The sequence below is a fragment of the Tsukamurella strandjordii genome, assembly GCF_039525985.1.
Taxonomy (GTDB): Bacteria; Actinomycetota; Actinomycetes; order Mycobacteriales; family Mycobacteriaceae; genus Tsukamurella; species Tsukamurella strandjordii.
Genome location: NZ_BAAAII010000008.1, coordinates 508,822 through 564,049 on the forward strand (window position 1 = coordinate 508,822; position 55,228 = coordinate 564,049).

58 protein-coding genes and 1 tRNA gene (2 of these 59 running past the window's edge) are annotated in these 55,228 nt (G+C 69.2%); 32 read left to right on the forward strand and 27 right to left on the reverse strand.

What is annotated here, in order from left to right:
* The 3 genes in view from ABD108_RS17050 to ABD108_RS17060 are tightly spaced (at most 51 nt apart) and all read left to right on the forward strand, a layout consistent with a single transcriptional unit that may run on beyond the window.
* Positions 1–192: the 3' portion of an amino acid adenylation domain-containing protein gene (locus ABD108_RS17050; RefSeq protein WP_343930895.1), read on the forward strand. Its footprint begins 11,178 nt before the window's first position; the window shows 192 of its 11,370 coding nt (coding positions 11,179–11,370); the start codon falls outside the window, past its left edge; its stop codon occupies positions 190–192.
* Positions 192–1,031, forward strand: coding sequence for an ABC transporter permease (locus ABD108_RS17055; protein WP_305112366.1), 840 nt, complete (start codon positions 192–194; stop codon positions 1,029–1,031). The genes ABD108_RS17050 and ABD108_RS17055 overlap by 1 nt, the downstream gene beginning before the upstream one ends.
* A 51-nt stretch (positions 1,032–1,082) precedes the next feature.
* Positions 1,083–1,286: an MbtH family protein gene (locus ABD108_RS17060; RefSeq protein WP_220657403.1), complete on the forward strand. Its 204-nt coding sequence runs from the start codon at positions 1,083–1,085 to the stop codon at positions 1,284–1,286.
* 50 nt (positions 1,287–1,336) lie between these two features.
* Here ABD108_RS17060 and ABD108_RS17065 read toward each other — a convergent pair whose 3' ends face one another.
* Both ABD108_RS17065 and ABD108_RS17070 read right to left on the reverse strand, forming a co-directional pair.
* Positions 1,337–2,545: a mannosyltransferase family protein gene (locus ABD108_RS17065; RefSeq protein ID WP_255585617.1), complete on the reverse strand. Its 1,209-nt coding sequence runs from the start codon at positions 2,543–2,545 to the stop codon at positions 1,337–1,339.
* A 47-nt stretch (positions 2,546–2,592) separates the two neighbouring features.
* Positions 2,593–3,351, reverse strand: a complete 759-nt coding sequence (locus ABD108_RS17070; RefSeq protein ID WP_305112368.1) for a hypothetical protein — start codon at positions 3,349–3,351, stop codon at positions 2,593–2,595.
* 159 nt (positions 3,352–3,510) lie between these two features.
* Here ABD108_RS17070 and ABD108_RS17075 point away from each other — a divergent pair, with 159 nt between their 5' ends.
* Together ABD108_RS17075 and ABD108_RS17080 are read left to right on the forward strand one after the other, a co-directional pair.
* Entirely contained in the window at positions 3,511–4,776 is a 1,266-nt protein-coding gene (locus ABD108_RS17075) for an aspartate kinase (protein ID WP_220657406.1), read from the forward strand.
* A gap of 3 nt (positions 4,777–4,779) precedes the next feature.
* Positions 4,780–5,805, forward strand: coding sequence for an aspartate-semialdehyde dehydrogenase (locus tag ABD108_RS17080; RefSeq protein ID WP_343930896.1), 1,026 nt, complete (start codon positions 4,780–4,782; stop codon positions 5,803–5,805).
* A 58-nt stretch (positions 5,806–5,863) separates the two neighbouring features.
* On the opposite strand, the gene ABD108_RS17085 is transcribed toward ABD108_RS17080, so the two are convergent.
* From ABD108_RS17085 to ABD108_RS17130, 10 genes are all read right to left on the reverse strand, one after another.
* Positions 5,864–7,375, reverse strand: coding sequence for an ArnT family glycosyltransferase (locus tag ABD108_RS17085; protein ID WP_343930897.1), 1,512 nt, complete (start codon positions 7,373–7,375; stop codon positions 5,864–5,866).
* The gene (locus ABD108_RS17090) at positions 7,368–8,036 is read right to left on the reverse strand and encodes a TetR/AcrR family transcriptional regulator (RefSeq protein ID WP_305112373.1); all 669 of its coding nucleotides are present in this window, start codon (positions 8,034–8,036) and stop codon (positions 7,368–7,370) included. The genes ABD108_RS17085 and ABD108_RS17090 overlap by 8 nt, the downstream gene beginning before the upstream one ends.
* Positions 8,037–8,146: 110 nt before the next feature.
* Positions 8,147–8,650, reverse strand: a complete 504-nt coding sequence (locus tag ABD108_RS17095) for a ferritin (protein WP_220657410.1) — start codon at positions 8,648–8,650, stop codon at positions 8,147–8,149.
* Between the two features lie 70 nt (positions 8,651–8,720).
* Entirely contained in the window at positions 8,721–10,163 is a 1,443-nt protein-coding gene (locus ABD108_RS17100) for a PepSY-associated TM helix domain-containing protein (protein WP_220657411.1), read from the reverse strand.
* Between the two features lie 84 nt (positions 10,164–10,247).
* On the reverse strand, positions 10,248–10,928 hold the full coding sequence (locus ABD108_RS17105) for a hypothetical protein (protein ID WP_343930898.1): 681 nt from the start codon (positions 10,926–10,928) through the stop codon (positions 10,248–10,250).
* A 59-nt stretch (positions 10,929–10,987) separates the two neighbouring features.
* Positions 10,988–11,578: a phosphoribosylanthranilate isomerase gene (locus tag ABD108_RS17110; RefSeq protein WP_343930899.1), complete on the reverse strand. Its 591-nt coding sequence runs from the start codon at positions 11,576–11,578 to the stop codon at positions 10,988–10,990.
* A 26-nt stretch (positions 11,579–11,604) separates the two neighbouring features.
* A complete protein-coding gene (locus ABD108_RS17115) occupies positions 11,605–11,886 on the reverse strand; it encodes a hypothetical protein (protein ID WP_220657414.1) in 282 nt (93 codons plus the stop codon).
* Positions 11,887–11,950: 64 nt separating this feature from the next.
* Positions 11,951–13,693, reverse strand: coding sequence for a penicillin-binding transpeptidase domain-containing protein (locus ABD108_RS17120; protein WP_343930900.1), 1,743 nt, complete (start codon positions 13,691–13,693; stop codon positions 11,951–11,953).
* 71 nt (positions 13,694–13,764) lie between these two features.
* Complete coding sequence (locus tag ABD108_RS17125; RefSeq protein WP_425579791.1) at positions 13,765–14,661, reverse strand: serine hydrolase; 897 nt, start codon at positions 14,659–14,661, stop codon at positions 13,765–13,767.
* Positions 14,658–15,497 (reverse strand): LysR family transcriptional regulator, encoded by an 840-nt coding sequence (locus ABD108_RS17130; RefSeq protein ID WP_343930902.1) that lies wholly within the window; start codon positions 15,495–15,497, stop codon positions 14,658–14,660. Before ABD108_RS17130 ends, ABD108_RS17125 begins: the two co-directional genes overlap by 4 nt.
* 108 nt (positions 15,498–15,605) lie before the next feature.
* On the opposite strand from ABD108_RS17130, the gene ABD108_RS17135 reads away from it, so the two are divergent.
* From ABD108_RS17135 to ABD108_RS17160, 6 genes are all read left to right on the forward strand, one after another.
* Complete coding sequence (locus ABD108_RS17135) at positions 15,606–16,826, forward strand: PucR family transcriptional regulator (protein ID WP_220657418.1); 1,221 nt, start codon at positions 15,606–15,608, stop codon at positions 16,824–16,826.
* A gap of 126 nt (positions 16,827–16,952) precedes the next feature.
* Positions 16,953–18,455 (forward strand): long-chain-fatty-acid--CoA ligase, encoded by a 1,503-nt coding sequence (locus ABD108_RS17140; protein WP_305112386.1) that lies wholly within the window; start codon positions 16,953–16,955, stop codon positions 18,453–18,455.
* 21 nt (positions 18,456–18,476) lie between these two features.
* Positions 18,477–20,186: a PHA/PHB synthase family protein gene (locus ABD108_RS17145; protein WP_343930903.1), complete on the forward strand. Its 1,710-nt coding sequence runs from the start codon at positions 18,477–18,479 to the stop codon at positions 20,184–20,186.
* Between the two features lie 27 nt (positions 20,187–20,213).
* Positions 20,214–20,666 carry a MaoC family dehydratase gene (locus ABD108_RS17150; RefSeq protein WP_220657421.1) on the forward strand — a complete coding sequence of 151 codons (453 nt, stop codon included), beginning with the start codon at positions 20,214–20,216 and terminating at the stop codon, positions 20,664–20,666.
* Complete coding sequence (locus ABD108_RS17155) at positions 20,663–21,562, forward strand: alpha/beta fold hydrolase (RefSeq protein ID WP_343930904.1); 900 nt, start codon at positions 20,663–20,665, stop codon at positions 21,560–21,562. The genes ABD108_RS17150 and ABD108_RS17155 overlap by 4 nt, the downstream gene beginning before the upstream one ends.
* A 52-nt stretch (positions 21,563–21,614) precedes the next feature.
* Positions 21,615–22,040: a Fur family transcriptional regulator gene (locus tag ABD108_RS17160; RefSeq protein ID WP_220657422.1), complete on the forward strand. Its 426-nt coding sequence runs from the start codon at positions 21,615–21,617 to the stop codon at positions 22,038–22,040.
* Between the two features lie 24 nt (positions 22,041–22,064).
* On the opposite strand, the gene ABD108_RS17165 is transcribed toward ABD108_RS17160, so the two are convergent.
* On the reverse strand, positions 22,065–23,183 hold the full coding sequence (locus ABD108_RS17165; protein WP_343930905.1) for a hypothetical protein: 1,119 nt from the start codon (positions 23,181–23,183) through the stop codon (positions 22,065–22,067).
* A 202-nt stretch (positions 23,184–23,385) separates the two neighbouring features.
* Between ABD108_RS17165 and ABD108_RS17170 the strand changes: the two genes are divergently transcribed.
* From ABD108_RS17170 to ABD108_RS17180, 3 genes are read left to right on the forward strand one after another with little or no spacing between them, the layout of a single operon-like run.
* On the forward strand, positions 23,386–23,811 hold the full coding sequence (locus tag ABD108_RS17170; RefSeq protein WP_220657424.1) for an organic hydroperoxide resistance protein: 426 nt from the start codon (positions 23,386–23,388) through the stop codon (positions 23,809–23,811).
* Positions 23,751–24,188: a fluoride efflux transporter FluC gene (locus ABD108_RS17175; protein WP_343930906.1), complete on the forward strand. Its 438-nt coding sequence runs from the start codon at positions 23,751–23,753 to the stop codon at positions 24,186–24,188. Before ABD108_RS17170 ends, ABD108_RS17175 begins: the two co-directional genes overlap by 61 nt.
* Positions 24,185–24,541, forward strand: coding sequence for a fluoride efflux transporter FluC (locus tag ABD108_RS17180; protein ID WP_343930907.1), 357 nt, complete (start codon positions 24,185–24,187; stop codon positions 24,539–24,541). Before ABD108_RS17175 ends, ABD108_RS17180 begins: the two co-directional genes overlap by 4 nt.
* Here ABD108_RS17180 and ABD108_RS17185 read toward each other — a convergent pair.
* Together ABD108_RS17185 and ABD108_RS17190 are read right to left on the reverse strand one after the other, a co-directional pair.
* Entirely contained in the window at positions 24,536–25,030 is a 495-nt protein-coding gene (locus ABD108_RS17185) for a hypothetical protein (protein ID WP_305112393.1), read from the reverse strand. The two genes, ABD108_RS17180 and ABD108_RS17185, sit on opposite strands and share 6 nt — an antisense overlap.
* Positions 25,031–25,041: 11 nt before the next feature.
* Positions 25,042–25,506, reverse strand: coding sequence for a GatB/YqeY domain-containing protein (locus tag ABD108_RS17190; protein ID WP_305112394.1), 465 nt, complete (start codon positions 25,504–25,506; stop codon positions 25,042–25,044).
* A 53-nt stretch (positions 25,507–25,559) separates the two neighbouring features.
* Between ABD108_RS17190 and ABD108_RS17195 the strand changes: the two genes are divergently transcribed.
* From ABD108_RS17195 to ABD108_RS17210, 4 genes are all read left to right on the forward strand, one after another.
* Entirely contained in the window at positions 25,560–26,513 is a 954-nt protein-coding gene (locus tag ABD108_RS17195) for a metallophosphoesterase (protein WP_220657427.1), read from the forward strand.
* A 55-nt stretch (positions 26,514–26,568) separates the two neighbouring features.
* Positions 26,569–26,642: transfer RNA gene (locus tag ABD108_RS17200), tRNA-Pro, on the forward strand.
* A gap of 441 nt (positions 26,643–27,083) precedes the next feature.
* Positions 27,084–28,217 (forward strand): hypothetical protein, encoded by a 1,134-nt coding sequence (locus tag ABD108_RS17205; RefSeq protein ID WP_343930908.1) that lies wholly within the window; start codon positions 27,084–27,086, stop codon positions 28,215–28,217.
* A 6-nt stretch (positions 28,218–28,223) separates the two neighbouring features.
* On the forward strand, positions 28,224–28,793 hold the full coding sequence (locus tag ABD108_RS17210; RefSeq protein ID WP_343930934.1) for an RES domain-containing protein: 570 nt from the start codon (positions 28,224–28,226) through the stop codon (positions 28,791–28,793).
* A gap of 412 nt (positions 28,794–29,205) precedes the next feature.
* Here the strand turns inward: ABD108_RS17210 and ABD108_RS17215 are convergent, their stop codons facing one another.
* From ABD108_RS17215 to ABD108_RS17230, 4 genes are all read right to left on the reverse strand, one after another.
* On the reverse strand, positions 29,206–31,194 hold the full coding sequence (locus tag ABD108_RS17215) for a hypothetical protein (RefSeq protein ID WP_343930909.1): 1,989 nt from the start codon (positions 31,192–31,194) through the stop codon (positions 29,206–29,208).
* Positions 31,195–31,855: 661 nt separating this feature from the next.
* Positions 31,856–32,539 (reverse strand): hypothetical protein, encoded by a 684-nt coding sequence (locus ABD108_RS17220; RefSeq protein WP_343930910.1) that lies wholly within the window; start codon positions 32,537–32,539, stop codon positions 31,856–31,858.
* Between the two features lie 1,493 nt (positions 32,540–34,032).
* Positions 34,033–34,632 carry a class I SAM-dependent methyltransferase gene (locus tag ABD108_RS17225; RefSeq protein WP_343930911.1) on the reverse strand — a complete coding sequence of 200 codons (600 nt, stop codon included), beginning with the start codon at positions 34,630–34,632 and terminating at the stop codon, positions 34,033–34,035.
* Between the two features lie 53 nt (positions 34,633–34,685).
* Positions 34,686–35,195, reverse strand: coding sequence for a MarR family winged helix-turn-helix transcriptional regulator (locus ABD108_RS17230; protein ID WP_343930912.1), 510 nt, complete (start codon positions 35,193–35,195; stop codon positions 34,686–34,688).
* A gap of 115 nt (positions 35,196–35,310) precedes the next feature.
* On the opposite strand from ABD108_RS17230, the gene ABD108_RS17235 reads away from it, so the two are divergent.
* Both ABD108_RS17235 and ABD108_RS17240 read left to right on the forward strand, forming a co-directional pair.
* On the forward strand, positions 35,311–36,915 hold the full coding sequence (locus ABD108_RS17235) for an MFS transporter (protein ID WP_343930913.1): 1,605 nt from the start codon (positions 35,311–35,313) through the stop codon (positions 36,913–36,915).
* A gap of 121 nt (positions 36,916–37,036) precedes the next feature.
* The gene (locus ABD108_RS17240) at positions 37,037–37,567 is read left to right on the forward strand and encodes an AAA family ATPase (RefSeq protein WP_305112403.1); all 531 of its coding nucleotides are present in this window, start codon (positions 37,037–37,039) and stop codon (positions 37,565–37,567) included.
* Here ABD108_RS17240 and ABD108_RS17245 read toward each other — a convergent pair.
* The gene (locus ABD108_RS17245) at positions 37,564–39,009 is read right to left on the reverse strand and encodes a carotenoid oxygenase family protein (RefSeq protein ID WP_343930914.1); all 1,446 of its coding nucleotides are present in this window, start codon (positions 39,007–39,009) and stop codon (positions 37,564–37,566) included. The genes ABD108_RS17240 and ABD108_RS17245 overlap by 4 nt on opposite strands.
* A 54-nt stretch (positions 39,010–39,063) precedes the next feature.
* On the opposite strand from ABD108_RS17245, the gene ABD108_RS17250 reads away from it, so the two are divergent.
* From ABD108_RS17250 to ABD108_RS17265, 4 genes are all read left to right on the forward strand, one after another.
* Positions 39,064–39,720, forward strand: coding sequence for a TetR/AcrR family transcriptional regulator (locus tag ABD108_RS17250; RefSeq protein WP_305112405.1), 657 nt, complete (start codon positions 39,064–39,066; stop codon positions 39,718–39,720).
* 10 nt (positions 39,721–39,730) lie between these two features.
* Positions 39,731–40,525: an acyl-CoA thioesterase domain-containing protein gene (locus ABD108_RS17255; protein ID WP_220657487.1), complete on the forward strand. Its 795-nt coding sequence runs from the start codon at positions 39,731–39,733 to the stop codon at positions 40,523–40,525.
* Positions 40,522–41,289: a crotonase/enoyl-CoA hydratase family protein gene (locus tag ABD108_RS17260; protein ID WP_343930915.1), complete on the forward strand. Its 768-nt coding sequence runs from the start codon at positions 40,522–40,524 to the stop codon at positions 41,287–41,289. The genes ABD108_RS17255 and ABD108_RS17260 overlap by 4 nt, the downstream gene beginning before the upstream one ends.
* A 131-nt stretch (positions 41,290–41,420) precedes the next feature.
* Positions 41,421–41,651: a hypothetical protein gene (locus tag ABD108_RS17265; protein WP_220657489.1), complete on the forward strand. Its 231-nt coding sequence runs from the start codon at positions 41,421–41,423 to the stop codon at positions 41,649–41,651.
* On the opposite strand, the gene ABD108_RS17270 is transcribed toward ABD108_RS17265, so the two are convergent.
* The 3 genes from ABD108_RS17270 to ABD108_RS17280 form a co-directional block, all read right to left on the reverse strand.
* The gene (locus ABD108_RS17270) at positions 41,632–42,390 is read right to left on the reverse strand and encodes an enoyl-CoA hydratase/isomerase family protein (RefSeq protein ID WP_343930916.1); all 759 of its coding nucleotides are present in this window, start codon (positions 42,388–42,390) and stop codon (positions 41,632–41,634) included. The genes ABD108_RS17265 and ABD108_RS17270 overlap by 20 nt on opposite strands.
* A gap of 13 nt (positions 42,391–42,403) precedes the next feature.
* Entirely contained in the window at positions 42,404–43,786 is a 1,383-nt protein-coding gene (locus ABD108_RS17275) for an aldehyde dehydrogenase family protein (protein WP_343930917.1), read from the reverse strand.
* Between the two features lie 127 nt (positions 43,787–43,913).
* The gene (locus ABD108_RS17280) at positions 43,914–46,436 is read right to left on the reverse strand and encodes a penicillin-binding protein (protein ID WP_305112408.1); all 2,523 of its coding nucleotides are present in this window, start codon (positions 46,434–46,436) and stop codon (positions 43,914–43,916) included.
* Between the two features lie 244 nt (positions 46,437–46,680).
* Here ABD108_RS17280 and ABD108_RS17285 point away from each other — a divergent pair, with 244 nt between their 5' ends.
* Positions 46,681–46,992, forward strand: coding sequence for a WhiB family transcriptional regulator (locus ABD108_RS17285; protein WP_013128505.1), 312 nt, complete (start codon positions 46,681–46,683; stop codon positions 46,990–46,992).
* A gap of 68 nt (positions 46,993–47,060) precedes the next feature.
* Here the strand turns inward: ABD108_RS17285 and bagB are convergent, their stop codons facing one another.
* Entirely contained in the window at positions 47,061–48,161 is a 1,101-nt protein-coding gene (gene bagB / locus ABD108_RS17290) for an ArsA family ATPase (RefSeq protein ID WP_343930918.1), read from the reverse strand.
* Positions 48,158–49,204: an ATPase BagA gene (gene bagA / locus ABD108_RS17295; protein ID WP_425579797.1), complete on the reverse strand. Its 1,047-nt coding sequence runs from the start codon at positions 49,202–49,204 to the stop codon at positions 48,158–48,160. Before bagA ends, bagB begins: the two co-directional genes overlap by 4 nt.
* A 101-nt stretch (positions 49,205–49,305) precedes the next feature.
* On the opposite strand from bagA, the gene sp36 reads away from it, so the two are divergent.
* From sp36 to ABD108_RS17310, 3 genes are read left to right on the forward strand one after another with little or no spacing between them, the layout of a single operon-like run.
* On the forward strand, positions 49,306–49,467 hold the full coding sequence (gene sp36, locus ABD108_RS17300) for a Sp36 family protein (protein WP_220657494.1): 162 nt from the start codon (positions 49,306–49,308) through the stop codon (positions 49,465–49,467).
* Positions 49,467–49,931: a RidA family protein gene (locus ABD108_RS17305; protein WP_220657495.1), complete on the forward strand. Its 465-nt coding sequence runs from the start codon at positions 49,467–49,469 to the stop codon at positions 49,929–49,931. Before sp36 ends, ABD108_RS17305 begins: the two co-directional genes overlap by 1 nt.
* Entirely contained in the window at positions 49,928–50,761 is an 834-nt protein-coding gene (locus tag ABD108_RS17310) for an MBL fold metallo-hydrolase (RefSeq protein WP_343930919.1), read from the forward strand. Before ABD108_RS17305 ends, ABD108_RS17310 begins: the two co-directional genes overlap by 4 nt.
* A gap of 122 nt (positions 50,762–50,883) precedes the next feature.
* Here ABD108_RS17310 and ABD108_RS17315 read toward each other — a convergent pair whose 3' ends face one another.
* Together ABD108_RS17315 and ABD108_RS17320 are read right to left on the reverse strand one after the other, a co-directional pair.
* Positions 50,884–51,558, reverse strand: a complete 675-nt coding sequence (locus ABD108_RS17315) for a Crp/Fnr family transcriptional regulator (RefSeq protein ID WP_013128499.1) — start codon at positions 51,556–51,558, stop codon at positions 50,884–50,886.
* 159 nt (positions 51,559–51,717) lie between these two features.
* Positions 51,718–51,930 carry a hypothetical protein gene (locus ABD108_RS17320; RefSeq protein WP_255585629.1) on the reverse strand — a complete coding sequence of 71 codons (213 nt, stop codon included), beginning with the start codon at positions 51,928–51,930 and terminating at the stop codon, positions 51,718–51,720.
* A 75-nt stretch (positions 51,931–52,005) separates the two neighbouring features.
* Here ABD108_RS17320 and nth point away from each other — a divergent pair, with 75 nt between their 5' ends.
* The 4 genes in view from nth to ABD108_RS17340 are tightly spaced (each overlapping or abutting the next) and all read left to right on the forward strand, a layout consistent with a single transcriptional unit that may run on beyond the window.
* Positions 52,006–52,773, forward strand: coding sequence for an endonuclease III (nth, locus tag ABD108_RS17325; protein WP_220657497.1), 768 nt, complete (start codon positions 52,006–52,008; stop codon positions 52,771–52,773).
* On the forward strand, positions 52,770–53,453 hold the full coding sequence (locus ABD108_RS17330; protein WP_343930920.1) for a TlpA family protein disulfide reductase: 684 nt from the start codon (positions 52,770–52,772) through the stop codon (positions 53,451–53,453). Before nth ends, ABD108_RS17330 begins: the two co-directional genes overlap by 4 nt.
* Positions 53,450–54,154, forward strand: a complete 705-nt coding sequence (locus tag ABD108_RS17335; protein ID WP_343930921.1) for an NUDIX hydrolase — start codon at positions 53,450–53,452, stop codon at positions 54,152–54,154. Before ABD108_RS17330 ends, ABD108_RS17335 begins: the two co-directional genes overlap by 4 nt.
* On the forward strand, positions 54,151–55,228 hold the 5' portion of the coding sequence (locus ABD108_RS17340; protein ID WP_343930922.1) for a MarP family serine protease. The gene runs 131 nt beyond the window's last position; 1,078 of the gene's 1,209 nt are visible here — the first part of the coding sequence; its start codon is at positions 54,151–54,153; its stop codon lies beyond the right edge, outside the window. The genes ABD108_RS17335 and ABD108_RS17340 overlap by 4 nt, the downstream gene beginning before the upstream one ends.

Sequence of the window (55,228 nt, forward strand, 5' to 3'; positions counted from 1 at the left end):
ATCCGCGAGGCCTCCGGCCTGTGCGCGATCCGGGTGGCCGACGGCCAGCAGAAGATCGTCGCCGTACTCAACGACCTTCGTGAGGTGGGCGTGATCGCCGACAGCGCGATGCTGCGCGAGGCGACCCTGGACGACGTCTTCTTCGCGCTCACCGGCGAGGACGCGAACAAGAGCACCGAGGAGACCAACTGATGACCGCGATCACCTTCCCGCAGGAGCGGGCGTCGTCGCTGAGCGGGTTCTTCAGCGACTGCGCCGTGATGACGCGGCGCAATCTGACCACCCTGGTGCGCATTCCGCAGCTGCTGTTGTCGGCCACGGTGCAACCGATCATGTTCGTGGTGCTGTTCAGCTACGTCTTCGGATCGGCGCTCGGCGGTGATGTGGGCAGCGGGACCTACCGCGAGTTCCTCCTCGGCGGCATCCTGGTGCAGACCGTGGCCTTCAGCGCCGCGCCCACCGCGATCGGTGTGGCCTCGGACATGAAGAACGGCATCATCGACCGGTTCTGTTCGCTGCCCATGTCGCGGCTGTCGATCCTGGTGGGGCGCACCGTCTCCGACCTGTTGGTCAATGTGATCAGCGTGGCCGTGATGCTGGGCGTCGGCCTCCTCGTGGGCTGGCGGATGCGGGGCAACTGGCTGGACGCGGCGGTCTCGCTCGCCGTGCTGCTGTTGTTCGGGTTCGCGATGTCCTGGCTGGGCGCGCTGATCGGCCTGCTGGTGTCGACCCCGGAGTCGGCGCAGGCCGCTCTGATGATCGTGATGTTCCCGTTCGCCTTCATCTCGTCGGCCTTCATCTCCGCGGGTGATCTGCCCGAGCCGCTGCGCACCATCGCGGCCTGGAACCCGGTGACCGCCATGGCCCGCTCGCTGCGCGAGGCCTTCGGCAACCCGCTCAGCCCGAAGCCGGCGATGAACGATCCGATCAACTGGGCCTCCGAACACGCCACGGCGTACGCGGCCCTCAGTTCCGTGGCGATGATCGCGATCATCGTCCCCCTGGCCGCCGTCGCCTACATGCGCCGATAGCGCCGCCCCCGACCACCTGTCACCAACAACCGTCCGAAAGAAGGAGTCACAATGAACAATCCCTTCGACAACGAGTCCGGCGAGTTCGTCGTCCTCATCAACGACGAGGGCCAGCACTCGCTGTGGCCGACCTTCCGCGAGGCCCCCAAGGGCTGGCGGATCGCCTTCGGCGAGGGCGGCCGGTCGCGCGCCGAGTGCCTCGGCTACATCGAGCAGGCGTGGACGGACATCCGTCCGCTCAGCCTGCGCGCCTGACCTTCCACCACACACGGCCGCGTGACCGGCCGGGCCGCGGGCCCGGTCGGTCACATGGCGTGTGGGTACACGCTCACCATGTGGGCGCCGTACCAGCACGTGACCGTGATGATGCCCGCGCAGGTCCAGATCTGGGCCCGGCGGGACCTGCGCGCCAGGGCGATCGCGATGGGGATCAGCAGGACGAAGGCGGGCAGCAGCAGCCGGGGCCGCGACATCATCAGGCCGCCCGAGCCCAGCAGCGAGATCACCACCAGCGAGCCGTACAGCGTGACCGGCCAGGGCATCTTGGAGCGCACCGCGATCACGATCAGCACGATCGAGGCCGCGAGGAGCGCGACCACCGACAGGTCCGCCACGTCCGACCCGTTGATCAGGGTGTAGTTCACGAACTGCCAGGTCTGAAGCCCCATGTCGAAGGTGGTGCCCCAGCCCTCGGTCTGGATCCGGAACCAGCCCGTGAGGCTGCCGGTGTGGTGCGCCACGATCAGCAGGTAGGTGACCCACCCGAGCGGCGTGAGCAGCACGCAGACGGCTGCGCGCAGCCGCTCGGTGCCGGTGGTCGAGAGCACCGCGATCAAAGCAGCCAACGCCACCACCCCGATCAGCACCACGGAGGTGGGGCGGCAGAATCCCGCGAGGGCCGTGCAGATCCCGGCCACCAGCCACCGTCGTTCCATCACCCCGACCAGCGCCCAGCCCGCCAGAGCGCAGTACAGCGCCTCGGTGTAGGCCATGGTGAGGACGATCGCCATCGGGGCGGCCGCGAACAGCACGGTGGTGAGCAGTCCCGCGGTCTGCGCGTACCGGTCCGGCACCTGCGGCATGTGCTCCACGCACAGCTTCCCCAGGCGGTACGCCGCCACGGCCGCGGCGCAGCCCAGGACCACGTTGACGGTGAGCGCCGCGCGGTAGGCGTCGAACCCGGGGAGCTGCGCGACGGCGCGCACCAGCATCGGGAACCCGGGGAAGAAGGCGTACGCGGTGTCGGCGGTGTGTTCGCCGCGGGCGTCCACGAACCGCCACGGCATGTCGTTGTAGCCGTAGGTGGCCAGGCCGATCATCCACTTGCCGTCCCACGCGGTCAGTAGATCGGCGAGGTTCTGATTGCGCAGCTGCGCGAAGCGCGCGAGGACGGCCAGGCCGATACCGCGGATCGCCAGGTAGTAGGCGATCGGCAGCCACACCGACCGGGTCCGCTCGACCAGGCTGCGCGGCGGCGCCTCGGCGCGGGCGGGGGCGGTCGACACGCGTTGCATCGTACCGGCGTCCGGGCGCGTGCCCGGACGTCTTGCATCCGCCGCCGTCACGACGGGCGGCGCGTGATCCCGCACTGCACGGAGTTCTGCCCCGTGCGCTGGCTGATCTCCTTGCCGTTCACCGAGATCGAACAGGTCACCTCACCGGTGCCGACGACGCGCATCGTCAGGCTGTCGCCGATGGCGGCCAGTCCCTGCCATTCCCACGGAAGAGACGAGGCCGGCGGGGGAGCCGAGGAGCCGGTCAGGCCCGTCACCTGCACCGCGCCCGCGCCGGCACCACCGGCGGCCAGCTTCAGCGGGATCATCGTCGTACCGCCCGACGGGGCCGAGGTGGTCGCGAAACCGTCGGTCTCGGTGCCCGGCGCACCGCCGCTCGTGGTGGGCGCACCGGTGGTGGGCGCCCCCGTGGTCGGGGCACCCGAGGAGAAGGTGACCGGGGAAGCGGAGGTCGAGCCGTTGTCCTTGAGCATGAGGCCGATGCCGACGGCCGCTGCCACCGCGAGGATCGCCACCACCGCGGTCAGCCCGATCACGAGGCCCTTGCGGTTGCCGTTTCCGCCGGGCGGCGGGCCGGGCTGCGGATATCCGCCCTGATTCGGCGCGCCGTACTGCGTGGTCGGATAGCCGGCGGGGCCGGGTTGCTGCTGGTAACCGCCCTGCTGGTAGCCGCCCTGCGGATATCCGCCCTGCTGGTAACCCCCCTGCTGGTAGCCGCCCTGCTGGTACGGGCCGCCCGGGTACTGACCGCCCTGGGGGTTCTGCCCGGGGGTCGGGCCGGGGTTCTGGCCTCCGTACGGGTTCATGGGTTCTCCTCGTTTCGGCTTCACAGGCGATTATCCGCGATTCGCTGAACGGTGGGTTGCGCACCGCTTGGAACACGGGGGTTCGGGGCCTACAAGGCCAGGTCGGTAGGATCGACTCTCGACGCATACTGCTCGAGCTACGAACGGAGAGGTACCCAAGTGGCACTCGTCGTCCAGAAGTACGGAGGCAGTTCCGTCGCCTCCGCCGAGCGCATCCGGCGCGTGGCAGAGCGGATCGTCGAGACCAAACGCGCCGGCAACGACGTGGTCGTCGTGGTCTCCGCCATGGGTGACACCACCGACGAGCTGCTCGACCTCGCCAACCAGGTGTGCCCGGCGCCGCCCGCCCGCGAGATGGACATGCTGCTCACCTCGGGTGAGCGGATCTCCAACGCGCTGGTCGCGATGGCCATCCACTCCCTCGGCGCGCAGGCCCAGTCGTTCACCGGCTCGCAGGCCGGCGTGATCACCACCAGCCGGCACGGCGCCGCGAAGATCATCGACGTGACCCCGGGCCGCGTGCAGGCCGCGATCGACGACGGCAAGATCGTGCTGGTCGCGGGCTTCCAGGGCGTCTCGCAGGACACCAAGGACGTGACCACGCTGGGCCGCGGCGGCTCGGACACCACCGCCGTGGCGCTGGCTGCGGCGCTCAACGCCGATGTCTGCGAGATCTACACCGATGTCGACGGCATCTACACCGCCGATCCCCGCATCGTGCCCAACGCCAAGCACCTGGAGAAGGTCTCCTTCGAGGAGATGCTCGAGATGGCTGCGTGCGGCGCCAAGGTGCTCATGCTGCGCTGCGTGGAGTACGCGCGCCGCTACAACGTTCCCGTCCATGTGCGCTCGTCGTACTCGACCAAGCCCGGCACCATCGTCAACGGCTCTATGGAGGACATCCCCGTGGAAGAGGCAATTCTCACCGGCGTCGCCCACGATCGCAGCGAGGCGAAGATCACCGTGGTCGGCCTGGAGGACAAGCCGGGCTACGCCGCCCGCGTCTTCCGCGCCATCGCCGACGCCGAGATCAACATCGACATGGTGCTGCAGAACGTCTCCAAGGTGGACACGGGCCGCACCGACATCACCTTCACCCTGCCGCGCGAGCTGGGCCCGCTGGGCGTCGAGAAGCTCGAGGCGCTGCGCCAGGAGATCGGCTTCGACTCCGTGGTCTACGACGATCACGTGGGCAAGGTCTCGCTGGTGGGTGCGGGTATGAAGAGCCACCCCGGCGTGACCGCCACCTTCTGCGAGGCGCTGTCGGCGGCCGGCATCAACATCGAGCTGATCTCCACCTCGGAGATCCGGATCTCGGTGCTGATCCGCGACACCGAGCTCAACGACGCGGTCAAGGCGCTGCACGACGCCTTCGGCCTGGGCTCCGACGAAGAGGCCGTCGTGTACGGCGGAACGGGGCGCTAGATCATGGGTGTACGCGTAGGAGTCGTCGGCGCCACCGGTCAGGTGGGCGCCGTGATGCGGCAGCTGTTGCTGGACCGCAACTTCCCGGCGGACGAGGTGCGGTTCTTCGCCTCGTCGCGCTCGGCCGGCAAGAAGCTGCCCTTCGGTGACCGCGAGATCGTGGTCGAGGACGCCGAGACCGCCGATCCCACGGGCCTGGACATCGCGCTGTTCAGCGCCGGCGCCACCATGTCGCGCGTGCAGGCGCCGCGGTTCGCCGCCGCCGGTGTCACCGTGATCGACAACTCGAGCGCCTTCCGCAAGGATCCCGATGTGCCGCTGGTGGTCTCGGAGGTGAACCCGGAGCAGGTCAAGAACCTGAAGAAGGGCATCATCGCCAACCCCAACTGCACCACGATGGCCGCCATGCCGGTGCTCAAGGTGCTGCACGACGAGGCGGGCCTGCAGCGGCTGATCGTCTCCACCTACCAGGCGGTCTCGGGTTCGGGCCTCGCCGGTGTCGAGGAGCTGGCCACGCAGGTGCGGGCCGGGGTCGACGGTGCCGAGAAGCTGGTGCACGACGGTTCGGCCGTCACCTTCCCGGAGCCCGTGAAGTACGTGGCGCCGATCGCCTTCAACGTGGTCCCGCTCGCCGGTTCGCTGGTGGACGACGGCACGGGGGAGACCGACGAGGATCAGAAGCTGCGCAACGAGTCCCGCAAGATCCTGGGCCTGCCCGAGCTGCTGGTGTCCGGCACCTGCGTGCGCGTGCCGGTGTTCACGGGACACTCGCTGTCGATCAACGCCGAGTTCGGTGCGCCGCTGTCGGTTGCCCGCGCGCAGGAGCTGCTCGCGGACGCGCCCGGTGTGAAGCTGGTCGAGGTGCCCACGCCGCTCGCGGCCGCCGGCGCCGACGAGTCGCTGGTCGGGCGCATCCGCCAGGACCCGGGCGTGCCCGAGGGCCGCGGCCTGGCCCTGTTCATCAGCGGTGACAACCTGCGCAAGGGTGCCGCCCTGAACACCGTGCAGATCGCGGAGCTGCTGGTCTAGCCAGCCCGCGTTCCGGCCCGGCCGGCGACGCGAGGTCGGCGGTCGGTGCCGATCTCGATCAGATGCGCCGCAGGTGCGGCCACAGCTGGGACCAGGGCGCGCGGACGTGGCAGAGGCGGATGTCGACGTCGGTGGACGCGGTCGGCATGCCGATCCGGTAGTCGAACTTCCGCAGCGTGCGCGCTTGATCGCACATGTCGTCCTGCAGCGCGGCATCGGAGCTGATCACGCGGAGCACCGTGGTCGCCGAATCCGAAGGCTGCCCGAAGTATCCGTACCCGCGGTTCGGGCTGTACACGGGCGGTAGGCCCGTGCCGTAGTAGGCCAGCGCGGAGGCCTGCCAGTACGACCCCGTCACGATCGCCTGCGGCCGTTCGGCCTCGGGCAGCGATGCCAGTGAATCCTCCACGGCCCGTGTGAGTTCGGGCCACCCGAACTGGCCGTACACGGAGATCTGCATGCCGGCCTCCATGATCGACTGCGGCTCCTTGATCTCCGATTCCGGGGTGAACGGCAGGCTCACCACGATCGAGCCGACGGCCAGGATCGACAGCGGCGCGGTCAGGGCCAGACGCAGTCGCGGTTTCGGCACCGCCTCGAAGGCGACGGCGCCGGCGGCGATGATCACGGGCAGCATGCCGCCGGGGTAGTACGGCCGCCCGGCGGTGATGATGAAGACGATCACCAGCAGCACGAACGCGGGCGCCAGGAATCGATACGGCCGCAACCGATCCGACCGCATCAGGGCGTAGAGACCGTAGAGCAGCAGGAGGGCACCGAGCACGCCGGCGGTGAGCAGCAGGATGGGAACGAACAGCAGGCGCCCGCCCGCGTACTGGCTCTCCTCCGCCACCTGTTCGGTGAGCTGCAGGTAGGGCCAACCGCGTTGCGCCTGCCAGATCAGCGCCGGAATCATGGTGACCACGGTGAACACCCCGCCCGCCCACAGCGCGGGCCGACGCACGAGATCCTTCGGGCCCCAGATCGACGAGGCCACGATGACGCACACCCAGAAGATCGGGATCAGCCACTTGACCTGCATATCGACGGCGGTCACCACACCCGCGGCGAACAGCAGCCAGTCCTGCCGGGTGCGCACCCACCGCACCACCAGCCAGGTGATCGCCACCCACAGCGGGGTGTCGATCGCGTTGGTGGCGAGCAGCGAGGACTGCAGCAGCAGGAAGGTCGACGTGGCGTACGCCCCGGCGGTGAGCGCTTGGGCGAACCGTCCACCGCCGAGCTCGCGGGCGATCAACGCCGACAGCAGGATTCCGGCGATCGTCACGATCACCGAGGGCAACCGGAACAGCACCAGGGAATCGCCCGGCATGGCATCGCCCAGCAGTGCCAGCAGCGGCAGGATCGGTCCCTGATCGGCGTAGCTCACCGAGAGGTGATGCCCGGCGCTGATGAAGTACAGCTCATCGCCGAACAGGTGGTAGCGGCTGGCACCGAAGGCTGCGGCGATCGCGCTGAGCACCAGGATCGGGATGAGGTACGCCCATGCGATCGGTGCGGGTGGGGCGGGTGCGGCCTGATCGCTGGTGCGAGATGCGGTGTCAGTCATCGGTTTCCTCCGGCTGCGCGGTGGTCGTGGAGTTCGGCGGCGCGGGCAGCACCGCGGCGAGGTACATGCGGACCATCTGGTCCGCGTGGGCATCGATGTCGAATTCGGGGTCGCGAGCGGCGTGCCCGGCGGCACCGTCGATCGAATCGCGGATCAAGCGGGCCATCACCAGCGGGTCGAACTCGCCGAACTCCCCCGACTGCTGCCCCGACCGGAGGATGTCGCGGACGGGAGCGACCATCGCGTCCTCACCATCCGAGGGCCCGAAAGCGGGCGTACCGTCCGCGTTCCGCAGGTTGGGTACCACCTCGATCATGGCAGCCAGGAAGCGCTGATTGGCCTGGATGAACTGCAGGTTGGTAGCGATGTAGGTACGCAGCGTGCCGGCGGCGGTCTGCTGCTCGGCCAGAAGCGGACCCATGAATTCGGCGCCGGCCACGAAGAGCTGGATCACCACCTGGCGCATCAGCTCGTCCTTGCCGTCGAAATGGTACGAGATGACGCCCTTGGAGACGCCCGCCTGGCGGGCGATGCGGGCCAGGGTGGCGCGGCCGTAGCCCTCGTCGGCCAGCACCTCGACCGCCGCCGCGATGATCTGCCGGCGGCGGGCCTCCTCGATGAAGGACCGCGGTTGGCCGCTCGACTCATTTTCTGGCCGCATGGTCAGAAATTAGCACGGCGGGTCAGGTGAAGGGAAGAGGAGCGAACGAAAACGGGGCCCTCCGTGGTGGAGGGCCCCGTTCCGGGCTGCAATGTGTGGCTTGTGGCGGATTACGCCTCGGTGGTGCGAGCCGGGCGCGAACGCAGCTCCTCGTCCAGGCGCAGCAGGCCCGGGCCGTCACCGTCGATCAGCTTGAGGCGACCGACGATCTCGCTGACCGTGGCCTCCTCCTCGACCTGCTCGTTGACGAACCACTGAATCAGCGCCTTCGAATCGATGTCGTCCGTGGCCGCGCGGTACAGGGCGCGGATGGAATCCGACACCCGGCGCTCGTGCTCCAGGGCCGCCTCGAAGACGTCGAGAACGGTGGCCACATCGACCTTCGGTGCGGCCGAGGCGCCGATCTTCGGGTGGTTGCCACGGTCCGACAGGTGATCGATCCACTTGTTGGCGTGGACGATCTCCTCATCGGCCTGATGACGCAGCCACGCGGCGATGCCGGGCAGGTCGCGGATCTCCATCTCGATGGCGAGCTGGCGGTACACCAGCGACGCTTCGAACTCGAGGGTGATCTGATCGTTGAACTTCTCTTCGAGTGCGTCCGTGAGCTTCATGGGAACGACTGTAGAGCGATCCGACCTGCCTGGCAACGCAGGCAAGGCGACCCTTCTTGCAGGTCAGGGCCTATTTTCTTAGGTTAGCCGTGCCCCGCTTAGCCACGCCTATCGCAACATCGAGCACGATGAAAGCGAGCAGTGAGACGCCGAGCACCGGCAGGAACCATCCGATGAACGCCACCGCCAGGACCGCCGGAATCGCATGGGACGGATCGACTTTCCGCAGCGACTCGCGCGCGGGTGGCTTCGGCAACCCGCCCGAGCGCGGCCTGCGCTGCCACCACATCAGGTAGCCGCGCACGATCACGACGCTCAAAAGTGCTGCGAAAGCAACCAATGCGATCTGGTTGAGCAGACCGAACTGCCATCCCATGTGCGTGTTGATCAGCAACTCGGTGAGCTTGGCCATGAGCGGCCACGAGGCGAAGGCGAGCACCGTGACCACCTGCCCGGTCTCCGGATCGACCGTCGCGGAATCGATGCCGAACCGCCACGGTTGCCGGGTCTGCGCCACCGTCATCGCGACCGACGGATCGGCCGGGATCGAGATCTGAACCGCACCGTCGACGCCCCGGCTCGCCGCGGCCGCGACGGCCGTGTCGAGCGCGGCGACGTTGCGCGCCCGCGTCTGTGCGGCGACCTCCGGGCTGACCGGCGCGGCCACCGGTGCGGAGCTGCCGTGGTCGGCGTGCTCGCCGCCGCCGGCCGCCGTGGCATCCGGTTGGAGCGAGGTGGAGAGCGCGGGTTTGGTCCAGCTGAGCTCGGTGCGCAACTGAGCGATGTTGTCGCCCGCGTACTTCGACCAGGTGAGTCCCGTTGCGGAGAAGAAGAGCAGGCCCAGCAGCAGCCAGGTGCCGATCACCGCGTGCCGGTTCATCGCGCCGCCCCGGCCCTGGAGCGAGCGGTCGTAGGAGAGCATCTTGCGGACGTTCCCGCGGCGGGCCCGCCACCACAGGTAGAAGCCGCCGAGGGCCACCACCCACAGCCACGACGCCGCCAGCTCGCTGTAGAACCGACCGACGCTGCCCAGGTGCAGATCCACGTGGAGCCGGTCGATCCAGAACCGGATCGGCAGTGCCTCCACCGATCCGTACACGGGCAGCGCGCCCTGCACGCGGCCGGAGGCCGGGTCGACGAAGACGGCGAGATCGCGATCGTCGGTGAGGGCCGGGTCGGTGAACAGCACGCGGGTGGTCTTGCCCGCCTCCTCGGCGGGGCGGATGCCCTTCACGATGAGGTCGGGCTTCGCCGCCTGCGCCGCCGCCACCTGGACGGTGAGCGGTTGTGCGGGACCGGAGGTGGCCGCGGTGAGTTCGTCGGCGTACACGAACCGTTCCACGGTGGGGGCCGCCGCGTAGAGGCCGCCGCTGATGGCGGCGATCAGGATGAACGGGCCCACCAGGAGCCCGGCGTAGAAGTGCAGCCGCATGATCGCGGCTCGCCACCCCGGCCGTTTCGGCGGGGTGGACTGCGGCGGCGCGGGATCGGCCGCCGAATCTGTCAAGGACATAAGGAGTTTCACCTCACGATAGGTGTGCGCGCACGCACGGGGGCTCGGCCGGCGGTGCCGGTCCGAGTGGGAAGGGGTGAGGTCTCAGGCGGGTGGTGCGCGCAGCGCGCCGTGGCAGGTCAGCACGGACAGCGGCCGGGTGCGGAACTCCCACACCCGATGGACGACGGTGCGCCGCACGCTCAGCCACGCCGCGCGGACGGGCCGCAGCGTCGCGACCGCCAGTCGGAGCGCCCTCTCGGCACCCGCGATCGCCAGGCCCGCCACCACTGCGGCGGCGAGGTGGGCCAGTCCCATCGACGGGGTGAGCGCGAGGTGTCCCATCGTGAGGCCGAGCGCGAGGTGCCCGCCGAGCTGACCGAACAGCACCATCGCGCCCGCGGCCACGGGGCCGGCGGCGCGCGGCCGGGCGGCGAGCGCACCGATGATCGCGCACACCCCGGCCAGGAGCAGCACCGAGGTGAGCGGGATCGCCGGTCCCATCGGCATTCCGGCGTCCGTGCCCATCGCCGCCATGTCGTGACCCGGCATCGCGGTGGGCATGACGTGGCCGGGCATGGTTGTGGGCATCGCGTGGCCGGGCATCGAGTGCGCGCTCATCGCGCCTCCCGCCATCGTGCCTTCCGCCATCGGGTGTCCGGCGGGCGCGGGAGCGGGCATCGAGCCGGCCATGGCGACGATGTGCGCGGTGAGGCTGGCCGCGAAGGAGGTGCCGCCCACGAACACACCACGGGCCGTGGCGGCGGGGTGGGCGGGCCAGAACATGGTCGAATACTACTCCCTGTAGGGGACGGTCTCCGAACCGGAATCGGCAGGTCAGACGGTTAGCCGCGGGCCGCGGCGACGAAGGCGCGGATGCGCGCCGGATCCTTCACCCCGGGCGCCGATTCGACACCACTGGACACGTCGACCCCGGAGGGGCCGAAGGCGGCGGCGAGCTCGGCGACGTTGCCGGGGGTGAGCCCGCCGGCCAGGAGCCAGAAGGCCGACGGTGGCACCGGGAGATCCGCGGGATCGAACGGGACGCCCGAACCGGGATCGGTGGCGTCGATGAGCAGGCGCTCCGGCCAGTCCCGGCCCGCCTCGGTGTAGCGGGTGGCCGAGACGGCGCGCAGCACGGCGAAGCCCGCCTCCGTGACCCGGTGGAAGTGATCGTCGGGCTCGTCGCCGTGCAATTGGACGGTGCCGACTCCTGCGGCGCGGGCCAGTCGCAGCACCTCGTCGATCGGCTGGCGGCGGAACACACCGACGGTCTCCACGCGCTCGGGCACCCGTGCGACCAGCGGTGCAGCGGCCGCGGCATCGATCAGGCGCACACTGCCGGGGGCGAAGACGAAGCCGACGGCGTCGGCGCCCGCGTCCACCGCGGCGTCGACCGATTCGACAGTGCGCAAGCCGCAGACCTTGACGAACATGCGCCCGATCCTAGAAGGGGGAGGGATCAGAAGGGCTGGCCGGGGATCGATCCGGGCGTGCCGGCCGGCGCACCCGGGACCGGGGTGTGAGTGGGGATCGGCATGGTGCAGGGCGGGAAGCCGGGGTTGTACGGCGGGTTGCACAGCTGCATCACGCAGTTCTTGCCGTTCCAGAACGGCGTCTGTCCGGGCGGGCACTGCTCCAGCGCACTCGCGGTGCCGGTGCTCGCGACGAAGCTCGCGGAGAGGACGCCGAGCGTGGCGAGGCCTCCGGCGACGGTGCGGCGGACGGTCGAGCGACTGGACATGCGAATCCTCCCGAAGTGAACTGTTGTTTCACACTATCAATTCACCGTGGGCTTGCAAAGTGCGTCAGGGCAGGTCGCCGCCCGCGCCTCGGAGGAACGCGCCACTCACCGCCACTGCCGGAGCCGAACTCTCGCCCGAGACCACCAGGGTGGCGAAGGCCAGATCGCCGACGATGCCCGCGAACCAGCCGTGCGCGTGCGTGTTGTCTCCGAACTCGGCCGTCCCGGTCTTGCCGCCGAGCCCCGGGATATCGCGCAGCGCGGTCGCGGTGCCCGCGGTCACCGTCTCGCGCATCGCCGCCCGCAGCGCGTCCGCGACCCCCGGATCGATCCGCTGCGGAGGGACGTCCGCCGTGGCGGGCTCACCGTCGAACAGCGCGGGCCGGACGGTGCCGCGCGCCGCGAGACTGGCCTCGACCACTGCGAGACCGAAGGGGGAGGCGGTCACCCGGCCCTGGCCGATCGACTCCTCCACCCGCTCGGCATCGGACCGTGCCACCGGCACCGCACCGGTCACCGTGGTGGCCCCGGGGAGGGTGAAGTCGACACCCAGGCCGAAGGCCCGCGCCGTCTCGGTGAGCTGGTTCTCGCCGAGCTTGGTGCCCAGCCCGGCCATGGTGGTGTTGCAGGAGCGTGCGAAGGCGGTGTGCAGCGGCACCGTGCCCAGGGCGAATTCGTTCTCGTTGGGAATGGTGCGGCTGCCGAAGGTGGCCTTGCCCGGGCAGGGGAGCATGGCGTTCGGGGTGGTGATCCCCGAGCCGAGTGCCGCGGCGGTGGTGATCGTCTTGAAGGTCGATCCCGGGGCGTACAGACCGGTCAGGGCGATCGGGCCCTGTTTATCGGCGGCGGGGTTCTGCGCCACCGCCAGAATGCCGCCGGTCGAGGGCCGGATCGCCACCAGCATCGTCGGCCGGCTCTCGCCCGCCACGGCCGCGTTCGCGGCGCGCTGCAGCCCGGCATCGAGGGTGGTGCGCACCGGCTGCGGTGTCTTTCCGGGGAAGGATTCGATGTGCCGCACCGCATTCCCGGCGCCGTCCACCAGGTTCACGCCCGCACCCGCGGCATCGTCGACCACGCTGCGCCAGCGCTCCTCCAAGCCCTTGCCCACCGGGGTGCGGAGCGTGGGGGCCGCGGTCAGCAACCGGCCCTCCTCCCGGGCGCGGACGCCGGGGATCGAGGACGGATCGCCGACCCGCTTCGCATCGTCCTCGCGCAGGGAGATCACCTGCACCGCACCGGACTTGCCCGCGATCGCGGCGCGGATGCCGGCCGCCGTCACGGACCTGTCGACGGGGGCCAGGCGGGCGGCGAGGGCATCGGCGGAATCGCCCCGATCGGCCGCCAGGGTGACCACCGTGACCGTCTGCCAGGTCATCAACGGGCTGTTCTTCCGGTCCAGAACCGGTGTCCGGTAAGACTTCTCATCGGAGTACAGCAGTCGCGACCCGGCGGTGGACTCGGGGTGGATCAGGCTGGGCGCCCAGGTGATGGTGCCGCCGGACGCGGTGACCGGCGCGGAGTAGCGCAGCGTGCGGTTGCGCGGCAGCGACCACGACCAGTTCAGGGCGGGGGAATCGCCGTCGCGGCCCGCGGCCACCGTCGGCGTCGCGGTGCCCATGCCGTCGAAGGAGGCCTGCAAGGCCGGTCGCGCCGCCGCGGGATCGGAGGTGAGCTCGGCGGCGGCGTTCGCGTCCCGCGCGGACAGTGCGGCGGCGAACTTCGCCACGGGATCGTCGGCCGAGCACCCGGCCGCCGCGGCGACCAGGGCCGCGGACACGGCGAGGGTGAGGGAGCGGCGCAGGAGCATGCCACCAGTGGACCCGCCGCGGGCCATAGCGAGCAAAGTGCGACGCCGGGGGTTTCGATAGCGGTTCGCTATCACTCCAGGTAGATGGGTGTGCGAAGCGCGCCGACGGCGAGCGCAGCCACCCGCCCGATGGCCGCGTCGACCCGGGGCAGGGTCGGATCGTTGCGCGCGGCGTGGGTGAACACCGCTACCGCGACCGGCCGCTCCCCGGGATAGGTGACCACGCCCGCCTCGTTGCGGAGCGCACCCAGGGTGCCGGTCTTGCCCGCGATCTCCGCTCCCGAGCCGAAGCCGGAGGCGATCCGGTGCCGGAAGGCCTGCCCGGCCAGTGCCGATCGCGCGAACGCGCAGCCCTCCGGCGAGGCGGCGGCATCCGACCAGATCGCCGCGAGCAGAGAGGTGACATCGGCCGGGGTGGTGGCGCTGCCGAAGGTCGGATCGTACGCCCGCACCGGGCGCGACAGATCGTCGTCGGCCAGCGCCGCGAAGGCCTCGGCGACGGTGCGCGTGCCCGTCTCCGCCATCAGGGCCGCCTGGATCTCGGCATCGCCGCCGGCGATGGTGGTCGCCGTCAGTCCCAGCCCCCGGGCGGTGCGCTGCACCTCGTCGAGCCCGACCAGGGTGAGCAGGGCGCCGGCGGCCGCATTGTCGGAGACCGCCATCATCGACCGCAGCAAATCGCGCACGCTCAGCTCCACCGGATCGTCGAAGGTCGCGATACCGGTGGGTCCCGGTGTGGCCGTGCGCGGATCGACCACGACCCGCGCCCGCGGATCCAGGCGCCCCGCGTCGAAGGCCCGACAGGCCGCCACTAGCAGCACGATCTTGTACACCGACGCGGGAACCACGGGCTCGTGGCCACCAATCGACAGTGCGGCGTCGCCACCCACCACCCGTGCGTGCAGCCATCCGTTGCACCCGGCGTCGGCGAAGACCTCCGCGATCGCGGAGGCCGGATCGTCCGTCACCGGCTCAACCGCCATAGTGTCGACTCCAACCGCGCGACATCGCGGTGATCGCGCCGGCCCAGCACGCGCACCCGCAGCGGGAAATCGGGCGCCGCCCGCCGCGCGGTTCCCGGCGGCGTGGGACCACCGGCCGGGACCAGTGCGAAGGCGAGTCCGGCCGCCACCGCGGCGTGGGTGGCGGCCTCCGTCTCGGAGATCCGCGGCTGCGCCGTGATCCCCCGGGCGGTGAGCCGGTCGAGCAGCAGATCGGCCGCGGGCGGGTTCGCCGCGCGCGGCGGCATCGCCACCTGCAGAGCCGAGAGCTCGCGCAGGCGCGGCGAGCGGAAGTCCTCCGGGACCAGGAAATCGCGCGGCAGGGCGATCACCGGGCCCGACGGCGCACCGTCGGACAGCACCGGATGCTCGACCACCGCCGCGTCCAACAGGTCCTCCGCGACCGCCCGCGCGAGCTGCGGAGACGGCCCCGCGGACAGGGTGAGCGGATCGGGATCGTCGCGCAGCCCCGCGCCGCACGCCGTGGCGGTGGCACCGTCGAGCGCATCGCACAGCGCCACCCGGCGCTGTCCGGTCCCCGCGCCGAGCCGGGCCGCCTCGGCGACGAAGCGGTCGGCATCGCCCACCATGACCCGGGCGCGGGGGAGCAGCTCGCGCGCCGCGGGCGTGAGGTCGGCGCCGCGGCGACTGCGGTCGATAAGGGTGACCCCGAGTGCCTCCTCCAGGCGCCGCAGCCCGGCCGAGACCGGTGGCTGGGTGATCCCGAGCCGGTCCGCCGCGCGCCCGAAGTGCTGCTCCTCGGCCACCGCGACGAAGAACCGCAGGTGCCGGATCAGATCCATGGTGCGGAGTGTAGCGGCGCCCCGCCGACCTCGGACGACGCTGAACCCCACGATCGAGCCCGTGAATTCGCGTACGCAAACGGGACGGACCGACCACAATCGACAACTGTGAGCCACGCCACAGGGGAGAGCGTCGTCGCGGACGTCGGGTGCATCCGCGACGAACTGGCGTCGCGGATCGACATCGTGACGGCCGGCGCCGTCGCGCGGATCCGGGCCGAGGTCCCGTTCTACGCCACCGACGACATCGTCTCCGACCGGCTGCTCGCCGCCACCGTGCGCGACAACCTGCTCTTCATCATCGACTCGCTCACCGCGCCCACCTTCGACACCGCGCCGGCCGAGATCACCGGCCGCACCCGCGCCGAACTCGGCGTCCCCCTGGCTTCCGTCATGCACGCGTACCGGATCGGCGTGCACCGGATCTGGGAGGAGGTCATGGTGATCGCGGACGAGCGGCCCGAACTGAGCCGCCAGGCCCTGCTCAGCGCCGCGCAGCACATGTGGCAGGCGCAGGACGTGTACGTCGACGCGATGGCGGCCGCCCACCGGGACCGCACCACCGAGCAGGTGCTCGACGATGCGGCCGAACGCGCGGTGCTCGCCGAATACCTTTTGCAGGGCAGGATTCCGAGCGATCAGAGCCTGTGGGAGATCGCCACCCTGCTGCGCCTGCCCACCACCGGTCCGTACCTGGCCGTCGCCGCGGCGACCGAGATCGGGCGGCACCCGCTCCCCGGTATCGCCGACCGGTTGCGCGCCCTCGACGCCTACTCCGCGTGGCGCCTGCTGCCCGACCAGCTGATCGGCATCGTCCACGCGCCCACCGCCGAGATCCGCGCCGCGGTGATCGACCTGCTGCGCCGCGTGGCCACCGGCCGCGTCGGCGTGAGCGCGCCGTTCGCCGAGCTCCGCGACACTCCCCAGGGCCTGAACTTCGCGCGCCGCGAGCTGATCGGCCCCGGTGCGGGCGTCTCGGTGTTCGACGGATCGGTGCTGGGCACCGCCGCGATCGCGGCCCCCGAGACCACCGTCGACCTGGCGCGCGGCGTGCTCCGCGAGCTGTACCGGCTGCCCGACGACGATCGCGAGCCGCTGCAGGAGACCTTCCGCGCCTGGGTGGCGCACGACGGCAACGTCAAGGACGCCGCCGCCGAGCTCTACGTGCACCCGAACACCGTGCGGCACCGCCTGCGCCGGGTGGAGCAGCTGACCGGGAGGTCGGTGAACTCGCCACGGGAGCTCGCCGAGCTGTGCCTCGCCTTCGAGGTCGATGCCCGGATCGGCGTCGGCCGCACCCGCGATTCCCCGATCGACCCAGTGCGGTGACCCCGCCCGTTGTGCGCCGTGACACCCCACGGACCGAAACGTTGTTCCGTTACCATAGCCACCCGATGGTGTCGCCAGTCACTCTGAATACAGACGAAATCACCGCCGACGCGTAAGGACCGCCCGATGTCGAACCTCGCCGAAAACCTCACTGCCGCAGCCGCTGCGCGGCCGGACGCCCTCGCCCTCAAGTGCGACGACCTGGAGTACACCTACGCCGCCTTCGATGAGGCCTCGGCGCGTTTTGCGAGCTATCTCGCCGAGCAGGGCATCGAACCGGGCGACCGGGTGGGCATCATGCTGCCCAACACCCCGGCCTTCGCGGTGGTCTTCTACGGGATCATGCGGCGCGGCGCGGTGGCCGTGCCGATGAACCCGCTGCTCAAGGCCGCGGAGGTGGAGTACTACCTGGCCAACACCGGAGCCAAGGCCCTGTTCGCCACGCCGGTCTTCGCCGACGACGCCGAGGCCGGCGCGAAGGCCGCCGGGGCCGCCTGCCATTTCGGCGACGATGCGGCGCTGGCCACCCTGCTCGCGAAGCACGAGCCGGCCTCCGCCGTCGAACCCCGCGACGGCGGCGACACCGCGGTCATCCTGCACACCTCGGGCACCACCGGAAAGCCCAAGGGCGCCGAGCTGACCCATCAGGGTCTCGGCATGAACTGCGAGATCTCGGGCCGCACCCTGCTGCACCTGACCGGTGACGACGTGGTGATGGGGTGCCTGCCGCTGTTCCACGTCTTCGGCCTCACCTGCGGACTGAACGCCGCCGTGCGCTTCGGATCCACGCTCACCCTGATCCCGCGATTCGAGCCGCGCAAGGCGATCGAGGTGATCGGTCGCGACAAGGTGACCGTCTTCCTCGGTGTGCCCACGATGTACGCGGCGCTGGTCGCCGCCCTGCAGCCGGGCGACGACGTCTCCTCGCTGCGCGCCTGCGGCTCGGGCGGCGCGGCGCTGCCGCTGCAGGTGATCACCGACTTCGAGGCGGCCTTCGACGCGATCATCATGGAGGGCTACGGCCTGTCCGAGACCTCGCCCGTCGCGTCCTTCAACCACCCGGACAAGCCGCGCAAGGCCGGCACCATCGGCACGCCCATCGAGGGCGTGCAGATGCGCTGCGTGGACGACAGCGGCAATGAAGTGCCCCAGGGTGAGCGCGGCGAGGTGCAGGTGCGCGGCCACAACATCATGAAGGGCTACTGGAACCTGCCCGAGGCCACCGCGGCGTCGATCGACGAGAACGGCTGGTTCTCCACCGGCGACATCGGCATCGTCGACGAGGACGGCTACTTCTCCATCGTCGACCGCAAGAAGGAGATGATCATCCGCGGCGGCCTGAACGTGTACCCGCGCGAGATCGAAGAGGTGCTCTACAGCCACCCGGAGATCGCCGAGGCCGCCGTGGTCGGCATCCCCCACGACACGCTCGGTGAGGAGGTCGGTGCCGCCGTCGCGCTCAAGGCCGGTGCCGCGATCACCGCCGAGGCCATCCGCGATTTCGTCAAGGAGCGCGTGGCCTCCTACAAGTACCCGCGCCACGTCTGGCTGCTGACCGAGCTCCCCAAGGGCGCCACGGGCAAGGTCCAGAAGCGCGACATCGCCGTCCCCGAGCAGTTCACCGCCTGAGACCGAAGAGGACTGAACGATATGACCGACGCCAAGAACACCGACGATCTCACCAACGCCGACGAGCTGGGTGCCCCGCTCGACATGCTGCTGGTGAACTCCACCAAGTCCTTCGCCTCCCGGATGATGCCCAACGCCTCCTGGGCGCGGATGGCGCAGTCGCTGGCCGGTAAACCCGTCACCGTCGCCGAGCGCGGCGCGGGCCTGGCCAAGGAGCTCGGGCTGATCGCCGCGGGCAAGAGCCAGCGGGCCCCGAAGAAGGGCGACCGCCGCTTCGCCGACCCCGCGTGGACCCAGAATCCGCTGCTGCACCGCGTGGAACAGGCCTACCTGGCCGCCTCGGACACCGCCGATCAGCTCTACGAGGACGCCGACCTGGACTGGAAGGACGCCGAGCGGATGCGGTTCGTGCTCGACAACGTGATCGAGGGCGCCGCACCCACCAACATCCCCGGCCTCAACCCGTCGGGCTGGAAAGCCCTCATCGACACCGGCGGCCTGTCGGCGGTGCGCGGCGCGAAGGCCTTCGTGCGGGACATGTCGAAGCACCCCCGCATCCCCGCGATGATCGAGCCCGACGCGTACAAGGTGGGCGAGACCATCGCCGTCACCAAGGGCACCGTGGTGTTGCGCACCCCGATGTTCGAGCTGATCCACTACGCGCCGCAGACCAAGCAGGTGCGCGAGGTGCCACTGCTGATGGTGCCGCCCGTGATCAACAAGTTCTACATCATGGACATCGCGCCGGGCCGCAGCCTGATCGAGTACTACCTCAAGGGCGGCCAGCAGGTGTTCGCCGTGTCTTGGCGCAATCCCTCACCGGAGCACCGGGATTGGGGCTTCGACGAGTACGGTGCCGCGATCGTGCGGGCGCTGGACGCGATCCAGGTGATCACCGGCGCGGACAAGGCCAACGTCTTCGCCACCTGCTCCGGCGGCATCCTCACCTCGATGACGCTCTCGCACCTGTTCGCCACCGGGCACGGCGACCGCATCGCCGGCCTCACGCTGGGCGTCACCGTGCTCGACCAGAGCCACGCCGGCCTCGGCTCGGCGCTCGCCAGCCAGAAGGCGGCGGACGCGGCGATCCGCACCTCGGCGAGCCAGGGCTATCTCGACGGTGCCGCCATGGCCGAGATGTTCGCCTGGCTGCGGCCCACCGACCTGGTGTGGCGGTACTGGGTGAACAACTACATCGAGGGGAAGTCGCCCGCGCCCTTCGACGTGCTGTTCTGGAACGCCGACACCACCCGGATGACGGCGGCCCTGCACAAGGACATGGTGCTCATGGGGCTGAACAACACCCTGGTCACGCCGGGTGAGCAGACCATGATGGGCACGCCGGTCGATCTGTCCAAGATCGAGTGCGACGCCTACGTCCTCGGCGGCATCTCGGACCACATCTGCCCGTGGCAGGCCACCGAGCGCAGCGCCGCCCTGCTGGGCAGCAAGGACAACACCTACGTGCTCTCGACCGCCGGACACATCGCCTCGCTGGTGAACCCTCCCGGTAACCCGAAGTCGTCGTTCCGCACCGCGCCCGTGGTGCACGGCCAGACGCCGGAGGAGTGGTTCGAGAGTGCCGAGAAGCAGGCCGGCTCGTGGTGGCCGCACCACCTGGAGTGGCTGAACGCGCGCAGCGGTGCCGAGGTCGACGCGCCCAGGCAGTTGGGCGCCCCCGGCTACGAGCCGCTGGCCCCGGCACCCGGCACTTTCGTGCTCGAGAACTGATACCCGACAACGGATACGGAGACTTCCATGAGCACCACCGTCGCCACCCCCGCGGACCTGCTCGGTCTGGTGGGAACCCCGATGGGCACCACCGACTGGCTCACCATCGACCAGGATCGGGTGAACCTGTTCGCCGACGCCACGGGCGATCACCAGTGGATCCACACCGATCCCGAGCGGGCCGCCGCCGGACCGTACGGCCGCACCATCGCGCACGGCTACCTCACCCTCTCGCTGGCGCCTGTGCTGGTGGGGCAGGTGGTCACCGTCGAGAAGTTCGACGCGGCGGTGAACTACGGCCTCAACAAGGTGCGCTTCCCGGCGCCGGTCCCGGTGGGATCGAAGATCCGGGCCACCGTGGAACTGGCTGCGGCGCAGGAGAAGCCCTTCGGTATCGAGGCCACCTTCCGGCTCACCTACGAGGTGGAGGGCGGCGACCGTCCGGCCTGCATCGCGGAGACGGTGGTGCTGTACCGATGACCGACGAGGAGCGGGCGCCGGCCGATCAGGCCGGGGCCGAGGAACTGCCGGACATCTTCATCGCGACCGGCGGCCAACGGATCCGGGTGCGCTACCGCCCGGGCGTGGGGGTGCCGCTGGTGGTGTGCAACGGCATCGGCGCGAGCCTCGAGGTGCTCGAACCGTTCGTCGACGCGCTCGATCCGCAGCGGCCGGTGATCCGGTTCGACGCACCCGGTACCGGTGAATCCCCGGCGTCGCTGCTGCCCTACGGATTCCCGTATCTGGCCTGGGTTCTCGGTCGTGTCCTGGACGATCTCGGAGTCGGCGTGGTCGATGTGCTGGGGCTGTCCTGGGGTGGCGCGCTGGCGCAGCAGTTCGCCTTCCAGAATCCGTGGCGCTGCCGCCGGCTGATCCTGGTGTCCACGGGGACCGGCGCCGTCATGATCCCCGGTAACCCGCTGGTGCTGCGGAAGATGCTGACCCCGCGGCGGTTCAAGGACCCCACGTACGGCGCTCAGATCGCGGGCGAGCTGTACGGGGGCACCGTCCGGGAGGACGGGCAGGACGTGGCCGAGATCTTCATCAAGCAGCTGCACGCGGGGTCGAAGGTGGGCTACGTGCACCAGTTGCTGGCCGGCGCGGTGTGGACCTCGCTCTTCGCGCTGCCCGCGATCCGGCAGAAGACGCTGATCATGGCCGGTGAGGACGATCCGATCATCCCGATGGCGAACGCCAAGATCATGAAGAAGCTGATGCCCCGGGCCACCCTGTTCACCCACCCCGGCGGCCACGTCGATCTGGTGACCAACGCGGCGAAACTGGTGCCGGTGATCGACGAGTTCCTGGGCGCCCCGCACATCGGCAAGCGCACCTGGCGCGGGCGTCCGGCCGAACCGCTCACTCCGGGCGGGTAGGAGACTCCCGCAAGTACTGGAATGATTCCAGAATCAGGCGTAGCCTACGGACATGGCAGACGGCCCCACCGCTGAGGACCGGCTGCGGTCCGTGGGCCTGCGCATCACCGCACCCAGGGTGGCCGCACTCGGCTACCTCGACGGCCACCCGCACGCGACCGCGGACGACGTGGCCGAGCACCTGCGTGCCCAGCTCGGCACCGTCGCCACGCAGACCGTCTACGACGTGCTGCGCGTGTGCACCGAGAAGGGCCTGCTGCGCCGCATCGAGCCCGCGGGTTCAGCGGTGCGCTACGAGGGCCGCGTCGGCGACAATCACCACCACCTGGTGTGCCGCAACTGCGGCCGGATCATCGATGTCGACTGCGTGGTGGGCGCCGCGCCGTGTCTCACCCCCGACGACGACCACGGCTTCGTGATCGACGAGGCCGAGGTCACCTTCTGGGGCTACTGCGGCGACTGCGCTGCATCCCGCTGACCCGGAAAGTCGCGGGTCGCGTCGTCAATCAGTGGAACCGGAGGGTGCGTCGGCAGGCGGTTCGGCCCCGGAAGCAGCGGTGGTCGCATCGGGCGAGTCGCCCTTCGCATCCTTCGTCGCACCGCCGGTGCCGGCCCCCGCTTCGGGCAGCTCGGTGCTGGAGGAAGCGGCACCGTCCAGCTGCGTCGTGGGAGCGGCCGGCCCCTTCGGGGTCGCCGCCGGGGTGGCGTCGACGGTGGCCGGTGCGGTGACGCCGTCGTTCGCGGTGGAGACCGCTTCGATCTGGTCGCTCGCCGACGTCGACGTGGCGACGGGTTCCCGGACCGCCGGGATCGGCGCCACGCCATCCGGCGCGGGGATGGGATCAGACTGCGGAACAACGGAGGCGGGTGGCGGGAACGACGCCTCCAGCGACTTCCCGAACGCACCGACGGCCGCAATGAGATTGGACACCGTACGACCCGAACCGAAGATCCCGTCGAGTGCGAACTCGCCGACTTTGTACGCGCCGCCGTTCAGCACGTCCATCACGCCCAGGATGTTCCCGTTCCGCAGGTACGGCGCGGCGTCCTGCGCGGTCTGCAGAAGAATCCGGGGCACCCCGACGACGGTCGCCACGAGATTCGAGTTCGCCAGGCGCAGATACGAGTACGCCTCGGCGAAGGCCACCCCCACCGGGCCGATCCGCGGGACGAACCGATCGACCGCATCGGCACCGAAACTACTGAAAGCGATCCGGTAGCTGTCGGCGAAGTTCACCGCCCACGTGTACGCGGCCGCAGCATCGCCGGCGTCCAGGGCGGTGCGCATGCGTTCCACGGTGCCGTTGAATCCGGGCGTGTGGTCGGGGAAGAGGCTCCCGCCCTCCCAGAGGAACGTGGCATTGCGCCGCATGCTTTCGAGCATGCCGCGGAGCCACGTCACATCGTCGATGTCGGTGGGCGGAGGCAGGGGGCGGCGGCCGGACGCCGCGCTCAGAGCGGCCGTCGTGCCCGTCAGCTGCGCCGTCGTCGTCACGGCCGACGGAGCGAAGGAACGCTCGGCGGCCTGCGCCGCCGGTGCCAGTGCGACCGAGGCCGCGACGGCGAGCGCGGCGCCCGCGCGCAGCGGTGCCCGGAGTCCAGTGGAGCGGCGGCGAGACATGCAGTACCTACCTGTCAGTCGGAGCGTTCGATGGCGGCGAGGCCAGTGAGCGCGCTGATGATATTGCAAACCACGACGACGCACACCGGGATCGTCGCGTCCTCATTCGCCCGGACTGGACCGATGCGATGCGAGTACTGTCGCGAATGGACCGCCGGACCCGGCGGAATCGTCGCTGCAGAGAGCTAAGGAACCCCCGCACATGAGCCTGAAACTGCTGTTCAGCACCTCCTCGACCGCGACCGGCGGTGGCCGCGACGGTCACGTGAAGTCGGACTCGGGTCGGCTGGACCTCGACACCCGCCCGCCCGCCGAGCTCGGCGGCAACGGCGAGGGGACGAACCCGGAGGAGCTGTTCTCGGCCGGTTACGCAGCCTGCTTCCTGGGCGCCGTGCACGCGGTCGCGCGCGCCGAGCACGCCACCGTGCCCGACGACGCCTCGGTTTCGGTGAAGGTCGGCTTCGGCAAGACCGAGCACGGCTTCGGCATCAACGCCGCGATCACCGCATCGCTGCCCGGCCTGGACCAGTCCGCCGCCGAGGACCTGGTGGCCAAGGCGCACAAGCTGTGCCCGTACTCCAACGCCACCCGCGGCAACATCGACGTGGATCTCACCACGCAGGTCTAAGGATTCACCCGAATCTCCGGCCCGCCGCCCTGGGGCTCGTCTTCCTCGGCGGCGCGGCCGGCACATTCGTGCGGGCCGAGGTGGGGCACTGGCTGCCCCACAGTCCGTTCTCCTGGGCCACCTTCGCCGTCAATATGGCGGGGGCCTTCCTCCTGGGCGCGCTCACCGAGGCGCTGGCGCAGCGACCCGACGATGAGCGGGGCCGCCGCTACCGGCTGCTGCTCGGCACCGGATTCTGCGGCGGCCTCACCACCTACAGCGCCTTCGCGCTGGACATCCACGACGCGGCGCCCGCGATGGGCGCGCTGTACGCCGGGTCGACGATCCTGCTCGGCCTCGTCGCGGCCTTCGCCGGGGCGGCGGTGGTCCGACGATGACGATGCTGTTGATCGGCCTGGGCGGCGGGCTCGGCGCCGTGCTCCGATTCCTCGTGGACACCGCCCTGCGGTCGAGGATGTCCGTGTGGTCGACCGCCGTGATCAATGCGACCGGCTCGTTCCTCCTGGGCCTGTTCGCGGGTCTCGCGGCCCACCAGAGCCTCGGCGCGAGTGCGCTCGCCGTGCTCGGCACCGGGGTGTGCGGCGGCTACACCACTTTCAGCACGGCCACCGTCGAGACCCTGAATCTGCTGCGGGACCGCCGGTACCGCGACGGTGCCGCCTACGGTCTCGGCACGCTCGGCGTCAGCGTGGTCGCGGTGTGGGGCGGCTACGCCCTCGGCGCGCTATGACGAGGAGCTGCGGGCCAGCGCGTACCGGTACGCGCTGCGGGTGAGGATCAACGAGGCCAGGAACAGGAACATCACGATCACCCCGCCCCACATCGGAAGCCCGTCCAAGGGCTGGCCGTTGTGGTTCACGCCGTACTGGCTCACCGGATCGGTGTACTCGCGGGGGATGCCCAGCAGCACCTCGGCGGCCACGATGATGAAACCGATGAACGTGACGGCGGCGTAGGCCAGACCGGCCCAGCGCACACCGAACAGCGCGAACAGCCCGGTGAGCGCCATCAGCGCGCACACCACCAGCCCGGCGATCGCCAGGACCATCACCGTGATGGTGCGCATCCCCAGCGGGGACGACGGGAAGTTCCCCGGGTAGCCCTGAGTGCCGAGCAGCGCCGATGTCTGGACGATCGCGAAGACGTCCAGCGCGATCGCGCCCGCGCCTGCCGCCAGCGACACCAGCACCCAGAGCCAGACCGCGCCTCCCCGGCGCACGGACGCCACCGTCAGGCCAGCCGGGCCTTGACGGCGGCGGAGAGCCGCTTACCGTCGGCGGCGCCGGCGGCCTTCGCGTTGGCGATCTTCATGATCTGGCCCATGTTGCGCACCGTCGGGTCTTCGCCCAGATCGGCCTTGACCTGCGCGACCGCATCGTCGACGAGGCTGTTCAGCTCGTCCTCGGAGAGCTGCTTGGGCAGATAGCGCGACATCACCTCGGCCTCGGCGCGCTCCTTCTCCGCCAGCTCGTCGCGACCGTTGGCGGTGAAGATCTCCGCGGCCTCGCCGCGCTTCTTCACCTCGCGGGCCACCACCTTGAGGAACTCCTCATCGGTGAGCGCGTGCGCCGTCCCGGAGGTCTCCTCGTTCTGGATCGCCGACAGCAGCATGCGCAGCGTGCCGGTGACCAGGGTGTCCTTGGCCTTCATCGCGGTTTTGAGGTCGTCGCGGATCGCGGCCTTCACTTCAGACATGCTTTACAAGTTACGCGGTGCGCGCGGGCGGGGCACGGACGTATCCTGGCGGAATGGCAGTCAATCCCTCATTGGTCCGCGCAGGAGCGTCGCTGGTCGGCGCCGGTCTCGCCGGTGCCGCCTACGCGGGCGTGTACGAACGCAACGCGTTCACGCTGCGCGAGCACACGCTGCCGATCCTTCCGCCGGGCACGCCCACGCTGCGTCTGCTGCACATCTCCGATCTGCACATGACGCCCGGCCAGCGGCTCAAGCAGGGCTGGGTGCACGAGCTCGCGGCCCTCGAACCGGACCTCGTTGTGAACACGGGCGATAACCTGTCGCACCCGCGGGCGGTGCCGTCGGTGGTGCAGGCCCTCGATCCGCTGCTCGCGCGGCCGGGCCTGTTCGTCTTCGGTTCCAATGACTACTTCGGCCCCACCCCGAAGAACCCCGCCAAGTACTTCAACAAGAATCACGAGCGCCAGCACGGCGAGCCCCTGCCCTGGCAGGACCTGCGGGCCGCGTTCTCCGAGCGGGGCTGGCTGGACGCCACCCACACCAAGCGCCGGCTGGAGGCCGGTGGGGTGACGATCGCCGTTGCGGGCGTGGACGATCCGCACATCGACCGGGACCGGTACGAGACCGTGGCCGGGCGGGCCGACGAGTCCGTCGACCTGCGTCTCGCGCTCACGCATTCGCCCGAGCCCCGCGTGCTCGACCGGTTCGCGAGCGACGGCTACGACCTGGCGCTGGCCGGGCACACGCACGGCGGGCAGTTGTGCCTGCCGGTGGTGGGCGCGCTGGTGACCAACTGCGGCCTGGATCGCTCGCGGGTCAAGGGTGCCTCCGCGTGGGGTGCGCACATGAAGCTGCATGTGAGCGCCGGGCTCGGCACGTCGCCCTGGGCGCCGTTCCGCACCTTCTGCCGTCCCGAGGCCTCGCTGCTCACCCTCGTCGGCGCCCCCGTGCGCGATCGGGAAGTGGAATTGGGCCCCGTGATCGCCCCGGAGGCCGTTCAGGCCTGACCTGCGGATTTCAACTCCGACGGTGCCTGTAGTAATCTATTGCAGGTTGTCACCACGGGGTGTGGCGCAGCTTGGTAGCGCGCTTCGTTCGGGACGAAGAGGTCGTGGGTTCGAATCCCGCCACCCCGACTCGTTGGTTGAGACGACAGCAGGGCCCCTGATCAGCAGAGATGCTGGCCAGGGGCCTTACTCGCTGGTCGAGGCCCTCGGTGTCGACTCGGATGCGGCCCGCAGGGGCCCGCAGCAGATTCCTGCAACTCGAACGGCAGCATCCAGCGAGTTGGCTGCCGTTTCTAGATCCGTCTGCGATCAGATCGGCGTACGGTCGGTCCCCTCAGCTACTTGACCTGTCGCAGCACCCGGTATGCCGCCGAGGTGGCCTGGAACGTCTTGGTCGGCTGCTTATCGACGAACTCGGAGACGTACCGCCCCATGGCGACCCCGGCAGGCGTACTACAGCTCGGATGTGACGCAGCCGGAGTTCGCTTCCACCGAAGGTGTCGGTCGCCCTGGCTACGGTGATCCCAAATAGGACCGCTGGTCGATCCTCCCAGGAACGGAGCCGCAGCTATGCCGTACAAGCCCAGTGATGCGTCGAAAGGGTTCGTAGACGCCTCCCAGCACGCGCTCGGAGTGAATCTCGCCGATGTTGGAGCTTGGCTCGGACCGGCTATTGCGGCGGTATGGGTCTGGTCTTCTGTGCTGCTGGGACACACGTCCGGCCAGGACATCCCGACGCCGATTCTGTGGCTCCACGAGATCCTGGGATGGGCTGGTGTACAGGAGACCTGGACAACTTCCGTGAGTGAGTGGCTGACCGTTCGACCGGTCGTGTTCTGGGTCGCTGTCCTGGTCGCGGTCTACCTCGTCGGAGTCCAGAACTCATCACGCGCTCCGATGTCGACCGCTGTCTGGATCCTGTTGATCGCGGCTGCGTCCACTCGGAGCCTTGCCTCGACCGTTGTCTGGTTCCTTCTTCTAACTGCGCTGTTCACCGCGGCTGCCGCCGTGTCGGAGCGTTTACAGAAGGGAAGTGGCGCCTTCATCGGAGCAGCGTGGTACGCCAAGGAATGGATTGCTGGGCCGTTCCTCATGGTGGGGATCGTGCTCTTCGCCCCGCTCTACGTGTTGGTTGCCGCCGTGAACCACTACAGGTTCCAGACTGCTCGACTGCGCGGGGTGGATCTGGGAATCGACATTGGTCGGCTGACGAACGGCCCCATGCAGGACGCGCCTACAAGGGACGTTGTATCCCTGTTGGCGCGGGTGCTCCTCGTCGACGAAGATGATCGACGGTCAGCCGCGGACATGATCGAGTTCAGCGTGAAGCAGGCAGGGGCGAAACCGGTGGGAACACCCGTCGTTACCCACACGTTTCCGGGGTTGTCGCTGCCCGCTCGAAGAATTCGAAGCACCGACGACTCCATCGCGGTCAAGTCGAGACTGCTCGGCGTGCCAGAGGACACGATGGCTCTCTGGCAGCTGGGAAAAGTGCATCCGACGGACGCGCAGAAACGCGAACTACGGGACCTTGAGCAGGTGATGGATCACGCGGCTGAGGTGTGGGCGCCGGGTGTGATCGTGGATTGGCTCGAAGGTACCAACGCCTTCCTGGATGGGGCGCGCCCGATTGATGTTCTCCGGGCCGGCCGCCTGTCCGAGGTCCTTGCGGCACTGGACAGCGTGGACTCCGGAGGTGCTTAGGTGCTCGTGTATCGCACATTCCCCCATCTCCCGACGGCGCTGCCGGGCGACTCTGGGCATTGGTCCTACCTCCACCGTCCTCAGGGGCGAGGGCGTTTGGACAACCCTGACCTGTACGACACTTGGTACTTCGCACTGACGCCCGAGGCTGCAGTCGGGGAGACATTCGGCGACCTGCCTCGCTGGGGAAGCGCGATGTTCGAGTTCCCGCACCTCGTAGGCGCGAAGCGTGTACTTGGGGTGTTCGAGGTCCCTGACGACAGTCGGCTACTCGACCTCGACGATGCGAATGCCTTGGTGGATAGAGCCCTACGTCCGACGCAAGTGATCGTTCGGAACCGGTCCACAAGCCAGGGCTGGGCCAGAAAAATCTACGGCGAGCGCTCAGCTTCCCGTGATCGAGTGTGGGATGGAGTCCGCTGGTGGTCGTTCCATCGCGCGCAGTGGACCGTCGTGGCGCTTTGGGCGCCACCGGGGTCCGCTGCGCCATACTCCTGTGTCCGCGTCGAGGATCTAAGCACTGACCATCCCGCAGTGCTAGATGCGGCAAGGGCACTGGGACGACAGGTCGTTTGAGCGACTGAGACTCGGATGCACTGAAATCGTCTCGAGGGTTCGCGTCGAGCCCGTTGGATCGCGCCCGACTACACGACGGGGACTGGGAGTGCAGAACCCTGATCGGTGGAAACACTGATCAGGGGGTGCAGCAGCCGCCAGCGCCCTGCGGATTCCCGGCCCGGACCGTTCGACCGGCACGTAAGGCCACTCCCCGCCCATGCGGACCGGTAGTTGTAGACGCTGGCGCGGCTGATGCCGTAGTCGGCGGCGAGCTCCGAGGGTGATTCGGCGGCGGCGGGGCGAGTGCGCAGCTCGGCGGTACCTTCCCGCCTGGTTCGAAGCCGAGATCGCGAACCGACGCCCATTCTGGGCCATCCTCCCCGAGATGGCGGGATGCTCATCCGTCAGGGCCTGCGGACTAGAAGCGCGATCAACGTGCCGCCGGCGACGTAGGAGGTGATCCGAAGAGATTCTCAAGGTCACCGTTTTGTGTGAGCATCTCGACGCGCGTTCGGTACCGATCGCGGCGCGCTTGTGTATGCGGTTCAACGCAGGCCCCGTCGATGACCGCCTCGATCACATTGCTCAGCGCCATCGCGGCAATGCGGCGCGCGAACTCCGCGATCGTTTCGCACGCAGCAGTCGAGATTGGGCCTCCGTGGATCGCCGCGTTGCGGGTACGGCGGAGACGCGCGGTGCAGGCGTCTACCCGCTCGGTCTCGTCCGCGAATGCTTTCGCTAGCGCTCCGGGTGAGGCGAGCGTGTCGTCGAGTTCTGCGAGACTGCGTGCGAGCCAGTGGTCACGGTATATGCGGCGCAGCGCGCCGGTGTGCGCCACCGTCCTCGCGCGAACAATCGGCCCATCCCATGAGTTGTCTCGAATGTCCGCAGTGATGTCACGTAGCTCCTGGACTGGGGCCGCGCCGGGTGAGTGGTCGGGGACGTGCGCTACCGCAGCTTGAAAGACGTCCGCGACAGCACGGTGTGCGAACTTTTCGACCGTGTAGAAGTCGACCAGGTACTTGGTGACGTACTCCGTCCACTTGAGGGACGGGCGCTCCGTTCTTGCGTTGCAGTGCTCGATTGCGCGGACAGCGGCACGCACGACGGCCTCGGGGTTCGAATCGGGTGCCTCTCGGAGCTCTTCTTGGAGCTGGAGTACTGGGAGCAGCTCCGTTGCGGCGTCCGCCGTAATCGTCACGCCCTTGCCGCCAAGTTCTCTCAGTGAATCAGTGAAGTGGTCATTCATGTGGTCGAGGGTGTGGCTGATGTGTTCGTGCTTTAGGCCCCAGCTCAGTGAGTGGTAGTGGAGTCGCTCGGTTTCGCCGAACAGTAGCGATCCCTTTAGCACCTCCCAGGTATTCGTGTCGGTGCCGATCACCTTCAGGATCGCGTCGAGCAGATTCCGGGCGCGCGACATTGCGTGGTGCCGTTCAACCCCGGACACTTCCACCCTTGCGTACACGAGGCCGGGCTTGTACTCGAATCCCATGTGCTCGTTCGGCCCCTCGTCCGAGGTCTGCAGCTCGCGTACCTGCTCGATCAGGAGTTCCTCTGGAACGACCCCATACAGTTCACGAGCCGAGTCGTAATCGGTGAGCGCCCCCGCGAGGCTCACCGCCGGGTAGAACGCCACAGCTCCATGCGTCGCGCAGTAGCTACCCTTGACGAACGCGTGGTCTATCCGGAACCACACCACGAAGTTCCCCGTAGGAGTAGGTGCCACGACACACCGTTCGGACAACGCCTGAAGCTCGTCGGGACCCAGTGCCGAATCGCCGTTGATTTCGATTTTGCTCAGATCGACCTCGTCGCCGAGACTATGTTGCGCAATGCGCACCGTATGATCAGACCCGAGCAACACGTCGAGCGCAGTCTGCAATTGACCGGATGCGCCGGGGTCCTGGTTGCGGCGGTGGCACAGAGCGATGACCGTGTCCCGCAGATACTTCACTCTGTCACCGGAGAACGCTCTGTGGTCGGGGTTCTTGCAGGCCGTGATCAGGTCACGCCAGGCAGCAACGAGGGCATCGTCCTGGTCGAGTAGAGCACCGAGTGCTGCTGCCCATTTTGCGACATCGGGTCGTTTCGAGTCGTCGACCGCCCGCGGCCCTGAGCTGCCAGTTAGGAGGTCGTTGGCGATCAAGCGGTGCAGATCTCGTACCGCGGCCGTCACTAGGGACGCAAGTTCCGGTCCCACCCATTTGAGGCTGTCCTCGAGGTCTCGCGCGCGGGATGTCCAGTCGTTCTTCTGCATCCCATTGTGAGGCTGGGGATCGAGGGCCGCCTCTTCGATCTCTTCCGTGATCGCCGGCAGTGCCATGACCCCGGCCTGGCAGATCACCGCCGCGTTGTTCAGAACGTACTCACGCAACTCCTCGATCCACCGTTCTCGCTGATCGAATATGTCTCGCGCCATGCCATCACACTTTCGTCGGACCTGATTCCGGCCTGTGACTGCTGGGAGAGCACACACGGTCGTGTGCTGTTCGCACGAAGACGCGTCGCAGGCGGGTGCGCATTACATCATCCTCAGAGCGGACAGGTAGCGCTCGCCTTTTCACTTACGCCGTGTCCGGCTGCGGCGGCTGTCGCGACGCGCGATGGCGTACGGCGTCGATTCGCCGAGGCTGTGACGACCGTGCAGGTGGTAAGCCTCTTCGCTGCCCGCTGCCCGCTGCCCGCTGCCCGCTGCCCGCTGCCCGCTGCCCGCTGCCCGTCGCCAGCTGGATCTGCTACCGGTCCTTATCGCGCTCACTCTGTGTCCTCGCTCTCGCTGCGGTCAGCGGCGTCTGCCTTGTCGAGGAAGGCTTTGCAGTCGGGGCATAGCCGCGTCGGTCGCCCTGGGCGCAGGCCATCATCATTAGGCGAGGCGTAACCGCCGCACAGTTGACAGGTCCGGCGGCTCTGTTTCCGAGCCCAGCCGATAGCCAGGCCGTGCCGCGCTCGAAGCGCCGGATCCTCGGTGGCAACGGCAATCCGTAGCTCACCGAACTTCTCCTCGACCGGGATGTGCGGCGCGACTCGATCCCACCCGGCACTACATCCCGCAGATAACCAACCTGGCACTTCCCGAGAGTTCAGTGGCGATACAGGGTGAACTGCTCCCACGCCGGTCGAAGCTTCCGGCGATCCGACGTCCGCGCAGCCTCCTCGTCCTGCTCCCGCAGGAACCGTTTGGTCAGATCGAACGCCGCCTCCACCTGATCCGCCGTTACCGGATCAGCGCCGTGGTACGCCGACAGGGCCGAGAACAGGCACGAAAACCACCGCGTCGCCTCGAAGATCTGTACCTCGCCGGTCCCCGCGATCAGCACCGCGTCCTCGCGGGCCAGCCTCATCCACTTCTTCTGCACGGCCTTTTCGGTGTAGCAGGCGTCGACCACGAGAATCCGCGTGGGAACTGGCGCCTTCATCTGGTTCCACAGTTTCTGCGGGCTCGCTGGTGTGGCATCGTGCGGCCGGTCGAGCAGAGCCCACGTGTGCGCATTCCCGGTGTTCGGGCCGCCGTGCGCGATGATGACGGTCATCAGCGACGGCTGTGCCAGCTCCTCGGCCAGCTCTTCGAGCGTCCACGGCCACGCCACCTCCTGCCTGGAACTGAGCCTGAACAGCCCTTTGGTCGTTCCCGGGGCCAGGCCCTTCACGAGCCCCTTGATCGCGGGCGCGGTGTCCTGCGTCCACCTGTCCCGGGGCGGCGACGGGTAGCCCCACACGATGATCCGGATCAACCCGCTTCGAAGCGCCTCATCGAACTCGGTCACAGCACGGTACCTTCCCGAGCGTCATCCAAGTTCCTCCCTGCTCAGAGCTATTCACCCTGATGCTAACCGGATTTCGACTGCTCAGAGCGGCTCTGATCGCCGTCATCGCAGTCGCCGGAGTCTTGGCTGACGCTGCGGCTGCACGATCGGCCTCAGTGAACATGGTCTCGGTAACCGTAAGCCGAGCCGGCCCTGGACGTCGTTGATACCTGAGTGATTGGCCATCTACCGGCGCCGAGTAGACGTCCCCCGTCCTAGCTTCGTCGGATCCGGCGAGGCGGACTCGTTCCCAGCGGTGTGGCCCTGGCCCGCAGATGGCCCGCAACAGTGTCATCGCGCCTCATCGACGGTCAACGGTTCCAACAGGCTGAGGTGCACGTATCCAACGCCGTCAACGCTACCGTCAACGGCCAACGCCCAGGATGCGGAGTTCGGGACGAAGAGGTCGTGGGTTCGAATCCCGCCACCCCGACTCGTTGGTTGAGACGACAGCAGGGCCCCTGATCAGCAGAGATGCTGGCCAGGGGCCTTACTTGTATCCGCTGCGCGGGGCTCCACGAGCACTCGCTGCACACCGGGCTGATTCAGTTGAGCTCGCTGGACGCCGCTACGCACTGGAGAGCCACAGCGATGCTCGTCACGAGCAAGTAGTCGAATGTCGACGGGCTGGGATCCTTGTCCTTGACGCTATACCACCAACTGTCACACGCTGACGGAAGCTCGATCACGTCGTTTCGTTCGTTGAGTGCTAGGGCTAGATCCCTCACCAGGGCAGCAGTCGCGGATGGGATGTGGCTCGACTCTGCCCAATCAAGTAGGCGGTCACAGATCTCTCCTGGAGTGCCGGCGTTGCACAGGCTCGGAGGCAGAGGTGGCATCGTCATGTCCCGAGCGTATCGATGCCTACACGGGCGGCTGGCCGCGTCGGACACGGCGATGTGCGCGTACGAGTAGTCCCACGACAAGTGCGGCGATGACGACGACGATCAGTGGAAGTGCGACGTAGGTAGCCCTCCACGCGCAGCCCGGGAAGATACTCGCAATCACTCCGACGAGCGTGGCGACAGCACCCATGTAGGTGATGTACGCGCCCACGACTTCCATAGTGATTGGGCCTCGCCTGAGCATGTGCGGCGATAGGACGAGGAACGCACCGATGAGGAGGGCCGCACCACCTCCGATCGTCCATGCGATTGCTAGGGGCGGTTGAGTTACTGCGCATCCGTTCATGGCGGAACGATAGGACTTCGCTCCGACAAGTTCGCGGGCGTACGGAACGCGCAGATTGCGACAGCGTCGCGCGGTTGTCCCAGATCGAGCGATACGCGGCTCATCCGCCCTCGTCGCGTCGGTCGTGCGCCTCGAACTGACCGCGCGGCATCTCCGACTGGTGAAATGCAGCGGATATGCGAGACCGTGCTTCGGTGCCAACCCCTTGGTCCGCCAGGCTGATGGCCGATTCAAAATCGGCGAAGCCACTGCCCGCGACTACCTCAGAGCGTCGCGCGTCCGAGGACCACGGGGGAGGTGGGGAAGGGCACCCAGCTCGGGGCGAGCAACTCGCCGTCGGCGGCGGTCACCGTCAGGCCACCGGAGGCGATGACGCCTACGGCGTCGCGGTGGGTGTGGCAGTTGCCGAACAGGCGCGGCCAGACGGTGGCGTCCGCCGCCTTCTGCAGGCCCTCCAGTATTCGGCCGTCGGCGGCGACGTGCTCCAGGAAGCGGAGCTCGCCAGTGGGCTTCATCAGACGCCGGATCTGCGCGATCGCCGCGCCGGGATCGGGCAGCGAACACAGCACCAGGCTCAGGACGACGGCGTCGAACGGCGCACCGTCGTACTCGTCGAGGCGTTCGGACCGCAGCTCGATCCGGGGATCGGTGGTCGCCGCCTGGCTCCGCAGTCCGGCCTCCGGCTCCAGCGCCACTACCTCGGTGACCTCCGCCGGGTAGAGCGGGAAGTTGGTGCCGGCGCCGACCTCGAGTACGCGCCCCGCCAGACCCGCGAGATTGTCGCGGCGCAATTCGCGGAGCCGAGGCGGCTCGTTCCGGACGATCCCCGGCCACAGCCGCACGAACAACGAATCACCGGCCATGTCCACTCCTCGGGTAGCCGTTCGGGCCTCCCGACCATGATGCCGCAGCGCGGTCAGGTCGTGCCGCGAGGAGCGTGTGCGTCGAGTGGCGTGATCGGCTTGTCGAGCTGGATGCGCATCACCGCGAGGAGATCGTTGAGGAGGTTCTCCATCCCCTGCAATTGCTCGCTCGGGTAGCCGTCCATGACGCGCCCCACCCGAATGCCCAGGGGAGTGAAGAACTCGTCGGCCAGGGTCTGGATCCGCGGGTCGGCGCGCACCGTGACCACGCGGCGGTCGCGCTGCTCGCGCGTGCGCGTCACGTGGCCCGCCTGTTCGAGACGGTTGAGCAGGGCCGTGGTGGCGGGGTGCGACAGCCCGATCCGGTCGCTGAGGCGGGCGGGTGAGAGGGGCGCGCCGCGCTCCTCGGCGTTGAGGATCTCGATGAGGGCCTCGGCATCGGTGGAGTGCAGGCCGAGCCACTCGGCGAATCGCCGGGAGTACTCGCGGTAGACCACGCCGAAGTCGCGCAGTCGATCGGTCACCAGTTCCTGCTGCCGCCGGCCGGCCCGCTCCTCAGCCATCTCAGTCCTCGCCTTCCACCGGCCGCGCCGGTGCTCGGTTGACAATCTACGTCCCAGAATCTAATTTTGCCACAGAATGATTCCAGCATGGAATTAGATTGGAGTGGATCGAACGATGACCGCAGAACCCGCGACGGAGGTCGCACCCACGGTCCGGCAGTGGCTCGGACTGATCGCCATCGCGCTCGGAGTGGCGCTGATCGTCGTCGACACCACGATCGTGAACGTGATCATCCCCTCGATCATCGAGGACTTGAACACGGGTTCCACTGAGGCGCAGTGGATCCAGGAGTCCTATGCGATCGTCTTCGCGGCACTTCTGCTGGTGGCGGGGCGCGTCGCCGATATCGTGGGCGCGCGCCGCGTCTTCCTGATCGGCGTGGTCGTCTTCGGCGTCACGAGCATCCTGGCGGGTCTCGCGCCCGACGGTGGCCTGCTGATCGTCGCGCGCTTCCTGCAGGGCACCGGCGCCGCGATGATCCTGCCCACCTCGCTCTCGCTGCTCAACGCCAACTTCACGGGCAAGGCGCGTGGGCAGGCCTTCGCGATCTGGGGCTCCACGATCGGCGCGGCGGCGGCCCTCGGGCCGCTGCTGGGCGGCTGGCTCGCCGAACACGCCTCGTGGCGTTGGGCGTTCGGGATCAACGTGCCGCTCGCGGCGCTGATCGTGGTGGGCGTCCTGCTGTGCATCGATCGATCGCCCCGCGTGCCGGGACGCCTGGACGTGCTGGGGTCCGTGCTCTCGGTCCTGGGCCTCGGGCTGCTCGCCTTCGGCCTGGTGGAGGGCCGCACCTACGGCTGGATCATGAGCATCCGCCCGATCGACATCGCCGGATTCACCTGGGACGGTGGCCTCTCCCCGGCCTTCGTCGCCCTCCTGATCAGCGCATGCGCGCTCACCGGGTTCGTCGCCCGGCAGGTGGCGCTGCGCCGCGCCGGCGATGTCGACAAGGCGCTCATGGACGTGGGCCTGTTCTCGCTCGCCTCGTTCCGCAACGGCAACGTGGCCACCCTGATCATCGGGCTCGGCGAGTTCGGCATCGTCGCGGTCCTGCCCCTGTGGCTGCAATTCGTGCTCGGCTACAGCGCCGTCCAGGCCGGACTGGCGCTGGTCCCCATCGCGATCGGCAGCTTCATCGCGAGCGGCGCGAGTTTCGGGCTGGCCGATAAGAACGTCTCCGCACTGAATCTGGTGCGCGTCGGCCTGGTGTTCGAGGTGGTCGGCCTCGCGGCCCTCGGCTTCTTCGTCTCGCCCGACAACTCGTGGTGGGTACTCGCGGCGATCCTCTGCGTGTACGGCGTGGGCGTGGGCTTCGCGACCGCTCAGGTGACCAACGTGGTGCTGGCCGATGTGCCCGAACGCGACAACGGGCAGGCGTCGGGCATCCAGAGCACGTTCCGGCAGCTGGGATCCGCCCTGGGTATCGCGATCCTCACCACGGTCTTCTTCACCACGCTCGCCACCCAGGTGACCGACCGTCTCACCGCGGAGGGCGTCGCCGCCCCGCAGGCGGAGCAGTACGCGCACGTCATCACCGACAGTGCGGGCGCTGCGATCGTGGGCCTGCAAGCCGATCCGCAGACGGTGCCGGTCGCCGAGGCCGGGCGCCTCGCCATGACCGACGGGATCGAGTGGGGCGCCTATCTCGCCGCGGGATTCATCCTGCTCGGCCTCGTGGCCACGGCGCTGATTCCACCGTCGAAGCCGGACCCGCAGTAGCGCATCGTCACCCGCGGTCCCTCAGTCGCGCCGGAAAGCGATGGAGGCGCGGGGCCCGTCCGTCGTAGTGTCGAGGCGGACGGGCCACCGGCCAAACAGGGGAGCGGCGAGGGAGAACCGGATGAGCGGAACCGTGATCATCCTGACCGGCCCACCGGGGGCGGGGAAGAGCACCGTCGCCGCCCGGCTCGCCCGAACCTTCGAGCTGGGCGTGCACCTGCATACCGATGACTTCTGGCACGCCATCGTGTCCGGCGCGATCCCGCCGTACGAGCCCGAATCCGCCGTGCAGAACGACACCGTCATGGAGGTGATCGCCGGGGCCGCCTTCGCCTATGCCGCAGGCGGATACACGACGGTGCTCGATGGCATCGTCGGGCCCTGGATGCTAGCTCACTTCCGCGCGCACGACCCCGGCATCGACGTCCGCTACCTCGTGCTCCGTCCGGACCGGGCCACCGTCCTCGCCCGCGCACAGGCCCGCACCGCACCTGATGCCCTCGTCGAGGTACAGCCGATCCTCACGATGTGGGACCAGTTCGCCGACCTCGGCGAGTACGAGAGCAACGTCCTCGACACATCGCACGACGATGCCGAGCGCACGCACCGTCGCGTCGCGGAGGCACTCGCGGCGAACGGGTTCCGTCTCTAGGCCGGCGACACCCGATCGGTGAACATGCCGTGGAACCCGGGGAAGAAGTGGTGCGGTAGCCGCGCAACGGCCACCGGACCGGCCTCGATATCGCGGGCGTCCACCACGTACAGCGCCGAGCGGTGCTCCTGCGCCAGGTACACCACCAGGAGGAGCCAGCCGTCGTCCTCGCCGTCGCTGTCGGCGCGCGGCACGAAGAAGGGCTCACCCACGCCGTCGTGAACGGAGAAGCCGCCCATCGAGGTCTGCTTCCCGGTCTCGTTGTCGATCTTTTCCAGCGACGGGGGCGTCGTCCCATCGGACTCCATCAGGTACGAGTACCGGAAGTACCGCCCGGTGCGGCGCCAATCGTGCATCGGGAACTCGCCCAGCGAGGCGGACAGTTCCGTGAGCTCGACCCGATCGGACGGGGTGATCCGCAGCCGCGTGAGCGTGCCGCCCCGGGCCGGACCGTACTCGCGGAAGTCCGAGAGCATCTTCGCCGTCTCGTCCCAGTCGTCGTACTTCACCACATCGATCAGCACATCGCCGCCCACCTCGTAGGCGTTGTTCACGTGCACCTTCGGGAACGCGGGAATGGTGAACCGCCGCGGCGCGGAACCGTCGCGCGGCACCAGGATCACTTCGCTGCCCAGCTCCGCGCGGAACTCGGTGGCGGAGTTGAAATCGACCATGCCGAGCCCGGCCCGTGCGGCGCGCACCGGATTCATCGTGAGCGGATCGAGCACGAACACCAGGTACCGCTCGGTGATCGCGAAATCGTGATTGATCAGCACATGCGTGAGCGGCACCGTGCGAATCGTGCTGAGCCGGCCGAGCGGGTCCACGCGGTAGCAGCGCAGCCCCACCACGCCGGGCGTGCGCCCGAGGGGCGGCACCGTGAGCCCGAAGTTGAACAGCTCGCCCGTCACGGGATCGACCTTCGGGTGCGGGGAGAACGTGCTCAGCAGGCTCAGCGCACCGCCGAAATCGCAGCGCCCCCGCGTTTCCAGGGAATCGGGGTCGAGCTCCCACGGGCGCCCGTCGTCGGACAGCGAGACCAGCCGGTCACCGTGGTAGATCGACGTGGTGTTGGATCGGTCGGCCGGGCCGCGGCCGGCGTTGCCGAGCGGACCGCCGGCGGCGAGGGTACCGAGCCCACGTACCCGGTCCCCTCGCCCGGCCTCCTCCCGCTGGTACTTGGGGGTGCGCACGTACCGGTTCCGGTAGCGCAGCTTCCCACCCTGCAATGAGAACTTCGCGACCATCCCGTCACCGTCGAACAGGTGCCGGGCGTAGAAGCCCCCGGCCTCCCACCGGACCGGTGCGCTCCGGTACAGCGTGCCGAGCAGATCCTCGGGGAGGGCGCCCGTGATGTCCTCGATCACGATGTCGTCGTACTCGCCCACGGCGGGTTCGAAGACGCGCGAACGGTCCACGGCGATGTCTTCCCCGGTAGTCATGACTACACTCGACCTCATCGCGCCGGACGGATACAAGTCAGATCGGAGGGTGCCGTGTCCAAGAACTCCGAGAGCGGCTCTGCGCTGCGCCGACGTCCCTCGCAGGGCCGGGCGAAGGACACGGTGAATCGGGCTGAGTCGGCCGCTGGTCAGATTCTGGCCGAGAGTGGGTACGCCGCGCTGTCGATGGGATCGATCGCCGACCGGATCGGGGTCTCGAAGGGAACGCTGTACCAGTACTTCCCGAACAAGGAATCCGTGGTCGCGGCCGTGGTCGCCGAGATCATGGACGATCTCGTCACCTCCTTCGGTGAGCGGCTCCGCGAAACCCTCGCGGGCGGCGCGGTCACGCTGGGGCCCGAGCTCCTCGCCTCCGTCTTCGCCGAGCTGGACCGGTACCGCCCCACGCTCACCGCGGTGCTCGACGGTGCGCCGCACCTGCTGCCCGCCAGTGCTTTCGACCCCATCTCCCAGCGGTGGGGCGATGCCACTCGCACCCTGCTGGCGATCGGCGCGCGGAACGCCGCGGGGGCCGACCGCGTCGCCGTTGACGGCGAAGCGCTGGTCACCATCCTCAGCGTGTGCGGACCGGCGCTGTGCCTGCACTACCTGTCGGCCGACCTGCGGGATCAGCGCGAGGCGCTCGCGCGCACCTACTTCTCCATGGCCTACGGGGGCCTCACCGCCGCCGGCCTGAACCCACTCGTGTAGACCGATAAGGGTGAGTGAGCCCCAGGTCAGCCCCCAGTTCATACGCAGCGGCAAGGGCTTCGAGTCCCTGCCGGCGGCCGAGGGACGCTGGGCGCCCGGAACCCTGTCCGGCCCCGCCGTGGCGGGCCTGCTGGCGCAGGTACTCGACACCGAGTTCGGCGACGGTCTGGTGCCCGCGCGCTGGCACTGCGACTTGTTCCGCATGGTTCCCGCGGGCCGCATCGACGTGCGCACCCGCCTGATCCGATCGGGCCGCCGCATCCGCGTGGCCGAGGCGGAGATCGTGCACGAGGACACCACCGTGGTCCGCGCCGCCGCCACGTTCTACCACCGCGCGCCGCAACCCGACGGACTCGTCTGGACGGATCCGCGATCCCCGCAGGCACCCGCGGCCGGGGCGCCGCGCCTGTCGATGGCATGCGGAGACGGCGACTACCTCTCCGCCGAGGACCCGTCGCAGTGGCTCAACGCGGAACGCAAGCGGGTGTGGACGGTGGGCTGGCGCGTGCTCGACGGCGAGGACACCACCCCGTTCGCGCGCGCCGCCATGGTCTCGGACACCACCAACCTGGTGACGGGCATGGGAACCGAAGGGGTGCAGACCATCAACGGCGATGTCTCGATGGCCCTGTCCCGCGCGCCGATCGGCGACGAGATCGGACTGGAGGCCGACCAATTCCTGCTCGTCGACGGCGTCAGCGCCTCCTCGGCCAGCATGTTCGACCGCACCGGACGGTTCGGCATCTGCACCGTGACCGGCGTGGCGACCGGCGCCGCCGTGCACGGACCGAAGGAGACGCGATGACCGAAACCGTTCGGGTGCATCGCGAGGGACCCGTCACCGTCATCCGGATCGACCGTCCCGAGGTGCGCAACGCCGTCGACCGGGACACCGCGCAGGCGCTCGCGGATGCCTTCCGCGCCTTCGATGCCGATCCCGACGCCGCGGTCGCCGTGCTGTACGGCACCGGCGGAACCTTCTGCGCCGGAGCCGATCTCAAGGCCGTCGCCGCCGGCACGCCGAATCGCGTGGAACCCGACGGCGACGCCCCGATGGGGATCTCCCGGCTGCGGCTCTCGAAACCGGTGATCGCCGCGATCGAGGGACACGCCGTGGCCGGCGGACTCGAACTGGCGATCTGGGCCGACCTGCGGGTGGCCGCATCCGATGCCGTGCTCGGCGTCTTCTGCCGCCGCTGGGGCGTGCCCCTCATCGACGGCGGGACGGTGCGCCTGCCCCGCCTGATCGGAGCGAGCCGGGCCATGGACCTGATCCTCACCGGGCGGCCCGTCGACGCCGCCGAGGCGCACGCCATCGGCCTGGTCAACCGCCTCGTCGAACCCGGAACCGCGCTGGCCGCCGCCGTCGCCCTGGGGCGCGGCCTGGCCGGGTTCCCGCAGGCCTGCCTGCGTAACGACCGGCTCGCGATGCTCGAATCCGAGGGCCTCCCCGAGGCCGAGGCGCTCGGCGTGGAGCACCGGTACGGCGTCGCCTCCCTGACCGACGGTGCGGTGGCGGGCGCGACCCGGTTCGCGGGCGGCGCCGGCCGGCACGGAGAGTTCGATTAGCTAAACACCCGGAGTCGTTCGTCGGAGAACGGTCATGTGACAGTCACCTGCGCGTCGCCGCCCCGACTGTGCACGCGCAATAACCTGCTCCTCGAACGCCCCGATCACCGGGGCGGAGGAAGGGAAACACCATGGGGCTCGCAGGCGTCCGCAGCGAACTCGACGATCTCACCGCCCAACTCACCCTCATCGCCGCGTCCGTGGGCCGCACCGGCGACGACCTCCAGATCGATGCCCGCAGCCTGCACGAGACCGGCTCGTCCGACGCGGTGAACTCCATCGCCCGCCGCCTCGACGATCAGGGCGCGCAGCTGCGCCGCGTGCAGAACCGGATCACCCGGCTCATCGAGAACCTCGGCTGAACCGCTCCACCCGCTCGGCGGTGTCCGATGCGGTGCCCCGCGAATGCCGGCGCTCCGCATCCAAGGCCGCGCGCCGGTCCAGCGCACGGGCATCGGCGTACAGCTTCTTGTAGATCGCGATCGCCTCGGCCGAGTTGTCCGCGATCTCGGCGGCCAACGCGGCCACGGCGCCGTCGAGATCCGCCTCCGGCACCGCGAGATCCGCGAGCCCGATCCGCGCCGCCTCGGTCCCGCTGAAGACGCGCGCTGTGAAGGTCATCAGCTTCGCGGTCGCATCGCCCACCCGCTCCGGTAGCCGCACCGAGAGCCCCCACTGCGGCACCAGGCCCCACTTGGCATGGGTGTCGGCGAATTTCGCGGTCTCCGCGGCCACGATCAGATCGGCCGTGAGCGCCACCTCCAGTGCGCCGGTCATCGCCGGACCCCGGACCTTCGCGATCACCGGCACGTCCAGCTGCTCGATCGAATCGACCACATCGCCGGTGCGCACCGCGAAGTCCACCGGGGAGCCCACGATCGATCCGAGATCGAAACCGGCGGAGAAGGCGCGCCCGGCACCGGTGAGCACCAGCACGCGAACGGCACCGTCGGCGATGCCCGCGCGCACCCGGTCCAGCGCCGCGGCGAGGTCGTCCACCATCGCGGCGTTGATCGCGTTGAGCTTCTCCGGCCGGTTCAACGTGATGGTGGCGACGTGATCCTCGACGCGGAGGAGGACGGTGAGTTCGGGCGTGGTCACGCGGGGGCTCCGATCATCCGCTGAACAGCGACAGCGACGCTGTGAGGTCCTTGCCAGCATAGGGAGGGAAGACGTCGATCGGACGGTCCGGATCGCCGACGAGCATGGCCTTGGTGTTGCTCAGAGCCTCGAACCCGGTCCGGCCGTAGTACTTGCCCATGCCGCTGTTGCCGACGCCGCCGAACGGCAGGGCGTCGATCCAGCAGTGCAGATTCGTCTGATTGATGCACCCGCCGCCGAACGACAAGGAGGTCATCAACCGGTCCACGGTGGGCTGGTCGGTGCTGAAGAAGTACGCGGCCAGCGGGCGCGGCAACGATCGGATGCGGGTGATCACCTCGTCCAGATCCGAGTACCGCAGCACCGGCAGCACCGGACCGAAGACCTCCTGCTGCAACGCCGGATCGTCCCAGTCCGAGGGGTAGAGCACCGTCGGCTCCACGTACCGGTCACCGATATCGGAGCGGCCACCGAGCACCGTCTTCTCCGGGAGGATGTACCCCGCAACGCGTTCGGTGTCGTGCTCGCTGATCATCCGGGCCAGATCCGGGCTCCGCTGCGGATCGGACCCGTACATCCGGGTGATCGACGCGCACAGCTTCGCCACGAACTCGTCGGCGACGGTGTCCTCGACGCACACGTAGCCGGGCGCGATGCACCACTGGCCCGAGATCGCGTTGTGCCCCCACGCGATCCGGTCTGCGGCCTGGTCCAGGTTCGCGGTGCGATCGACGATCGTCGGGTTCTGGCCGCCCAATTCGAGCAGCACCGGCGTGAGGTTCTCCGCGGCCGCGCGCATCACCACCTTGCCCACCGCGGAGCTGCCGGTGAAGAAGATGAAATCGAAGTGCAAGTCCAGCAGCGCGCTGATCTCCTGACGGCCGCCGGTCACCACCGCCACGTTCTCCGGCTCGAAGTACTCCGGGACGAGACGCGCGAACAGCGCGGCGGTCGCGGGCGTGGTGTTCGCGGGCTTGAGCACCACCGTGTTCCCCGCGGCGAGCGCGGCGATCGCCGGGTCCAGCAGCAGCAGGATCGGCGCGTTGAAGGGACCGATCACCAGTGTCACGCCGTAGGGCTCGCGGTGGATCACGCCACTGTTCCCGATGGCCTCCAAGCCCGGCGGCAGGGCCACCGGTTCCGGCGCCATGAGACCCGCGAGGTTCTTCCGGTAGTACTCGATCACCCCCGTGGGCACGGTGATCTCGAAGAGCTGCTCGAAAGCCGGCTTCCGGAAATCCTGATACAGCGCGGCGGTCCACTCGTCCTGATGCTCGCTCAGCATGCGCTGCATGCGGTCCAGTTGATCGAGCCGCCAGTCCAGCGGTTTGGTCGCATCGGTGTAGAAGTGGGCGCGCTGGCGGTCGACGATGTCGGCGAACGAGGTGGCGGGCACGGCGATCCTTCCGTCGGAGGATGCGGGCCCCGCGCTCGCGGGTGCCCTCACCTCAGACTAGGGACGCGACGCCACCGAAACCGCTCGCACAATGCGATTGCGTAACTACCTCGGCGCGACTTGTCGATCAGTTGCCCGGCGGATTCGGCGCCGGCGGCTGCACCGGGCCGCCGCCCTGGCCGCCCGCTCCCGGAATGGTGAACTGTCCGAAGCCGGGGATGGTGATCGTGGTGCCGCCGGGACCCGTCTGCACGCCCGGGATCGGTACCGACGGTGCCGGGGCGATCCCGTTCGACAGGTTCAGGGTGATAGTCGACCCCGGTTGCGAGAAGCCCGAGGGCGAGGTGGAGACGACGGTGCCGCTCGGCGCCGAGTTGTTGACGTAGGCCACCGTGGTCTTGAAGCCCGCCGATTCCAGCCGCGCCTTCGCCGCGTTCACGTTGAGCCCGATCACATTCGGGATCTTGCCGGGACCGAAGCCGTCCTTGTACTTCGGATCCACCGGGGGCAGCGACACCGGCCCGTACAGCGTGGCCACCGGCCGCATCGCGGCGTACCACGCCGACGCGGGCTCGTTGCCGCCGTACACGTTGCCCTCGCCGCACGGGCGCAGCGGGCTGGTGCAGATGGGGCCGGGGGAGTCGCCGTCGTTGTAGACGTAGCTCGCACCGGCCATCTGGTTGGTGTACGCCAGGAAGGCCGACGAGCGGAAGGTCTCGGTGGTGCCGGTCTTACCGGCGAGCGGCAGCGTCCACCCGGCCCGCGAGGCCGCGGCCGCGGAGGTACCGGCGCCGCGGTCGTCCGCGCTGAGCGCGTTGGCGAGGGTCTCCGCGAGGCCCTTGTCGATCACCTGCTCGCACTTCTCGGACTTGAAGGGCACCGGCGTGGTGACCGGCTTACCGTCCTGCCCGATGGTCTGCACGCCGTCGCTGTTGCGGCTCGGCTGGGTGATCGACTGGATCGGGTTGGGCGGGCACCACACGCCGCCCGAGGCCAGGGTGGCCGCCACGTTCGACAGCTCCAGCGCGCTGACCGCGGTGGGGCCGAGCGTGAACGAGGCCAGGTTCTGCTTCTTGAACATCTCGGCGAGGCTGTCGTTGCCGAAGCCCGAGCTGCCCGGCAGCGTGTACGACCGCAGGCCGAGCTTGACCGCCATATCGACCACCGGCGTCACACCGACCTGCTCGATCATCTTCACGAACGGGGTGTTGGGCGAGGTGGCCAGCGCCTGGGTGAGCGACATGTTCGCCGGGTACGTGCCCGCGTTCTTCACGCAGTAGGAATTGGCCGGGCAGCCCGCGTAGCCGCCGGTACCCATCCCCTTGACCTGCACCGTCGACGGCACCGAGACGTCGGTGTCGAGCCCCATGCCCTTCTCCATGGCCGCGGCCACGGTGAAGATCTTGAAGGTCGAGCCGGCGCCGTCGCCCACCTGGGCGAAGGGCTCGGGCTGCACCGTCTGCCGCTTCCCCACGTCCAGGCCGTACACCCGGGAGGAGTTCATGGCCAGGATGTCGTGCGAGTTCTCGCCCGGCTTGATCACGTTCATCACCTGCGCCACGTTCGACAGCGTGGGGCTGGCGGCCGCGTTGAGCGCCGACTGCACCGAGTCCTGCACGCGCGGATCGAGGGTGGTGCGGATGGTGTAGCCGCCGCGGACCACCTGCTCCTTGGGGATGCCGGCCTGCGCCAGGTACTGCTGCACGTAGTCGCAGAAGTAGCCGCGGCCGCCGACCGCGGAGATGCAGCCGCCGGGCAGCGTGTTCGGTCGCGGCAGCACACCCAGTGGCGCCGACTTCGCGGCGCGGTACTCGTCGGCCTTGTCCGGGAAGTTGTCCACCAGGGTGTCGAGCACGATGTTGCGGCGCTCGGTGACGCCCTGGGGGTTGGTGTAGGGATTGAGCGCCGAGCTCGACTGCACCATGCCGGCGAGCATCGCCGACTCGGGGATCGACAGCTGCGAGGCGCGCTTGCCGAAGTAGGTCTGCGCGGCCACCTCGATGCCGTAGGCACCGTTGCCGAAGGGGACGAGGTTGAGGTAGCGCGCCACGATCTGCTGCTTGGCGATCCGCTTGGCCTGCGCGTCGTCCACGCCGCGCTCCTGCTTCGCCCGCTCGGTGAGCGTCCGCTCCAGGGACAGCGCCATCCGTACCTCGCGGAGCTTGCGCGCCGGGGTGGTCTCGGTGGCGGCCCTGCGGTCGGCGTCCGACCGCGCGAGCACCAGCAGCTGATAGTTCTTGATGTACTGCTGGTCGAGCGTGGACGCGCCCTGCTGCACCTCGCCCGCCGACTGGTTCTTCAGGAAGGCGCGCAGCGTGCCCTGGTAGTCGACGCCGTCGTGCTCCATGAAGCGCTTGTCCTCGATCGAGATGATCGAGCGCACCATGTTCTCGGAGATCTGGTCGAAGGGCACCTGCACCCGGCGCTGGTCGTAGAGGTAGGCGATCGGGGCGCCGGTGTTGTCCGTGACCGTGGTGACCTCGGGGACCTGACCCTCGAGCAGCTCCGAGCTGATGTTGTCCACCGTGTCCGCTGCGCGGTTGGAGATCAGCCCGATACCACCGATGTACGGGAACAGGATGCCCGCCACGAGCAGCCCGCCCAGCAGCACGCAGGCGGCCAGTTTGGCGATCACTCCGGGTTTCCACACGGTCACCAGAGTACGTGCCGATGCTCCGGATTCCGGGGTCCGGACGCGCCGATCAGGCGATCGGTACGTTCGTACACCTTTTCTTGGACCACTGTTCCGAATTCCCCCGGCTCCGGACTTGTGTCCGCCGTGTGATTCAGGTAACACTATCGCAGACGATGTGGCGAGCGCCTCGATCGACCCCCATAGGCAGCACGGGACGGGGTCGCCGGCAGGTTGCAGCACCAGGTGAAAGGGGAGTCAGATGACCAACGCACGGGTACTCGTTGACGACGAGGATCGTCTGGTCTGGGTGTCCAAGGCGAAGTGCCGCGATGTCGACCCGGACGAGCTCTTCGTCCGCGGTGCGGCGCAGCGCAAGGTCGCCACGATCTGCCGCCACTGTCCCGTGCAGCTCGAGTGCGGCGCCGACGCGCTCGACAGCCGCGTCGAGTTCGGTGTCTGGGGTGGGATGACCGAACGCCAGCGCCGGGCCCTGCTCCGCCAGCATCCCGAGGTCACCAGCTGGCGCGCCTTCTTCGAGGCGCAGCGCGACCGCAAGCGCACCGCGGTCTGACCGACCCCCTCCGCCCGGGCTTCACGGCCCGGGCGCTCGCATGTCGAGCCCGGCCGGATCGATCCCGGTCAGTCGCCGATGATCTGCTCGGCCACGGCCTGCAGGGCCTCCAGGCTCGCCACCTCGAAGGGCAGTGAGGGCACGCCCACCAGCGGCACCTCCGGGTTCCGCCCGACGAAGGCGCCGAGCGTCTGCAGCTCGCGCGTCGCGATCCGCGACCGCCAGTCGTGCACCCGCAGGGCGCCCGCCGCGACCGGGCCGGCACCGTCGGACCCGAGACGATCGAGGGCGGATGCGGCGGCCTCGGCCGGGACCGTGGCCAGGCTCGGATGCGTCCGGTTCACGATGAGCCCCGCCAGCGGCATCTGCTCGCCCGCCAGCCGCTCCACGAAGTAGGTGGCCTCACGCAGCGTGTCCGCCTCGGGGGAGGCGACCACCACGAATCGTGTGCTCGGCTGCGCCAGCAGCGCGTAGGTGCGGTCGGCGCGGTCCTGGAAGCCGCCGATCAAGGCGTCCATCTGCGAGACGAAAATAGAAGCATCCGAAAGTAACTGACTGCCGACGACGGCGGAGACCGCCTTGAGGGCCAGCCCCATCCCGCCCGACAGCATCCGGCCCACGCCCCGGGTGGGCCCGGCGATCAGCTTCATCAACCGCGAATCGAGGATCGAGCCGAACCGCTTCGGTGCGTCCAGGAAATCGAGCGCATTGCGCGACGGCGGCGTGTCCACCACCACCAGGTCCCAGCGGTCGTCCTCGGTGAGCTGGCCCAGCTTCTCCATCGCCATGTACTCCTGCGTCCCGGAGAACGACGAGGCCACGGTCTGGTAGAAGGGATTGTTCAGGATCTCCTGCGCCCGAGCGGGATCCGCATTGGACGTGACCATCTCATCGAAGGTCCGCTTCATGTCCAGCATCATCGCGTGCAACGAACCGCTGCCCGGAACATCCACGGCCTGAGGCTCGTTCGTCAGATCCGAGACCCCGAGCGCCTGCGCTAAGCGCCGCGCGGGATCGATCGTGAGCACCACCACGTGGCGGCCCTGCTCGGCCGCCCACAGCGCCATCGCCGCGGCGGTCGTGGTCTTGCCGACGCCGCCGCTGCCGCAGCACACCACCACCTTGGTATCCGGATCCACCAGCTGGGGGCCCAGTTTCAGTGCGATCATCGGACACCCGCCTTCGTCAGCGCCTCGGCGAGCTCGTAGACGCCGCCCAGATCCACCCCGCCGGTCAGCAACGGGAGCTTCAACCGGCCGGCCGTGCGCACCTCGTCGAGCTCGGCGCGCGCATCGTCCTGTCCGCGCACCGTGCGGGCGTACTGGATCGTCTCCGTGAGCAGCCCCGCGAAATCCTCGTCCGACAGCTCCAACCCGGCGCCCGTGAGCGCGGCGCGCACTGCCGGACCGTCCACGGTGCCGTCCGCCGCGGCGGACAGCTCCGCATCGCTGAGCAGCTGCGGCAGAGCGCGATTGACGATCACCGCGCCCACCTTCATGTCCAACTCGCGCAGCTCGCGGACCGCCTCCGCAGTCTCTTGCACCGGCAGCGACTCCAACAGCGTCACCAGGTGCACCACGGTGTCGGGGGAGTGCAGCAGGCGGACGACGCGGTCGGCCTGTCCGGCGATCGGTCCGGCCTTGGCGATCTCCTTCATCGCGCGGGTCACGTCCAGGAACTTGCCGATCCGGCCCGTGGGCGGCGCATCCACGACCACCGCGTCGTACGCGTACCGGCCGTCGCGATCGCGGCGCTGCGTGCACTCCATGATCTTGCCGGTGATGAGGATGTCCTTGAACCCCGGCGCCAGCGTGGTCGCGAATTCGATCGCGCCGATCGATTTCAGGGCGCGCGCGGCCAGTCCCATGCCGTAATTGGTCTTGAGGTAGTCGAGGAACGTGGCCTCCACGTCCATCGGCAGCGCGAAGACCGCGCCGTTCCCGTCGGCCGTCGCGATCTTCGTCTCGGTGGGCGGCAGATCGCTCACCTCGAAGGTGGGACCGATGCCGCCGCGGCCCTCGACCTCCACCAGCAGCACCTTCTTGCCGCCCGAGGCGAGTGCCAGGGCCAGCGCCGCGGCCACCGTCGACTTGCCGGTGCCGCCCTTGCCGGACACGAAGTGCAACCGGGCCTCGCGGAGCTCACCGGGCCAACTCGTCGACTCCGACACCACCGCGTCCTCCGCCGACCCCGTCGGGCCCACCTCGCTCACCGCCACTTCCGCAGCATATCCACACCGACGTCACGGCCGGTGCGATAGCGACAACCGCCTACGCCACTGCGACGCAGAACACGTGTGGATAGGCTGAGCCCATGAGCGAGAAGACCACCTGGGAGTACGCGACCATTCCACTGCTGACGCACGCCACCAAGCAGATCCTCGACACCTGGGGGTCGGACGGATGGGAGCTGGTCACCGTGCTGCCCGGCCCCACCGGTGAGCAGCACGTCGCGTACATGAAGCGGGCCCTCTGATGAGCTGGTCCGAGCGGCTCGCCGAGCTGAACATCACTCTGCCCGAGGTGGTGCCCCCGCTCGCCGCCTACGTTCCCGCCACGCAGGTGGGCGACCTCGTCTACACCGCGGGCCAGCTCCCCATGCGCGACGGTGAGCTGGTGTCCCAGGGCAAGGTGAGCGAGAACGCCGAGGGCATCGTGCACCTCGACGACGCCGTCTTCGCCGCCCGGCAGTGCGCGCTCAACGCGCTCGCCGCCGTGCACGCCCTCGTGGGCATCGACTCGGTGAAGCGGATCGTCAAGGTCACCGGATTCGTGGCCTCCGCCAAGGGCTTCTCCAACCAGGCGGCCGTGCTCAACGGCGCCTCGCTGCTGCTGGGCGAGATCTTCGGCGATGCGGGCGTACACGTGCGCTCCGCCGTCGGCGTCGCCGAACTGCCGCTGGGCGCACCGGTCGAGGTCGAGCTCACGGTCCAGGTATGAGCTCCGGGGCCCTGACGCACCCGGCGCCGAAGAAGCTGCGCGCGGTAACCCCGTACGCCTCGGTGCTGCTGTGCGACAACCCGTCGGTGATGACGCTCGACGGCACCAACACGTGGATCCTGCGCGCCCCCGGGCGTGAAGAGGCGGTGGTGGTGGACCCGGGGCCGAAGGACAAGAAGCACCTCAAACGAGTGGCGAAGGCCGCCGGGAAGGTGGCGCTCACGCTGGTGACGCACCGGCACGGCGACCACACCGGCGGCCTGCGCTGCTGGGAGGAACTCACGCGCAGCCCGATCCGCGCCTTCTCACCGAAGTACTGCGTGAACACCGCGACGCCGCTGCAGGGCGGCGAGCAGATCGACGTGGCCGGACTGCGGATCCGCGTGCTGCACACACCGGGCCACACCGCGGACTCGTTGAGTTTCCTGGTCGATTGGGAGGATTCGGACGGCGCGGTCCCCGGCGCCCTGGTCTCGGGCGACACCCTGCTGGGGCGCGGAACCACGGTGCTCGACGCCGAGGACGGCACCCTCGCCGACTACCTCGGCTCGTTGGAGGCGCTGTCGGAGGTGGCCTCCGGTCGGGTGCTGCTCCCTGGGCACGGTCCCGATCTGTCCGATGCGGCGCCCGTGGTCGCCGGTTATGCCGCGCACCGTCAGGAGCGGCTGCAGCAGGTCCGGGACGCGCTCGACGAGCTGGGTGTGACTGCGGCCGAGGCGAAGCCGATGAAGGTGGTCAAGCACGTCTACAAAGACGTCGACAAGAAGGTCTGGCCCGCCGCACGGCAATCCGTCAAGGTGCAACTGCGCTACCTCGCCGACCACGGCTGATGGGCGAGCGGACGGTATGGGGCGGGGAGACGCTGCTCACTAGGCTTCGCACCCTCGGCTAGCGCCTCGGGCACTGCAGAATCGTTCGCAGCGTCTCCCCGCCCCATCCCTCGTTCCGGATGTCAGCGGGCGCGACGTGCCAGGCGCTCGGAATCCGTGATCACCACGGACTTGCCCTCGAGGCGCAGCCAGCCGCGGTGCGCGAAATCGGCGAGCGCCTTGTTCACGGTCTCGCGGGAGGCGCCGACCAGCTGGGCGATCTCCTCCTGGGTGAGATCGTGCGTCACCCGCAGTGCGCCGTTCTCGTGCGTGCCGAAGCGCTGCGCGAGCTGCAGCAGCTGCTTGGCCACGCGACCGGGAACGTCGGTGAAGATGAGGTCGGCCAGATTGTTGTTGGTCCGCCGCAGGCGGCGGGCCAGCACGCGCAGCAGCTGCTCCGCGATCTCGGGCCGATCCCGGATCCAGGCGCGCAGTGCCTCGCGGTCCATCGTCATCGCGCGGACCTCGGTGATCGTGGTCGCGCTCGACGTGCGGGGGCCCGGGTCGAAGATCGACATCTCACCGAACATGTCCGACGGTCCCATGACCGACAGCAGGTTCTCGCGACCGTCGGGCGAGCGACGGCCGAGCTTCACCTTGCCGGACAGGATGATGTACAGCCGGTCGCCCGGCTCGCCCTCACTGAAGATCACATGGCCACGGGGGTAATCCACCTCGTGCAGATCCTTGGTGAGCGCCTCGATAGCGCTCGGCTCGACACCCTGAAAAATGCCGGCCCGCGCCAGGACCTCTTCCACGGGGTACCTCTTCCTCGATCGACCCATGCTCGCGAACGCTTTTCGCCGCGAATCCGATTGCTGTGTGAGTTTATGCACCGATCGTCCCCGATGTGGGAGATCGCACACATGACCTAGTGCACCATACCTGTTCGGAGTGCGAAGGGCACGGCGACGGGGTCAGCTGGCCTGTCGCTCGGCGCCGCCGTCCAGGTCGAGACTGTCGACGGCCTTCGGCAGCCCGATCGTCGCGAGCGTTTCCACATCGGGAGCGTCGTCCTCGGCCCCGGAGGGTGCCGAGGACTGCGCGGTGACCCGTACTTCGATGCGTTCCATCGCGAGAGCGAACAGCATCAGCACCACCGGAAAGAGCAGCCCGAGCAATCCTTGCATGCCGGTCAGTAAACACAGCGAAGGTCTCGATAAGGCCACGAAACCGATACGGGCTCGTCGTTAAGATGGTGAACCATGCCCCAGGAGCCGGAGTCCCACCTCGCGCTGGTGCGTCGGGCCCGGCGAATGAATCGGACCCTGGCGACCGCGTTTCCGCACGTCTACTGCGAGCTCGACTTCACGAATCCGCTTGAACTCTCGGTCGCCACGATCCTCTCGGCGCAGTGCACCGATGTCCGGGTGAATCAAGTCACACCCGCCCTGTTCGCCCGGTATCGGACGGCCGCCGATTACGCCGGCGCCGAGCGCGCCGAACTCGAGGAGTACATCCGCTCCACCGGCTTCTACCGGAACAAGGCCACCTCGATCATGGGCCTCGGTCAGGCCCTCGTGGACCGGTTCGACGGCGAGGTCCCGCGCCGCATGAAAGACCTGGTGACGCTGCCCGGATTCGGCAGGAAAACGGCGAACGTGGTCCTCGGCAACGCCTTCGACGTGCCGGGCATCACCGTGGACACCCACTTCAGCCGACTCGTACACCGCTGGGAGTGGACCGAGGAGACCGACCCGGTGAAGATCGAGCACGCCGTCGGCGAGCTGATCCCCCGCAAGGAGTGGACACTGCTCAGCCACCGCGTGATCTTCCACGGCCGCCGCGTGTGCCACGCCCGCAAACCCGCGTGCGGCGTGTGCGTACTCGCCAAGGACTGCCCGTCCTTCGGCACCGGCCCCGTCGACCCGGCGGAGGCCGCCGACCTCGTGAAGGGCCCCGAACGCGAGCACCTGCTGGAGATCGCGCCGCCCCCGCCGCGCCGCCGCCGAGCCCCGGGAGCCGCCCGATGACCGAGCCCGAGCGCGAACCCGCGCCCCTGCTGCCCGGCGAGAAGCCGAGCCGCATCTCCGGCACCGCCCGCTGGGTGATCGTGTGCGCCGTGGTGGCCCTGGCGCTCGCCGTCGCCATCTGGCCCCGCAGTGGCGGCGATACCGCGGCGCCGCCGCCGTCGGGCGCACCGTCGACCAGCGTGAGCCCCGGCCAGTTGCAGGCCGCCCGGGCGAAGGCGGCGCTCGCACCGTGCGTCACCGGCGGGACGGCGCGCGGCCCGCTCGCGGGACTGCGGCTCGACTGCCTCGGCGACGGTGCCCCGCTCGACGCCGGCGCGCTGCCCGACGGGCTGCCGACTTTGGTCAACGTGTGGGCCTGGTGGTGCGCGCCGTGCCGGGTGGAGCTGCCGGCGATGGCCGAGATCGCGAGCCGCGGCGCCGGCAAGCTCACCGTGCTGTCCGTGCACGCCGATCCCAACCCGGCGGCCGCCCTCGATCTGCTGTCCGAACTGCGGCTCACGCTGCCCACGGTGGAGGACCCGCAGGCCAAGGTCGCCACGCTGCTGGGCGCTCCGCGGGTGTACCCCGCAACCATCCTGTTACGCGCCGATGGCAGTGTGGCGAGCGTGCATGCCCGCCCCTTCACCTCCGCCGACGACGTGGCCGCGACCGTCCGCGCCGATCTGGGAGTCGATCTGTGACCGCCCCGGCGTGGCTCGAACCGCTGCTGGGGAACCTCGACGACATCGGCGCCGAGCTGCAGCGCCGCGGCGGGGCGGTGGCCGCGTTGCAGCGCGTCCGCAACCCGCGCAGCGCCGCCGTCCTCATCCTGTTCGACGGTGACCCCACCGCCGAGAGCCTTCCCGCCGACGCATCGGTGCTGCTGCAGCAGCGGGCGTCCGCGCTGCGCCAGCACTCGGGCCAGGTGGCCTTCCCGGGCGGCGCCCGCGACCCCGAGGACGCCGACGACGTGGCCGTCGCCCTGCGCGAGGCGTGGGAGGAGACGGGTCTCGACCCCGCCTCGGTCGACGTGCTCGCGGTGCTCGACCCGATCGAGGTGCCGGTGTCCGGCTTCCTGGTGGTGCCCGTGATCGGCTACGCCGCGCGCCCCTCGACGGTGCACGTGGTGGACGAGGGCGAGACCGCGCTGGTGCGCAAGGTGCCGCTGGCCGAGCTGATCGATCCGGCGAACCGGTTCATGGTGCGCAAATCCTTCTACAAGGGGCCCGCCTTCGCCGCGGGCCCGATGCTGGTGTGGGGCTTCACCGGTGGCCTGCTGAACGCCTTGATCGCGGCCGCCGGATGGGAACGCCCCTGGGACACGCACGATGTGCGGCCGCTGACCGACGAGGTGCGCGCCGCGGCCGACCGGGCGGCGCACTGGCAGGAGGAGGTGCGGTGAGCGGGTCCGCGTGGGTGGACGCCGTGGTCATCCTCCTGGTGATCGTGGCGGCGATCTCGGGGTACCGCCAGGGCGCAGCCGCCTCGGTCCTGGCCTTCATCGGCGTGGCGCTGGGCGCCACCGCGGGCGTGCTCCTCGCGCCGCACGTGCTGTCCTCCGTCGACGACCAGCGCACCCGGCTCCTGCTGGGGCTCGGCCTGCTGGCTGCGCTGGTGATCGTGGGTGAGCTCTCGGGCATGGTGCTCGGACGGCTGGTGCGCAGTTCCATCCGCGGATCGTCGGCGCGGGCCCTCGACTCGGGCGTCGGCGCGATCGCGCAGATGGGTGCGGTGCTGCTGGCCGCGTGGCTGGTGGCGATCCCGCTGACATCGGCGGCGTCGCCGGCGGTGTCCGGTGCTGTGAACGGATCGTCGGTGCTGTCGGGGGTGAACAAGTTCGCCCAGAACGTGGGCCTGGGCGATCTGCCGCAGAAGGTGGCCGGGATCGTCGACGATTCGGGCCTGCCGCAGGTGATGGGCCCGTTCGCGCGCACCCCGATCACCAACGTGGATGCGCCCGAGCGCGTCGACTTCACCGATCCCGCGGTGCAGCGGGTGCGCCCCGGCGTGGTGCGGATCGACGGCCAGGCGCCCTCGTGCAGCCGCGCGCTGGAGGGCAGCGGGTTCATCGCGCTGCGCGAGCGCGTGATCACCAACGCGCACGTGGTGGCCGGCACGCGCAACGTGCAGGTCACCGTCGACGGGCGGCAGAAGTACGCCGCACAGGTGACCTACTTCGACCCGCAGACCGATGTCGCGGTGCTCACGGTGCCGGGCCTGCGCGCGGACCCGCTGCGGATCGTCTTCAACGGTGCGAAGCCGGGCGATTCGGGCTTCGCCCTGGGCTACCCGGGCGGCGGGCCGCTCACGCTCTCGTCCACCCGGGTCCGCAACCACCAGACGCTGGAGGGGATGAACGTCTACCGCGATGCGAAGGTGCGCCGCGATGTGTACCTGCTGCGCGGGCAGGTGCGGCCCGGTAACTCCGGCGGCCCGCTCCTCGACCGCGACGGCAACGTGGTGGGAGTGATCTTCG

Excerpts from the sequence above, each read along its gene's own strand:
- ABD108_RS17330 (WP_343930920.1), top strand. The coding sequence starts at position 52,770 with ATGACCGAGCCCGAGCGCGAACCCGCGCCCCTGCTGCCCGGCGAGAAG.
- bagB (WP_343930918.1), bottom strand. The coding sequence starts at position 48,161 with ATGATCGCACTGAAACTGGGCCCCCAGCTGGTGGATCCGGATACCAAG.
- ABD108_RS17260 (WP_343930915.1), top strand. The coding sequence starts at position 40,522 with ATGACCGAAACCGTTCGGGTGCATCGCGAGGGACCCGTCACCGTCATC.
- ABD108_RS17105 (WP_343930898.1), bottom strand. The coding sequence starts at position 10,928 with ATGTTCTGGCCCGCCCACCCCGCCGCCACGGCCCGTGGTGTGTTCGTG.
- ABD108_RS17235 (WP_343930913.1), top strand. The coding sequence starts at position 35,311 with ATGACCGCAGAACCCGCGACGGAGGTCGCACCCACGGTCCGGCAGTGG.
- ABD108_RS17100 (WP_220657411.1), bottom strand. The coding sequence starts at position 10,163 with ATGTCCTTGACAGATTCGGCGGCCGATCCCGCGCCGCCGCAGTCCACC.
- ABD108_RS17205 (WP_343930908.1), top strand. The coding sequence starts at position 27,084 with ATGCCGTACAAGCCCAGTGATGCGTCGAAAGGGTTCGTAGACGCCTCC.
- ABD108_RS17150 (WP_220657421.1), top strand. The coding sequence starts at position 20,214 with ATGAGCACCACCGTCGCCACCCCCGCGGACCTGCTCGGTCTGGTGGGA.
- ABD108_RS17195 (WP_220657427.1), top strand. The coding sequence starts at position 25,560 with ATGGCAGTCAATCCCTCATTGGTCCGCGCAGGAGCGTCGCTGGTCGGC.
- ABD108_RS17165 (WP_343930905.1), bottom strand. The coding sequence starts at position 23,183 with ATGTCTCGCCGCCGCTCCACTGGACTCCGGGCACCGCTGCGCGCGGGC.
- ABD108_RS17320 (WP_255585629.1), bottom strand. The coding sequence starts at position 51,930 with ATGCAAGGATTGCTCGGGCTGCTCTTTCCGGTGGTGCTGATGCTGTTC.
- ABD108_RS17070 (WP_305112368.1), bottom strand. The coding sequence starts at position 3,351 with ATGAACCCGTACGGAGGCCAGAACCCCGGCCCGACCCCCGGGCAGAAC.
- ABD108_RS17305 (WP_220657495.1), top strand. The coding sequence starts at position 49,467 with ATGAGCTGGTCCGAGCGGCTCGCCGAGCTGAACATCACTCTGCCCGAG.
- ABD108_RS17095 (WP_220657410.1), bottom strand. The coding sequence starts at position 8,650 with ATGAAGCTCACGGACGCACTCGAAGAGAAGTTCAACGATCAGATCACC.
- ABD108_RS17085 (WP_343930897.1), bottom strand. The coding sequence starts at position 7,375 with ATGACTGACACCGCATCTCGCACCAGCGATCAGGCCGCACCCGCCCCA.
- ABD108_RS17120 (WP_343930900.1), bottom strand. The coding sequence starts at position 13,693 with ATGCTCCTGCGCCGCTCCCTCACCCTCGCCGTGTCCGCGGCCCTGGTC.
- ABD108_RS17060 (WP_220657403.1), top strand. The coding sequence starts at position 1,083 with ATGAACAATCCCTTCGACAACGAGTCCGGCGAGTTCGTCGTCCTCATC.
- sp36 (WP_220657494.1), top strand. The coding sequence starts at position 49,306 with ATGAGCGAGAAGACCACCTGGGAGTACGCGACCATTCCACTGCTGACG.
- ABD108_RS17130 (WP_343930902.1), bottom strand. The coding sequence starts at position 15,497 with ATGGATCTGATCCGGCACCTGCGGTTCTTCGTCGCGGTGGCCGAGGAG.
- ABD108_RS17155 (WP_343930904.1), top strand. The coding sequence starts at position 20,663 with ATGACCGACGAGGAGCGGGCGCCGGCCGATCAGGCCGGGGCCGAGGAA.
- ABD108_RS17055 (WP_305112366.1), top strand. The coding sequence starts at position 192 with ATGACCGCGATCACCTTCCCGCAGGAGCGGGCGTCGTCGCTGAGCGGG.
- ABD108_RS17160 (WP_220657422.1), top strand. The coding sequence starts at position 21,615 with ATGGCAGACGGCCCCACCGCTGAGGACCGGCTGCGGTCCGTGGGCCTG.
- ABD108_RS17225 (WP_343930911.1), bottom strand. The coding sequence starts at position 34,632 with ATGGCCGGTGATTCGTTGTTCGTGCGGCTGTGGCCGGGGATCGTCCGG.
- ABD108_RS17215 (WP_343930909.1), bottom strand. The coding sequence starts at position 31,194 with ATGGCGCGAGACATATTCGATCAGCGAGAACGGTGGATCGAGGAGTTG.
- ABD108_RS17065 (WP_255585617.1), bottom strand. The coding sequence starts at position 2,545 with ATGCAACGCGTGTCGACCGCCCCCGCCCGCGCCGAGGCGCCGCCGCGC.
- ABD108_RS17110 (WP_343930899.1), bottom strand. The coding sequence starts at position 11,578 with ATGTTCGTCAAGGTCTGCGGCTTGCGCACTGTCGAATCGGTCGACGCC.
- ABD108_RS17170 (WP_220657424.1), top strand. The coding sequence starts at position 23,386 with ATGAGCCTGAAACTGCTGTTCAGCACCTCCTCGACCGCGACCGGCGGT.
- ABD108_RS17265 (WP_220657489.1), top strand. The coding sequence starts at position 41,421 with ATGGGGCTCGCAGGCGTCCGCAGCGAACTCGACGATCTCACCGCCCAA.
- ABD108_RS17245 (WP_343930914.1), bottom strand. The coding sequence starts at position 39,009 with ATGACTACCGGGGAAGACATCGCCGTGGACCGTTCGCGCGTCTTCGAA.
- ABD108_RS17190 (WP_305112394.1), bottom strand. The coding sequence starts at position 25,506 with ATGTCTGAAGTGAAGGCCGCGATCCGCGACGACCTCAAAACCGCGATG.
- ABD108_RS17115 (WP_220657414.1), bottom strand. The coding sequence starts at position 11,886 with ATGTCCAGTCGCTCGACCGTCCGCCGCACCGTCGCCGGAGGCCTCGCC.
- ABD108_RS17140 (WP_305112386.1), top strand. The coding sequence starts at position 16,953 with ATGTCGAACCTCGCCGAAAACCTCACTGCCGCAGCCGCTGCGCGGCCG.
- ABD108_RS17090 (WP_305112373.1), bottom strand. The coding sequence starts at position 8,036 with ATGCGGCCAGAAAATGAGTCGAGCGGCCAACCGCGGTCCTTCATCGAG.
- ABD108_RS17240 (WP_305112403.1), top strand. The coding sequence starts at position 37,037 with ATGAGCGGAACCGTGATCATCCTGACCGGCCCACCGGGGGCGGGGAAG.
- ABD108_RS17145 (WP_343930903.1), top strand. The coding sequence starts at position 18,477 with ATGACCGACGCCAAGAACACCGACGATCTCACCAACGCCGACGAGCTG.
- ABD108_RS17285 (WP_013128505.1), top strand. The coding sequence starts at position 46,681 with ATGACCAACGCACGGGTACTCGTTGACGACGAGGATCGTCTGGTCTGG.
- ABD108_RS17230 (WP_343930912.1), bottom strand. The coding sequence starts at position 35,195 with ATGGCTGAGGAGCGGGCCGGCCGGCGGCAGCAGGAACTGGTGACCGAT.
- ABD108_RS17180 (WP_343930907.1), top strand. The coding sequence starts at position 24,185 with ATGACGATGCTGTTGATCGGCCTGGGCGGCGGGCTCGGCGCCGTGCTC.
- ABD108_RS17080 (WP_343930896.1), top strand. The coding sequence starts at position 4,780 with ATGGGTGTACGCGTAGGAGTCGTCGGCGCCACCGGTCAGGTGGGCGCC.
- ABD108_RS17310 (WP_343930919.1), top strand. The coding sequence starts at position 49,928 with ATGAGCTCCGGGGCCCTGACGCACCCGGCGCCGAAGAAGCTGCGCGCG.
- nth (WP_220657497.1), top strand. The coding sequence starts at position 52,006 with ATGCCCCAGGAGCCGGAGTCCCACCTCGCGCTGGTGCGTCGGGCCCGG.